This is a genomic window from Erwinia sp. PME.40.26/001, assembly GCF_055556675.1.
This window is the reverse complement of record NZ_JBVHNP010000003.1, coordinates 415829-472757: the sequence shown is the minus strand read 5'-3', so window position 1 is coordinate 472757 and position 56929 is coordinate 415829. Positions and strand designations below refer to the sequence as shown.

Genomic DNA, 56929 nt, shown 5'->3' with positions numbered 1-56929 from the left:
CGAAAAGTGAAGGAGCACGTTCATGACCACGATGGAATTACAGTCGCGTGATGCGCTGTTAGCCTCACGCCGCAAAATGCAGGCGTGGCGCCGGATGAAAAACCGCATTGCGCTCACCCTGTCATTACTGACAATGGCATTTGGCCTGTTCTGGCTGGTGTGGATCCTGTTTTCAACCGTCACGCGCGGTATTGATGGCATGACGATGTCGCTGTTTACCGAAAATACCCCGCCACCGAATACGGCAGGCGGTGGGCTGGCGAATGCTCTGGCGGGCAGCGGGCTGTTGATCTTCTGGTCAACGGCCGTTGGTACGCCGCTGGGTATTATGGCGGGCATCTATCTGGCCGAATACGGCCGTAAATCCTGGCTGGCTGAAGTCACCCGCTTTATTAACGATATCCTGCTGTCTGCGCCGTCGATTGTGGTGGGGCTGTTTGTTTACACCATCGTGGTGGCACAGATGAAGCACTTCTCCGGCTGGGCCGGGGTGGTTGCTCTTGCACTGTTGCAGATCCCGATAGTCATCCGTACTACAGAAAACATGCTGAGACTGGTTCCGGACAGCCTGCGTGAAGCGGCCTATGCGCTGGGAACGCCGAAGTGGAAGATGATTTCAGCGATCACCCTGAAAGCATCCGTATCGGGCATCCTGACCGGGGTACTGCTGGCGATTGCCCGCATTGCCGGAGAGACCGCTCCCCTGCTGTTTACCTCGCTGTCGAACCAGTTCTGGAGCACCGATATGATGCAGCCGCTGGCGAACCTGCCGGTGACCATCTTTAAATTCGCCATGAGTCCGTTTGCCGAATGGCAGAGTCTGGCCTGGGCGGGCGTGCTGATTATTACGCTGTGCGTACTGTTACTGAACATCCTGGCACGCGTGATCTTCGCCAAGAGCAAACATTAATTGAGCAGCGCGGCGGTAGCGGCGCGGACTGAGTGAGAGAAAAATGATTAATACTTCCGCTAAGATGATTCAGGTTCGTGATTTGAACTTCTATTACGGAAAATTCCATGCGCTGAAAAACATCAATCTGGATATTGCGAAAAACCAGGTGACGGCGTTTATCGGCCCATCAGGCTGCGGTAAATCCACCCTGCTGCGCACCTTTAACAAGATGTTTTCACTTTATCCTGAGCAGCGTGCTGAAGGTGAGATCCTGCTGGATGGTGAAAATATTCTGACCGCCAGCCAGGACATTGCCCTGCTGCGTGCCCGCGTCGGGATGGTTTTCCAGAAGCCGACGCCGTTCCCGATGTCGATTTATGACAATATCGCCTTCGGCGTACGTCTGTTTGAAAAGCTGTCCCGTGCCGATATGGACGAACGCGTCCAGTGGGCGCTGACCAAAGCGGCGCTGTGGACCGAAACCAAAGACAAGCTGCACCAGAGTGGCTACAGTCTTTCCGGTGGTCAGCAGCAGCGTTTGTGCATTGCCCGTGGTATTGCCATTCGCCCTGAGGTGTTGCTGCTGGACGAGCCCTGCTCTGCGCTGGATCCGATTTCAACCGGGCGTATTGAAGAGCTGATTACGGAGCTGAAACAGGATTACACCGTGGTGATCGTGACGCACAATATGCAGCAGGCCGCACGCTGTTCCGATCACACCGCGTTTATGTACCTTGGCGAACTGATAGAATTTAGTGATACCGACACGCTGTTCACCAAGCCGCATCAGAAGCAAACTGAAGATTACATCACCGGCCGCTACGGTTGAGTTGACTGGAGAATACAATGGATAGCTTAAACCTGAATAAACATATCTCCGGCCAGTTTAACGCCGAGCTGGAGCACATCCGCACCCAGGTGATGACCATGGGCGGCATGGTTGAGCAGCAGCTGACGGATGCTATCACTGCGATGCACAACCAGGATGGCGAGCTGGCGAACAAGGTGATCGAAGGTGACCACAAGGTCAATATGATGGAAGTGGAGATTGATGAAGCCTGCGTGCGCATCATCGCCAAGCGTCAGCCGACCGCCAGCGACCTGCGTCTGGTGATGGCGATCATCAAAACCATTTCCGAGCTGGAACGCATTGGCGATGTGGCCGAGAAAATCTGTCGTACCGCGCTGGAAAAATTTACCCAGCAGCACCAGCCGCTGCTGGTGAGCCTGGAGTCTATGGGCCATCACACGATCCAGATGCTGCACGACGTGCTGGACGCGTTCGCCCGTATGGATCTCAATGCAGCAGTGGAAATCTATCGTGAAGATAAGAAGGTTGACCAGGAATATGAGGGCATCGTCCGCCAGCTGATGACCTATATGATGGAAGATCCGCGCACCATCCCCAGCGTGCTGACGGCGCTGTTCTGTGCCCGAGCTATCGAGCGCATCGGCGACCGCTGCCAGAACATCTGCGAGATTATCTTCTACTTCGTCAAAGGCCAGGATTTCCGTCATGTGGGCGGCGACCAGCTGGATAAACTGCTGACCGGGGACGACAGCGGCGAAAATAATCCGGGTTAAGCTCTGCCGAGGCGTGCCGGCTTGCGGCATGCCTTTCCTTCCCTCCTGCCCTGACCCATGAGTTTTTCGTCTGGATACCACGCGCCGTCATACTTATACTTGCGGCCAAATTCTTATGAAAAGGTCAGAAAACCATGTCAGTTTCCCCCCCGGATAAGCGCAGCGTCACGCCAGGAAAGGCGATGGTTGCGGCGGTCAGTGGCTATGCAATGGACGGCTTTGATCTGCTGATACTCGGCTTTATGCTGCCGGCGATCAGCCTGTCTCTGGCGTTAAACCCTTCACAGGCCGGTTCTCTGGTGACCTGGACCTTAATAGGGGCCGTGCTGGGCGGCATAATTTTTGGCCATATCAGCGACCGTTTTGGCCGTATCCGCGTCCTGACCTTCACTATTTTGATGTTTTCCGTCTTTACCGGGCTGTGCGCGGTGGCGCAGGGATACTGGGATCTGCTGGCATACCGTACTCTGGCCGGAATGGGGCTGGGCGGTGAATTCGGTATTGGTATGGCGCTGATTGCCGAGGTCTGGCCTGCTAACAAGCGCAACCGTGCTTCAGCGTGGGTCGGTATGGGCTGGCAGCTGGGCGTGCTGATGGCGGCGTTTATCACCCCACTCCTGCTGGATATTATCGGCTGGCGCGGTATGTTTCTGGTCGGACTGCTGCCTGCGCTGGCATCGTTTGCTATCCGGCGGGGTATGGGGGAGCCGGATGCCTTCACCGAACACGTGGACGTCAATCAGGGGCTGTCATTCTCCGCCCGTATTAAGCTGCTGTTTGCGGATGCTGCCACCACAAAAGCCAGCATCGGTATCTTTATCCTCTGTTCCGTGCAGAATTTTGGTTACTACGGCCTGATGATCTGGATGCCCAGTTACCTCTCAACCACGTTTGGCTTCTCCCTGACAAAGTCAGGATTGTGGACGGCGGTGACGGTGGTGGGTATGACCTTCGGTATCTGGCTGTTTGGTCTGCTGGCAGATCGCTTTGCGCGCTGGAAAATCTTCCTGATCTATCAGATGGGGGCGGTCGTCATGGTGGTGGTGTACGCACAGCTGCGTGACCCGACCATCATGCTGTTTACCGGTGCGCTGATGGGGATGTTTGTTAACGGAATGATTGGCGGCTATGGCGCGCTAATCTCTGACACTTATCCGGTGAAAGTCCGCGCTACGGCGCAGAACGTCCTGTTTAACCTGGGGCGTGGCGTGGGTGGCTTTGGTCCGCTGGTGATTGGCCTGCTGGTGAGCCAGTGGTCGTTTGCTGCGGCGATCACCCTGCTGGCGCTGATCTATCTGCTGGATATCGTTGCCACGCTGTTTCTGCTGCCGAAAAAGCAGGGTAACGAAGACGCTCTGGGTGCGATAGGCTGACTGACCGTCGTCCTGTGTGGGAGGACACCGCGCAGGACGACACGGGCAGTATTCACACTTTCCTCCCTTTCTCTGCGAACGCGTTATTTAATGCACCCACCTGTCCTGATGGGGGGGTCTTCCTCCTGCCTGTTTATTTTTTACAAAAAAAAACATGGCAACAAATATGGCGCGTAATTAATTTTTGCGACTCATTATTTTACTTATTACTATTCGTGTGGGTGATCAGGTCGCTTTTATTGATGCTATATCGATAAAATATCGAAAAGTTGTTACCATTTACGCTTTTTAGCCATTTATTGTTGTTTACAGCTTAAAAAAAACTGGTTAACTTTACCCCGCAAGGTGGCGAACTGTTTTTAGCGGAGGCGGATCTGTGCCCGCATCCATACTCAAGTATCGCCATTATTCACCATCACTATTTAAAATATTTTTGTACTCTGTCTTGCCATGATAATGGTCAGGTTGTGGCGGAGCCTGCCTGCTGATATTGATGGGGCAGGATAATGAAGGAACAGGCTGCATGACAGTAAGTGGTTGGTATTTAATTTTTTGTAAGTATGGGCGTATGGAGCAGGCAGAGGATTCGCTGGAAAAAATCGGGATAACCACCTTTTGTCCGATGATGACGCGCGAAAAAAAACGCGCCGGTTCGCAGCGAATCAAAGTCAGTGTTGAGCCGATGTTTCCTCCTTATCTGTTCGTTAAAATTGATGCTGACCTCATCAATACTGCCAGGATAAATGCCTTACCCGGGGTCAGTTATATTGTTAAGTTTGGCCGTGAACCCCGGCCCTTACCGCAAAGCCTGATTGAAGCATTGATGAGAAGAGCCTGTAACCACTCCTTGACTGACGATCAGGTCAACAATGACCATAATCTGATGAAAATGGAAGAAAGGCTGGAAAAAATAAAGGACGGCAACAGCTATGGTTTACTGTCTTTTCTGCATGAAATGATCATGTCAGAAATAAGGCTAAACCGTGTCGAATAATTAAATTTAGCTTTATATTATATCGGTTTGTTAACGCTGCTGATTACTTGTTTTTTTATTCATCTCTTGATGCTTTTATGACGCCGGGTAATAGGGGGTTGATTGATATGAAAATAAAGAAAACACCTGTAGAGCAAAAAAAATTCGAAATGCTACATCAGTTAGCGTTAATTTGTGGCGAGATTGAATCCAGTCGGGGAGAGGGGGGCGGCTTACAGCAGCCTGAGGTCTGGCCTAAAACCCGGGATTTAGCGGACAGCTGCGGAGAGAGTATTTATATTACACGCACCCTGCTTCTCCAGTTGGTTGCCGAGGGGAAAGTGATCAAACACTCTTCCCTGTTGTTGAAGTCACTGCGCTGGTATATCAATAAAAATGACGGGATTGAGCCTTAATCCCGTCCGTGTGCCCTGAAAATACAGGTAAAGGCGTTACGGCCTATCCTATTGCCGTCAGCGGGTCAGCTGCCAGCCGCGTGCCTGCCAGAGCCCGGGTAGATCGGCCATATCCTTAAATACCGTTACCAGCGGGTGATCGATATGGGGGTTATGGGCATCCACGCAATAATAGAATACCGGGATCCCGGCCGCGATGCCGGCCTTCGCCCCGGCTTCCGAGTCATCCACCAGTATGCAGTGCTCAATTGCAACGCCCATCTGCCGGGCAGCGTGGTACATCAGCTCCGGCTCCGGCTTCCAGTGTCCGATGTCGTAACCGCTGTAGAGACGATCGCCAAAGTACGCACGCATTCCGGTCAGGCCAAGCGAATGCTCCATTTTGGGGACCGTGCCGTTGGAGACAACACACATCGCTACACCGATCTTGTCCAGTAGCGCTTTAGCTCCGGTGATCGGTTTAAGCTCTAACTCGAACAACCGGGCCACTTCCCGGCGATAGGCTGGCTCAAGGACCTCCACGGGCGTTGTGAGCTGATGCTGCCGGCAGACGTCGGCGATGATGTCATACAGCTTCACGCCTTTATATTTCTCGAACATCTCCTGCAACGACAGCGAAGCGCCAAACTCTGCGAAGGTGTTAACGTACGCCTGCGTACAGAGCATTTCGCTGTCGACCAGTGTGCCGTCACAATCGAAAAAAATACATTCCACTGACATCCTGCTTCCTTATGCGTCCTGATGGGCTGATACCGAATAGTAGCGTGAAGCAGGGGGACATTTCGATTATTGATCGTACAAACCCTGTTTTTTGCCGTGTGCAGTGTCTTTTCCAGTTAACGGCAGAGATAAGACGGTAAAAACAGCGCAATCGGTTGCGAAAAAACCGGGTGATCAATATCCCAAAATCTGAATTTTGGGGTAGGATAACGGCCGACAACTTTTCTCCGTTCTGGAAACACATAATGACGAATCCCGGTCTGTTACAACGGATTTTTAAATTGCAGGAGCATGGCACCACCGTACGTACTGAGGTGATTGCTGGTTTCACCACTTTCCTGACGATGGTCTATATCGTTTTTGTTAACCCGCAGATCCTGGGCGTGGCTGGCATGGATACCCAGGCTGTCTTTGTGACGACCTGCCTGATTGCCGCCTTTGGCAGTATTTTGATGGGGCTGGTAGCCAATCTGCCGGTTGCCCTGGCTCCGGCGATGGGCCTGAACGCTTTCTTTGCCTTTGTGGTAGTTGGCGCGATGGGCATTTCCTGGCAGATCGGTATGGGTGCTATCTTCTGGGGAGCGGTAGGGCTGCTGCTGCTGACAATTTTCCGCGTGCGCTACTGGATGATCGCCAATATCCCGCTGAGCCTGCGGGTGGGGATCACCGCCGGTATTGGCTTGTTTATCGCCATGATGGGGCTGAAAAATGCAGGCATCATTGTCGCCAATGAAGCGACGCTGGTGTCGGTGGGCAACCTCACCTCTCACAGCGTGCTGCTGGGCGCACTGGGCTTCTTTATTATCGCGATTCTCGCCTCACGCAATATCCATGCTGCGGTGCTGGTGTCGATCGTGGTGACCACCGGTATTGGCCTGGCCATCGGTGACGTGAAGTACACGGGGATCTTTTCTGCGCCACCGGCGGTGACCTCGGTGCTGGGGCAGGTTAATCTCAAGGATTCACTGAATATTGGCATGGCGGGGATTATCTTCTCCTTTATGCTGGTGAACCTGTTTGACTCCTCCGGGACGCTGATTGGCGTAACGGATAAAGCAGGCCTGACCGATGAGAACGGCAAGTTCCCCCGCATGAAGCAGGCGCTGTACGTCGACAGCATCAGCTCTGTCGCCGGTTCCTTTATCGGCACCTCTTCCGTCACCGCCTATATCGAAAGCTCATCCGGTGTGTCTGTCGGTGGCCGTACGGGATTAATGGCGGTCGTGACGGGCGTACTGTTCCTGCTGGTGATGTTCCTGTCACCGCTGGCAGGCATGGTGCCAGCCTACGCGGCAGCGGGTGCGCTGATTTATGTGGGCGTGCTGATGACCTCCAGCCTGTCGCGCGTGAAATGGGACGACCTGACCGAAGCCGTTCCGGCGTTTGTTACTGCGGCAATGATGCCGTTTAGTTTCTCGATTACGGAAGGGATTGCGCTGGGCTTTATCTCTTACTGTGTGATGAAACTGGGAACCGGCCGCTGGCGTGAAATCAGCCCGTGCGTGGTGGTGGTGGCGCTGCTGTTCGTGCTGAAAATCGCTTTCGTCGACGCGCACTGATGTAACAGGCGGGTGGCAGAAAGGCCACCCGCATCCTCTTCAGGAATAGTTAAGCTGTTTTTCGGTTGGAAGGCTGGTCAGTCGCAGCGTGCGCGGCCCCAGATTTTGGGCGCAGACATTAAAATCGCGCAGCGATTCCCATCCATTATCATGATTATATTCCCACAGCCGCAGCCGGTCGGTGCCTGGCGACAGTGCGCAGGACCAGACCAGTAACGGCTCAACGTCACACAGCGCCTGTATGTCAGGCCAGGTAACCGAACGCAGGCGTCCCGATGCGGGATGTAATCGCAGCGAGTTGATCCCGTCTTCGCCTTCCCCGGTCAGCTTGAGAATGCTCTGGCGCAGCGTCCAGAGTTGAGTGGAGGCTTCAATGGCGTCGTTCTGCGCATTGATCCAGGCCTTTTCCCCTGACGACAGGCATTCAAAATGATGCTCCATCGTCTGGCGACTGTGCGCGCGAATAATTTCCATGTCCAGCCCGGCACGCCCTCCTTCCTCTGCTAACGCTACGCCGACCATATTTCCGGCGTAGGCAAAACTGAAGTCCGGAAGATCCTGATCGGCAAAGCAGGGGCGTCCGCTGGCGCTGGTGATCAGCTCTGGCAGAACAGGCATCCCGTATACACGCTGCATCAGCTCGGCCAGCAGGATACGGGCGGCCAGATAGCGGGCACGACGCTTCTCTGTGAATCTGCTGGCGTACTCTACAATCGGATGTGGAAGTCGGTGTACCCGGGGTCTGGTCTGGGCGAGAGCCCAACGTGCAAAATGACTTGCCATCTGTCGCTCCGTGAAAATGGTCGGATAATCATCACTGCTATTGTAAGAATATTCTTACCTGATTTCACCTGAGATTCCATTCTCAGGGTCATTTTCGGACTATTGTCACTGTTTATGGACAGATTGCTGGTGGATAAGAGCGATCCTGCCGGCGGATTACTTCCCTATACAGAAACTGGAGAAGATACGGCCTAACAGGTCATCGGAACTGAACTCACCGGTGATCTCACTCAGCGACTGCTGTGCCAGACGCAGTTCTTCAGCCAGTAATTCCCCCGCCCACGCACCCAGCAACTGGTCTTTCCCCTGTTGTAAGTGAGTGGCTGCTAACTCCAGCGCCTGCAGATGACGACGACGTGCCAGGAAGCCCCCCTCCATATTACCGGAGAAGCCCATGCTCTGCTTCAGGTGGTCCCGCAGCACATCAATACCGTCACCGGTCCGGGCTGACAGACGAATAAGTGAGTGACCATTCACTTCCTCAAGACCCAGCACTTCGCCGGTCATATCCGCCTTGTTGCGTACGACGGTAACCGGTAACGCCGCCGGTAAACGGGCCATAAAGTCCGGCCAGATTGCCGCAGGCGCTGTTTCACCGGTGGTGGTACCGTCTACCATAAACAGTACGCGGTCGGCCTGTTCGATCTCATTCCATGCCCGTTCGATGCCGATGCGTTCAACTTCGTCACCGGCTTCCCGTAGCCCTGCGGTATCAATTATATGCAGCGGCATGCCGTCTATATGAATATGCTCACGCAGCACGTCGCGGGTGGTCCCGGCAATATCGGTGACAATCGCTGCTTCACGTCCGGCCAGCGCGTTCAGCAGGCTGGATTTGCCGGCATTAGGGCGTCCGGCAATGACCACTTTCATCCCTTCGCGCAGCAGGCTACCCTGGCGTGCTTCAGCGCGTACGCTATCCAGGTCGGCTATCACCTGATGCAGCAGTGCTTCGATTTTGCCGTCAGAAAGGAAGTCAATCTCCTCGTCCGGGAAGTCGATGGCAGCCTCAACGAAGATCCGCAGGTGAGTAAGTGCTTCCACCAGATGATTAACGCGAGCGGAGAAAACGCCCTGCAGCGAATTGACCGCCGAGCGTGCCGCCTGCTCTGAACTGGCATCGATCAGATCGGCAATGGCCTCTGCCTGGGCCAGGTCCAGCTTGTCATTGAGGAAGGCGCGTTCGGAGAACTCGCCCGGGTTAGCGATACGCAGGCCAGGCAGCGCGACAATACGCTTCAGCAGCAGATCGAGGATCACCGGGCCGCCGTGACCCTGCAGTTCCAGCACGTCTTCACCGGTGAATGAGTTCGGGCCAGGGAACCACAGCGCGATACCCTGGTCGAGCGTGCTGCCGTCAGCGTCGCGGAAAGGCAGGTAGTCGGCGTAGCGTGGCTTTGGCAGTTTGCCCAGTAGCAGCTGTGCGACGTCGGCAGCTTTACTGCCGGAAACACGCAGAATGCCAACGCCGCCGCGGCCCGGAGGCGTCGCCTGTGCGACGATAGTATCGCTATGGCTCATATTGAATTCTCTTTTTGGAATAAAAAAGGCGGTCATGATGACCGCCTTAGTGTAAGCATTGTTCGTTCCGTTAGCACGGGGCGACCCCGACATTGTAGGGGCTGACCTTCTGTTTCGGTCAGCCCGCAACATCAAACGCGTTACGCTTTTTTCTTGTCGCGGCTGTGCAGGCCACGCTTTTCCAGGCCGCGATAAATCAGCTGCTGCTGGAGAATGGTCACCAGGTTACTGACGATGTAGTACAGCACCAGACCTGAAGGGAACCACAGGAAGAACACGGTGAAGATGACCGGCATGAAGGTCATGATCTTCTGCTGCATCGGGTCGGTCACTGTGGTCGGCGACATCTTCTGAATGAAGAACATCGTGATACCCATCAGGATCGGCAGGATGTAATACGGGTCCTGTGCGGCCAGGTCATGGATCCACAGTGCGAACGGCGCATGACGCAGTTCAACGGAGCCCATCAGCATGTAGTACAGGGCCAGGAAGATTGGCATCTGGATAACCAGCGGCAGACAGCCACCCAGCGGATTCACTTTCTCCGCCTTATACAGCGCCATCATCTCCTGACTCATCTTCTGCTTATCGTCGCCTAAACGCTCACGCATCGCCTGGATCTTCGGCTGCAGCATGCGCATTTTCGCCATGGAGGTGTACTGCGCCTTGGTCAGCGGGTACATGATGCCACGAACGATGAAGGTGATAACGATAATCGAGAAGCCCCAGTTACCGATAAAGGTATGCAGGAATTTCAGCAGTTTGAACAGCGGCTGAGAAATAAACCACAGCCAGCCGTAATCCACGGTCAGATCCAGGTGTGGGGCCACGGCCGCCATCTTGTCCTGAATTTCCGGGCCAACCCACAGGGTGGCAGCCAGCTGCTGCTGGGAACCCGGCGCGATGGTCACTGGCGCAGACTTGTAGCCAATGGCGGCAATACCGTTACCCAGATTGCTGGTGTACAGCGTGTTGATGCCTGCTGTCTGTGGTACCCATGCGGTCGCGAAATACTGCTGCAGCATCGCCACCCAACCGTTGTTGGTGGTGGTGCTCAGGTTTTCGTTGTCGCTGATTTTGTCGAATTTGTACTTCTCGTAGTTGGTCTCACTGCTGGAGTAAGCCGCACCACGGAAAGTGTGCAGGGCAAAGTTGCTGCTGCCGGTATCGCGATGCTTCGGCAGGTCAATGGACTGCTTCAGCTGACCGAACATCGACACTTCCAGCGGCTGCTGAGAGGCGTTGTTGATCTGATAATCGACATTAATGGCGTATTCACCGCGCTTCAGCACGAAGGTCTTGGTGTAGGTCGCGCCATTCTCAGCGGTAAAGGTCAGCGGGATACGCAGTTCGCTCTGGCCTTCAGCCAGTTCGAAGTGATCCTGAGCTGCGGTATACAGCGGACGTGCGCCGTTCGCCGGGTTATCCGGGCCATTACGACCGGTCAGGCCGCTCTGCGCCTGATACAGGAAGCCTGGCGTGGTTTCCAACAGCTGGAAAGGCTTGTCAGAACCCAGTGAGTCCGGGTAAGTCAGCAATAACGCCTGGTCAATATCGCCACCGCGAGTATTGATGTTCAAAGACAGGACATCAGTCTTAACGGTGATCGTTTTGCCCTGTCCGCTGGCAGGGACACCCTGATTGGCGGCATCACCGACTGCGCTGTTGGTGTTCTGTGTGGTCTGGGTCTGCAATGGCTGCGGAGCGTGGTCCGTCTGCCAGGCTTGCCAGATCATAAAGGACACGAACAGAAAAGCGATGAGGAAAAGATTGCGTTGCGAATCCATCGTTAATGTTCTCTGGGATCAATGGTTATGTGGCGGCACCGGATCGTCGCCACCCGGGTTTAAGGGGTGGCATTTTAATATGCGTTTCATCGTCAACCAACTCCCTTTTACCACCCCAAACCTGCGCAATGCCTCAATACCGTATTGCGAGCAGGTGGGGTGAAAACGGCAGTGGGGCCCTAACAGCGGACTGATTACGCGTTGATAGACGCGAATCAGCGCGATCAGGACCCGCGAGCCAGGCGACAATGGCGACGCCATAATTTCTCCAACGCTTCCGTCAGTGCCTTATTATCCAGATCGGCAACACCCTTTTTCGCTACGATCACAAAATCCATCGCGGGCAATTCATGCTGACGCAGACGAAAGCTTTCGCGGGTCAATCGCTTGATCCGGTTACGTTCGTGAGCACGTTTAACATGTTTTTTGGCGACGGTAAGACCGATGCGGGGATGCCCCAGCGCGTTCAGGCGGCCGAGAATAGTAATTTGCGGCGTGCCAGCCCGTTGTGGCTGCTGGAAGACGAAAGTGAAATGAGTGGGAGTTAACAAACGTAACTCCCTGGGAAATGCGAGCTTAACCACTCAGCGGTTAGCTTTTATTACTTAGAAACGGTCAGACGAGAACGGCCTTTAGCACGACGACGTGCCAGAACCTGACGACCATTTTTATTTGCCATACGAGCACGGAAACCATGTGAACGGTTGCGCTTCAGTACGGACGGTTGAAAAGTGCGTTTCATGGCGATTTCTACCTAAACTTGGAAAATTTCACTTGGTGACGCGTTATCTGGCCCGAAAAAACGACCGACGCCTCAGTGTGTCTTTAATAAAGAGGCGGGATTGTAATAATTGTACAGTCCAGAGTCAATTTACTTCGCGTGAAAAGCGCGCCTTGATTGCCCGTAGTGACTCACTGTTTCAGCCAAAAGGGCTATGGCGCCACACGCCGGGGCAAGAATTATACGGTGTCCATTAAAAATCGCAAGGATCGCGCAGGATCTTCTTGCGATCCCGTTACATTGAGTTTGCGGCAATAACGTGACGCCGCCATTAAATTTCAACGAATGCAGACGATCCTGAATGCCTTTTGCTCAGGGTGGCGTAAACTTATCCCCGCTGTGGATGCCTGTGGATAAATTGGATCAAAACTGTGTAGAAAGTGAAGATCTCTGCTGCGCTTTACGCTATGATCCGCCCTTCCGCTGACGATCCTCCGGGTCGGATCCTACCCCGCAAGCATGAAAAATGTCGGGGACGGGCGGAGTAACCGCGGATAGCGGTTCGCATGTGTCTCATCGGCATGCGTCAACAATGATGAAATTATCGCTTCAGCGCCTTTTATATCTTATCGAATTTTTTCGAGTGGAGTCCGCCGTGTCACTTACGCTTTGGCAACAGTGTCTTGCCCGCCTGCAGGATGAGCTACCTGCCACAGAATTTAGCATGTGGATACGTCCCTTACAGGCCGAACTGAATGACAATACGCTGGCCTTGTATGCACCAAACCGTTTTGTACTCGATTGGGTTCGGGATAAATACCTGAATAATATCAATGCCCTGCTAAATGATTTTTGCGGGGCAAATGTGCCATTGCTGCGTTTTGAGGTTGGCAGTAAGCCGGTCGCGCAGACCATCAGCCAGCCGGTAATGGCCAGTGCTCATGCCAGCGCACCGGGTATCATCAGCCGTCCTGCCCCGATGCGGCCAAGCTGGGACAACATGCCGGCACCGGCAGAGCTGTCTTATCGCTCGAATGTGAATACCAAGCACAATTTTGACAACTTTGTTGAGGGTAAATCGAACCAGCTGGCGCGTGCGGCGGCACGTCAGGTTGCAGATAACCCCGGCGGCGCTTATAACCCCTTGTTCCTGTATGGCGGTACAGGCCTGGGTAAAACGCACCTGCTGCATGCGGTGGGTAACGGCATTATGGCGCGCAAGCCAAACGCGAAAGTGGTTTATATGCACTCAGAGCGTTTTGTGCAGGACATGGTCAAAGCACTGCAGAATAACGCCATTGAAGAGTTCAAGCGTTACTACCGCTCGGTCGATGCGCTGCTGATCGATGATATTCAGTTCTTTGCCAATAAAGAGCGTTCACAGGAAGAGTTTTTCCACACCTTTAATGCGCTGCTGGAAGGCAATCAGCAGATCATTTTGACCTCGGATCGTTATCCGAAAGAGATCAACGGGGTGGAGGATCGTCTGAAATCACGCTTTGGCTGGGGCCTGACGGTGGCGATCGAGCCGCCGGAGCTGGAAACCCGCGTAGCGATCCTGATGAAGAAAGCCGACGAAAATGACATTCGCCTGCCCGGTGAGGTCGCGTTCTTTATTGCCAAACGACTGCGTTCAAACGTTCGTGAGCTGGAAGGTGCGCTGAATCGCGTGATCGCCAACGCCAACTTTACCGGTCGTGCCATCACCATCGATTTTGTGCGCGAAGCGCTGCGCGATCTGCTGGCATTGCAGGAGAAGCTGGTCACCATTGATAATATCCAGAAGACAGTCGCTGAATATTATAAAATCAAAGTGGCCGATCTGCTGTCGAAGCGACGTTCCCGTTCGGTTGCCCGTCCACGCCAGATGGCGATGGCGATGGCCAAAGAACTGACCAACCACAGTCTGCCGGAAATCGGTGATGCTTTCGGGGGTCGTGACCACACCACGGTGTTACATGCCTGCCGTAAAATCGAGCAGTTGCGTGAAGAGAGTCACGACATTAAAGAAGATTTCTCAAATCTAATCAGAACATTATCTTCCTGACTATGAAATTTATTGTAGAACGTGAGCATTTACTCAAACCCTTACAGCAAGTTAGCAGCCCGTTAGGCGGGCGTCCGACGCTGCCCATTCTTGGTAATCTGCTGCTGCAGGTCACTGAGGGTACGCTGCTGCTGACCGGTACCGATTTAGAAATGGAAATGGTCGCCCGCGTAGCGCTGACCCAGGACCATGAGCCGGGGGCCACCACCGTACCGGCGCGAAAATTCTTTGATATCTGTCGTGGTCTGCCGGAAGGCGCAGAGATCACGGTGATCCTGGACGGTGAGAGGATGCTGGTGCGCTCCGGCCGCAGCCGTTTCTCACTTTCCACGCTGCCCGCCAGCGACTTCCCGAACCTGGACGACTGGCAGAGCGAGGTGGAGTTTACGCTGCCGCAGGCCACGATGAAGCGCCTGATCGAAGCCACGCAGTTCTCGATGGCTCATCAGGACGTGCGCTACTACCTGAACGGTATGCTATTTGAAACCGAAGGCGAAGAGCTGCGTACGGTGGCCACCGACGGCCACCGTCTGGCGGTGTGTTCCATGCCGGTCGGGCAGTCGCTGCCAAGCCATTCGGTGATCGTGCCGCGTAAAGGGGTGATTGAACTGGTACGTCTGCTGGACGGCGGCGATACGCCACTGCAGGTGCAGATTGGCAGCAACAATATCCGTGCCCACGTGGGAGATTTTATCTTCACCTCCAAGCTGGTGGATGGTCGCTTCCCTGATTATCGCCGCGTGTTGCCGAAAAACCCCGACAAAACTCTTGATGCGGGCTGCGACCTGCTGAAGCAGGCCTTTGCCCGTGCAGCGATCCTCTCTAACGAGAAATTCCGTGGTGTTCGCCTTTATATCAGCGAAAATCAGCTGAAGATTACGGCGAATAACCCGGAGCAGGAAGAGGCCGAAGAGATTCTGGATGTCACTTACGGCGGCACCGACCTCGAAATCGGCTTTAACGTCAGCTACGTGCTGGATGTGCTGAACGCGCTGAAGTGCGAGAATGTGCGCCTGCTGCTGACGGACTCGGTATCCAGTGTGCAGATCGAAGATGCGGCCAGTCAAAGCGCAGCCTATGTCGTCATGCCGATGAGATTGTAATTTATCGGGCTAACTTGCTTGCCCTTTTGCGCCCGGGCAGTGCTTGTCATCCTCACGTACTTCGGTACGCTGCGGCGACTGCGCACTGGCCGTATGCAAACTGGCGGCGACGCCGACGGCCTGGATCGGTGTTACAGAGATAACGAGCCGGGCAATTCAACTTCTTTACTCTCTGTGGAACCACTGCATTTATGGCTTTAACCCGCCTGCTTATCAAAGACTTCCGTAATATTGAAAACGCGGACCTTGCGCTGGCCCCCGGATTTAACTTCCTCGTGGGGCCCAACGGCAGCGGTAAAACCAGCGTGCTGGAAGCCATTTATACCCTTGGGCACGGTCGGGCCTTCCGCAGCTTACAGGCGGGCAGGGTGATCCGTCATGAGCAGGACGCTTTTGTGCTTCACGGGCGCATCGCCGGGAGTGAGCGCGAAGTGTCAGTCGGCCTGACTAAAAACCGTGCCGGTGACAGTCGCGTGCGGGTGGACGGCAGCGACGGGCATAAGGTGGCCGAGCTGGCGCAGATGCTGCCGATGCAGCTCATTACGCCAGAAGGGTTTACCCTGCTCAACGGTGGGCCCAAATACCGTCGGGCCTATATCGACTGGGGATGTTTTCACAACGAACCCGGTTTTTTCAGCGCCTGGAGCAATCTTAAGCGGCTGCTCAAGCAGCGTAATGCCGCCCTGCGCCAGGTCTCGCGCTACCAGCAAATCCGGGCGTGGGATCAGGAGCTGGCTCCTCTGGCGGAGCAGATAAGCCGCTGGCGGGCGGACTACAGTGCAGCGATTGCGGCAGACATTAATGCCACCTGTGCGCAGTTTCTGCCCGAGTTTCAACTCAGCTTCTCTTTCCAGCGTGGCTGGGATAAAGAGAGCGACTATGCCGAACTGCTCGAACGCAACTTTGAGCGAGATCGTGCACTGACTTACACCGCCAGCGGCCCTCATAAAGCCGATTTCCGCATTCGTGCGGAGGGGACGCCGGTAGAAGATTTGCTGTCACGCGGCCAGTTAAAGCTGCTGATGTGCGCCCTGAGGCTGGCGCAGGGTGAGTTTCTCACCCGACAGAACGGGCGACGTTGCCTGTATCTGATAGATGATTTTGCCTCTGAGCTGGATGAAACGCGCCGCCACCTGCTGGCAGCGCGCTTAAAAGCCACTCAGGCCCAGGTTTTTGTCAGTGCCATTGCACCGGAGCATGTCTTCGATATGACTGACGAAAAGGGCAAGATGTTCAACGTAGAACAAGGTAAAATAGCGGTTCAACCTGAAGATTAAACGAGCGAGAAAAGTTGATGTCGAATTCTTATGACTCCTCCAGTATCAAAGTTCTGAAAGGGCTCGATGCTGTACGCAAACGCCCGGGTATGTATATCGGCGATACGGATGACGGTACCGGTCTGCATCACATGGTATTTGAGGTCGTGGATAACGCCATTGACGAAGCGCTCGCCGGTCACTGTTCCGATATTCTTGTCACTATTCATGCTGATAACTCCGTTTCCGTTGTGGATGATGGCCGTGGTATTCCGACCGGTATTCACGAAGAAGAAGGCATCTCAGCTGCTGAAGTGATCATGACCGTGCTGCACGCCGGCGGTAAGTTCGACGATAACTCTTATAAAGTCTCCGGCGGCCTGCACGGCGTGGGTGTTTCGGTAGTGAACGCCCTGTCGGAAAAACTGGAGCTGACCATTCGTCGCGAAGGGAAGGTTCACCAGCAGACTTACGTCCACGGCGTGCCTCAGGCCCCGCTGAGCGTGAGCGGTGAAACTGATCTGACGGGAACGCGCGTGCGTTTCTGGCCCAGCCACCAGACGTTTACTAACGTCGTGGAGTTTGAGTACGAAATCCTGGCAAAGCGCCTGCGCGAGCTGTCGTTCCTGAACTCCGGTGTGTCAATCAAGCTGGAAGATAAGCGCGACGGTAAAAGCGACCATTACCACTATGAAGGTGGTATCAAGGCGTTTGTTGAGTACCTCAACAAGAACAAAACCCCGATCCACCCGAATGTGTTCTATTTCTCAACCGAGAAAGACGGCATTGGTGTGGAAGTGGCGCTGCAGTGGAACGATGGTTTCCAGGAAAACATCTACTGCTTTACTAACAACATCCCACAGCGGGATGGGGGTACGCACCTCGTTGGTTTCCGTACCGCGATGACCCGTACCCTGAATGCCTACATGGACAAAGAAGGCTACAGCAAGAAAGCCAAAGTCAGCGCCACCGGTGACGACGCGCGTGAAGGCCTGATTGCTGTGGTATCGGTCAAAGTGCCGGATCCGAAATTCTCTTCACAGACCAAAGATAAACTGGTCTCTTCTGAAGTGAAAACCGCCGTAGAACAGCAGATGAACGAGCTGCTGGCAGAATACCTGCTGGAAAACCCGACCGACGCCAAAATCGTCGTGGGTAAAATCATTGATGCAGCGCGCGCCCGTGAAGCGGCCCGCCGTGCACGTGAGATGACCCGCCGTAAAGGTGCGCTGGATCTGGCAGGCCTGCCGGGCAAACTGGCGGACTGTCAGGAGCGTGACCCGGCTCTGTCCGAAATCTACCTGGTGGAAGGGGACTCTGCGGGCGGCTCTGCCAAGCAGGGGCGTAACCGTAAAAACCAGGCCATTCTGCCGCTGAAGGGTAAAATCCTCAACGTCGAGAAGGCGCGCTTTGACAAGATGCTTGCGTCCCAGGAAGTGGCCACGCTGATCACCGCGCTGGGCTGCGGTATCGGCCGTGATGAGTACAACCCGGACAAACTGCGTTATCACAGCATCATTATCATGACCGATGCCGACGTGGATGGTTCGCACATCCGTACCCTGCTGCTGACCTTCTTCTACCGTCAGATGCCGGAAATCATCGAGCGTGGTCATGTCTATATTGCCCAGCCACCGCTGTACAAGGTGAAAAAAGGCAAGCAGGAACAGTATATTAAAGATGACGATGCGATGGATCAGTACCAGATCGCCATTGCGCTGGACGGCGCTACGCTGCATGCGAATGCCAGCGCTCCGGCCCTTGGCGGCAAGCCGCTGGAAGATCTGGTGTCCGAGTTCAACAGCACGCGCAAGATGATCAAGCGCATGGAGCGCCGTTATCCGGTGGCCTTGCTGAATGCACTGGTCTACAACCCAACCCTGAGTGAGCTGGCCGCTGAAGCGCCGGTACAGGCCTGGTTGAGTGAGCTGGTGAAGTACCTGAATGATAACGATCAGCACGGCAGCACCTACAGCGGTCTGGTACGCGAAAATCTGGAGCTGCATATCTTTGAGCCGGTACTGCGTATCAAAACCCACGGTGTGGACACGGATTATGCCCTGGACAGCGAGTTTATGCTCGGCGGCGAATACCGTAAGCTCTGCGCTCTGGGTGAGAAGCTGCGAGGCCTGATCGAAGAAGACGCGTTCATCGAACGCGGCGAACGTCGTCAGCCGATCGCCAGCTTTGAGCAGGCGATGGAGTGGCTGGTCAAAGAGTCACGCCGTGGCCTGACCGTTCAGCGTTATAAAGGTCTGGGCGAGATGAACCCGGATCAGCTGTGGGAAACCACCATGGATCCCGACAGCCGTCGTATGCTGCGTGTCACCATCCGTGATGCCGTGGCCGCCGACCAGCTGTTTACCACGCTGATGGGTGATGCGGTAGAACCCCGTCGTGCCTTTATCGAAGAGAACGCCCTGCGCGCGGCGAACATCGATATCTGATCGTGCAGGCAGCGACCTTTTTTACCGGTCGCCCGCCAGCAAAAAGCAGACCTCCGGGTCTGCTTTTTTTTTGTCCTGGGTTTCCTTTCCGCTGGCGTCACGGTGCGTAGCGTGCCGCTCATTTCACTGTCAGGCTGGTCATTCTGAGCTGAATCGCGCTAGCATGGTAACAAACTCTTAGCTAACGAGGATGGTATGGCGATTAAACTGATTGCGATTGATATGGATGGCACGCTGCTTAACCCACAGCATGAAATTTCTCCGCGCGTGAAGCAGGCGATCCAGGCCGCACGTGATAAAGGCGTGGCGGTGGTGCTGGCCACCGGCCGTCCGTTTATCGGCGTACAGCGTTACCTGGCGGAGCTGGGCTTGCAGCAGGAAGGTCAGTACTGCATCAGCAATAACGGTGCGCTGGTGCAGAAAGCAGATAGCGGCGAGTGCATTGCGGAAGTGGCGGTCAGCTTTGACGACTATCTTTACTATGAGCAGATGGCGCGCGATCTCGGCGTGCATTTCCAGGCGCTGACACAGACCCATCTGTACACCGCGAATAAAGATATCAGCCGCTATACCGTGCATGAAGCCAGCCTGACGGGCATTCCCTTGCGCTACCGCCCGGTAGAAGAGATGGATGCTTCCATGACCTTCCCGAAAATCATGATGATTGATGAGCCGGAGCTGCTGGATGCCGCTATCGCACGTATTCCGGCGGAAGCCCGGACGCGCAATACCCTGCTGAAAAGCTCACCTTACTTCCTTGAAATCCTTAACAAAGAGGTGAATAAAGGCGCTGGCGTGAAAGCCCTGGCTGACCGTCTGGGACTGCAGCGTGAGGAGGTGATGGCACTGGGCGACCAGGAAAACGATTTGGCTATGCTGGAATTTGCCGGTACAGGGGTGGCGATGGGCAACGGCATTGACTCAGTTAAGGCCATTGCGCAGTTTGTGACCGCGTCTAACGCTGAAGATGGTGTGGCCGTGGCTATCGAGAAGTACGTTCTGTAATTTTTACCCTGCCAGTCAGACGGCGGATACCCTTCATCCGCCGAATGAATTACCCTGAGCAAAACCGTGCAAAGGGTTCTTCCGATGAAAGAAAAACAGCTAACGTTCGCTCCGCGTCATCACCAGTTAACCAATATCAACGTCTGGACCGCCGACAGTCAGTGGCTGGCTTATGATGTGCGTCCCGGCGGAGCGTCTTTTACGGGGCTGACGATTGAACAGGTTAACGCCCACAGCGGCGTGACCGAAGTGCTGTATCAGGCGCGCGACGGTGCCCATGTCGGTGTCGTGACCGTCAGCCCGGACCTGCCTGCCCGTTACGTCTGCATACACGGACCGGAACATCCGGACAGCCAGTGGAAGTATGATTTCCACCACCGTCGCGGGGTGATCATCCAGCACGGGGTCGCGGAAACCCTGGATGCCTGCGATATCACTCCCCCTTATACCGCCGGTGCGCTGCGCGGAGGATCACATGTACACGTTTTCAGCCCGGATGGTACACGCCTGAGCTTTACCTATAACGACCATGTTATGCATGAATGGGATAAGGCCCAGGATTTACGCAATGTGGGGGTGGCCGTGCCGCTACACGCGGTGTGTCCGCCGAAACACCATCCCCGCGAATATGATGGCAGCCACTACTGTGTGCTGGTCAGCCGCACGACGGCCAGCCCACGGCCGGGCAGCGATGAGATTAACCGGGCTTACGAAGAGGGCTGGGTGGGTCAGCAGGGTTACCAGCGCTCTGATGGCAGCCAACAGCGCTGGGCGCTGGCCTTTATGGGTGACTCGCTGTCGGCCAGCGGGGAAAAAGTGACGGAGGTGTTTATCGTTGACCTGCCGGAAAGCAACGCGGCGTTCGCCATCGCGGGCGATGCGCCGCTGGAAGGCAGTGAAACCCGACTGCCGGCCCCGCCCAGAGGCGTGCAACAGCGGCGTCTGACCTTTACCGCAGACCGTCGTTTTCCCGGTCTGGCCGCGACACCGCGACACTGGCTGCGGTGCTCACCGGATGGCAGCGCCATTGCCTTTCTGATGAAGGATGATGCTGGCGTGGTACAGCTGTGGACCGTCTCTCCGCTGGGCGGTGAACCTCACCAGGTCACCCGGGGTGACAGCGATATTCAGTCCGCGTTTAGCTGGCATCCTGACGGGCATCAGCTGGCGTTTGTCATGGACAACAGCATTACTCTCTGTGATGCCAGAAGCGGATCGTTACGACGCATCACCGCGCGCAGCGCACTTGCCCCGGTGGCCGATGCGGTGGTGTTTTCCCCCGACGGGCGGTCCGTGGCGTATTTGCGTGACTGTGGTGAGTTTAGACAGATATTTACGGCGCAGGTGAATTAGCCACGTCCGGGGCGATGGTCTGCTGCATAATCTCGTTGGTACGGTTCTTCTGTTCGCTGCGGCGGACACGATCGCGCGGCGAGTCAGTATCCCCGGCGCGGTAATAATCGAGTGGCAGCAGCAGCGTATCCAGTACGGCAGAAAAAGGCAGATCAATCAGAGCCAGGGGCTTCATAACCCAGCTGCTGTCTTTGTCCGTCAGAACACTGGCGCTGGCGCGCGTACCGGGATAATAGCCCTCGCCCGCGCCGCTGTGTGACATCATGCTTGAGCAACCGCTGGTGCTGACCAGGGAAACACAGGCAACCAACCCGGCAATATGGCACTTCTTTAAAGCATTCATCTCGATCATCCCTTCAGTCATGGCAAGCCTGGCTGAGACTCATTGCCGGCGTACTGGCCACTCTGTGGTGGCTGGCACGATGGCCCGGCAAACTCATCCCTGAGTGTATGTCATTACGTGCTTTCAGGTAAAAAAATCGTCATTTCCCCCTTGAAAGCATGGTGTTCATCACCATTTTATTTCTACGGTCAGTGAAACCTGTGCCGACAGGGCAGTGTTTTCTGAACCGGCGACCCGTCCATGATGGAGGGCCGTTATCATTGACCTCATCCTCGCTGATAATCAGGAGCTTAAAACATGCGTAATTTCGACCTTGCCCCACTCTACCGTTCTTCCATCGGGTTTGACCGTCTGATCAATCTGCTGGAATCAAGCCAGAGCCAGAGCAACAATAACGGCGGCTATCCTCCGTATAACGTTGAGCTGGTGGGCGAAAACAACTACCGCATTACGATTGCCGTTGCCGGTTTTGCTGAGAATGAGCTGGAGATCACCTCTCACGATAATCTTCTCAGCGTGCGTGGATCGCACCCGGACGAGCAGCAGGAACGCACCTATCTCTATCAGGGGATCGCGGAGCGTAACTTCGAACGCAAATTCCAGTTAGCCGAACACGTCCATGTTCGTGATGCAAAACTGGAAAACGGTTTACTTTATATCGATCTGGAGCGCGTTGTGCCTGAAGCAAATAAACCGCGCCGTATCGAAATCATCAAGTAATCCAGCACGGTAGTCGGGCCGTCAGCAGGCGCTGGCGGCCCCGATCTTACTCGCAATGGGCCCGCTCAACTTCCTCTGCCAGAATCCTGATCCCCTGCTCAATCTTATCGTTGTCCGGCACATAGTTCATACGCATGCACTGATGCGTGTGCGGCCACGCCTGCTCCAGCCCCGGGAAGAAGAAATGCCCCGGCACCATCAGCACGCCCCGTTTTTTCAGCCGCTGATACAGCACTTCAGTGGTGATCGGCAGATCTTTAAACCACAGCCAGAGGAAAATCGCCCCTTCAGGCTTATGGATCAGGCAGCGGTCAGGGGATAAATAACGGCGGATCACCGCAATGGTCTGCGTCACGCGCTGCTGATAAAACGGCTTGATCACCTCTTCCGACAGTCGCAACAAGTCGCCGCGCTGGATCATCTCATTGGCGATGGCAGGCCCAACGCTTCCGGGAGCCAGGCTGATAATACCGTTCATATTACTGACGGCAGAGATCACCTTCTCATCGGCAATAATGATGCCGCAGCGCGCACCCGGCAGGCCAAGCTTTGACAGGCTCATACACAGAATAATATTCGGATTCCACAGCGGGCGTGCCTCGCTGAAGATAATTCCCGGGAAGGGGACGCCGTACGCGTTGTCGATCAGCAGCGGGATATCATGCTGCTGTGCCAGCGCATCCAGCTTGAGCAGTTCATCATCGGTGATCACATTCCCGGTCGGATTGGTCGGCCGCGACACACAGATCAGACCGGTATCCTCACCGATATGCAGATGTTCAAAGTCCACGTGATATTTAAACTGTCCTTCCGGCAGCATCTCAATATTAGGGCGCGTCGAGACAAACAGGTCTTCATCCAGACCGGCATCGGCATAACCCAGATATTCAGGAGCCAGCGGGAACAGAACACGCTTTTTGCTGCCGTCGGCACGGTAGCCGGCATACAGGTTAAACAGATAAAAGAAAGCGCTCTGGCTGCCGTTGGTCAGGGCAATATTTTCCGGGGCGATGTCCCAGCCAAGCTGGTCGCGCAGCAGGGCTGACAGGGAATCCAGCAGCGTCGTTTTACCCCGCGGGCCGTCATAGTTGCACAGGGCCTCCGCCAGCTTGCCCTCATCATGCATCTGCTGAAGCAACTGCTGGAAATAGTCGTTCATGGCCGGGATCTGCGCGGGATTGCCACCGCCCAGCATCACCGTGCCCGGCGTACGTAAGCCCTGACCCATATCTTCCATCAGGCGTGAAATACCTGTATGGCGCGTAAATTTTTCACCAAATGCCGAAAAGCTCATACCCTGTTAATCGCTTGTTATTTACAACGGGTGTCCACCTTAACGCCAGCACCTGTGTGATGCAATCTTCAGGGGGAGCGATAGCATTTGTTCATGGCGGCGATGTTTTCGCGGCGTCTGCCCATCGGGCCGTGCGTTACTAAGCTGAATCGTTTTAAGGCAGTGGCGTTACAGGGTGCCTGTCATCACATCTGTTAATGTATCCGTGATGATTAATGGCAAAATTTAGTGATTTACTGCACGTTTAATAGAGTAAAAATTGCCAATAGGCCAGTCGGTGATGGCAATCACGTTTTTATCCTGCGCTGGTTTGTAGTCTGTCCTCCCATAACGCTTAATCAATTCAGCTAAAGGACAAGAACCATGAAAAAAACACTTCTGGCAGGGGTAGTGATGGCGGTAATTAGCGGTCAGGCGGCGGCGCAAAGCTGGGTGCTGACGGATGCTGAAACCAGTACGGAAAAGGGAAACTGGCAGATGAACAGCCAGCAGCTGAAGCTGGGAGGGGAAAGCTTCAGCATCGAGCAGAAAGTGCTGCACGGCGGCAAACAGGAAGGGTCAAAAGTCCTGACCATTACCAGCAAGAATGGCCTGACCATCAGTCTGAGCCCGACACGCGGTATGGATCTGCTTAAAGTGACCGGACATGGCGTTCGTCTGGGCTGGGATTCGCCAGTGAAGGAAGTGGTTAACCCGGCTAATATCAATCTGGAAAGCCGTAACGGTCTGGGCTGGCTGGAAGGGTTCAATGAGATGATGGTGCGCTGCGGCTTCGAGTGGACCGGCCACCCGGTGACTAAAGACGGCGTGATCTACACGCTGCACGGGAAAGCGGGCAACACCCCGGCGTCGAAAGTGGAGGTGATTGTCGATGATAAAGCCCCGCATGAAATCCGCATCCGCGGCCTGTTGAAAGAGACCACCTTCAAAAAAGCGAACCTCGAAACCTGGACCGAGCTGCGCTATGTGCCGGGCTCCGATGCCTTTACCGTTCATGATGTGCTGACCAACCAGGCCGATTATCCGCACGACTACCAGATTATCTATCACAGTAACTTCGGTACGCCGATCCTGGAAAAAGACGCCCGCTTTATTGCCCCGCTGAAATCCGTTTCACCGTTTAATGACTACGCCAAAAAAGGGCTGGACGGCTGGAACGTTTACGGTGCGCCAACCAAAGACTTCGATGAGATGGTATTTAACCTGACGCCTAAAGCCGACAGCAACGGCAAAACCGTGGCCGCAGTGATCAACAGCAAAGGGGATAAAGGCGCATCGATTGAGTTTGACACCCACCAGCTTCCACTGCTGACCATGTGGAAAAATACCGACACCCTGAAACAGGGCTATGTGACCGGGATTGAGCCTGGCACGAACTATGCCTATCCTGTCACGATCGAGAAAGAGCAGGGGCGCGTGAAACAGCTGCAGGCAGGACAGAGTACCGAATTTACACTGACCTATACGTTGCTGAAGGATGCCAGCGCGGTACAGAAGGTCGAGCAGCGAGTGAAACAGATCCAGGGGGATGACACCGTCGCCATCGACGAAACGCCTATCGCCAAAGAATAATTATCGCCGCCAGGCAGGGGTTGACTGCATTTCCGGTCAACCCGCAATCGCATCTGGCCGATCGTCAAGACGATCGGCCCTGCAGAACGACATCTGCGGTTAACGCGGATTAACGCAGTTCTTTTCCACCCTGCCGTTCAGTGCGGCAATCAGATTATCAACGGCATCTTTCGCCATACCGTAGCGTGTTTCATGGGTCGCGGAGCCAATATGCGGCAACGCCACCACGTTACGCAGCTGCAGCAGTTCAGAGCTGACCGGCAGGGGTTCCTGCTCAAACACATCCAGCCCGGCTGCGTGGATCGTCCCGTCTTTCAGCGCGGCAATCAGCGCCTGCTCGTCCACCACCGGACCGCGTCCGGCGTTAATCAGCACCGCTGTTTTCTTCATTTTCGCCAGCTGGTCACGACCGATCAGGTGGTGTGTCTGTTCAGTCAGCGGCAGGCTGATACAGAGGAAGTCGGATTCGGCCAGCAGCTGGTCGAGGTCGCAGTACTGCGCCTCAAAGCGCTGCTCGGCTTCCGTATGATGTTTACGGGCGTTGTAGAGGATGGGCATGCCAAAGCCAAGATGTGCGCGCTGCGCCAGGGCCAGGCCGATGCGGCCCATGCCGAGGATCCCCAGCTTCTTATGGTGAACATCAATGCCGTACCAGTCAGGAGCAATGCTTTTTTGCCACTCTCCCGCTTTAACGCGCTCCGCCATTTCTACCACCCGGCGGGCAGAACTCAGCACCAGCGCCATCATGGTATCCGCCACGGTCTCGGTCAGCACCGTCGGGGTATGCATCAGCAAAACGCCGCGATCGTTGAGCGCCGCCACGTCGAAATTGTCGTAGCCGACGGAAACGGTCGAGGCAACGCGCAACTCAGGCATATGCTGCAAAAACGCGGCATCCACTTTACCACCGGAGCCCAGAATACCTTTGGCCTGACGAAACGTGTCGGCATGAGCCGCGAGGGTTTCCGGGCTTAAGTCTTTTACCTCTGTCACGCTGAAATGCTCATCCAGACGTGCGCGCAGATCCTCAGGTAACGACTTATACAGCACCACAGAAGGTTTCATATGCTCTTCCTATTTTCATTTATTTCATTAACAGAGTGGCTCGTCTCGCCAACGAAAACCGCCTCTGTAGCAGAGGCGGAAGCCGTTATTTTGAGGAGAGGGCACCATCAGGCAGCGGCGACTGCTTATTCTGCGCTGGCTTTACGATAAGCGTCAGCCAGACGGAGACCAGTAAGGCGCTGCCCATAAAAATATACGACGCGGACGGGCTGCCGGTAGCACCGTTCAGGTAACCCACCACCCAGGAACCGAGGAAGGAGCCCAGCGCCCCCATGGCATTGATCAGCGCCATAGCGCCACCAGCGACGTTGCGCGGCAGCATTTCCGGGATGATGGCAAAGAACGGACCATAGGGGGCATACATTGCCGCCCCGGCAATCACCAGCAACGCGTAGGACAGCCAGAAATTACCCGGCCCCACCAAATATGAGCCTAAAAAGGCCATGGCACCAATCAGCAGTAACGGCCAGACAAACAATTTACGGTTTTGTAACTTATCCGAAGCCCAGGAGACAACAATCATCGCTATCGTGGCGGCCAGATAAGGTACGGCCGACAGCCAGCCCGCTTCCACCATGCCCATCTGCGTGCCGTTACGCAGAATGGAGGGCAGCCACAGAACGAAGCCGTATACGCCGATGCTCCAGGTAAAATACTGGGCGCACAGGATAATGACGTTTCGTGACTTAAAGGCTTCGGCATAGTTACGAACGGCTTTCAGGTTCTCCTGCTCTTTCTGTAACTGCGCCTGCAGGGCGGCTTTTTCCGCATCGCTCAGCCATTTGGCCTGCGCCGGTTTATCCTGCACCAGGAACCACCACGCTACCGCCCAGATTACCGCCGGGAATCCTTCAATAATGAACATTTCACGCCAGCCAAAGGCGTTGATCAGGTAACCGGACACCACTGACATCCACAGGACGGTCACCGGGTTACCGAGGATCAGGAAGGTGTTGGCGCGCGAACGTTCCGATTTGGTAAACCAGTTGCTGATGTAGATCAGCATCGCCGGCATCACCGCGGCCTCCACCACGCCGAGCGTAAAGCGGATGGCGGCCAGCATCGGAATATTACTGACCATCCCGGTCAGCGTGGCGCAGATACCCCATAAAATCAGGCACCAGAACACCAGCTTTTTAACGCTGCGGCGCTCGGCGTAGATCGCCCCCGGGATCTGGAAGAAGAAGTAGCCGAGAAAGAACAGGGCGCCCAGCAGCGAAGAGACGCCTTTGGTGATACCGAGGTCTTCGTTGATCCCGGCGGCAGAGGCGAAGCTGAAGTTAGCACGGTCAAGGTACGCCAGGCTGTAGGTGATAAACACGATGGGCATGATGTACCACCAGCGTTTAGGCGCGATTGTCTGATTTTTCATAAGTCTGATCCTCGGTGGCCGCATTCTTTAGTAGGGGTCGATGCGGTTTGTTTTTTTTCCGGGTCGTGACGGCGTCAGAAGTCACCCAGCGCAGCGCGCGTCGGTAATCCTTCGCTGTCACCGATCGCCTGAATGGCCAGTGAACCAATTTTGTTACCGCGCAGTATCGCTGCCGGTAGCGTTTTGCCTTCCAGTAAGGCGCTGATAACGCCGACGGCAAAGCCATCACCGGCACCGACGGTGTCCACGACATGATCCGTTCTGATCGCCGCCACCTGGCCGCTGTCGCCGTCAGCCGTTTTGTACCAGGCTCCGTCACTGCCGGTTTTAATCACTACTGCTTTCACACCCATCGCCAGGTAAAAATCGGCAATGGCTTCCGGCTGCGTATAACCGGTCAGAATCTGGCCCTCTTTGATGCCCGGCAGCACCCAGTCGGCATACTGAGCCAGACCGTTCAGCTGCCTGACCATTTCCGCTTCGCCGGACCACAGTACCGGACGCAGATTCGGGTCGAAGGAGAGGGTTTTTCCCGCCTTTTTCATCGCCTGCGCGGCCTGCTGCAACAGCGCAAGCGAACTGTCGGAGAGCGCCGCCGCTACACCACTCAGGTGCAGGTGACGGGCCGAAGCGAAATATTCCGGATTAAAATCCTCACCGGAAAGGTGACTGGCGGCTGAGCCCTTGCGGAAATACTCCACCTGCGGATCGGAGCCATCGTCGACTTTCGATTTCAGCTGAAAGCCGGTCGGGTAACGGGTATCAACTGTCACCTGACGGCGATCCACGCCCTCCTGATCCAGCTGCTGACAGGTAAATCGCCCGAAGGAGTCATCACCGATGCGGCTGACCCAGCCGACATTCAGGCCCAGGCGTGCCAGGCCAATGGCGACATTCAGCTCAGCCCCGGCGATGCGCTTGCTGAACCGGCCGGCACTGGCAAGATCGCCGCACTCTGCGGCCACGAACATCGCCATCGCTTCGCCGATGGTGACCACATCCAGGGGGCGGGTAGTTGCAATACTCATGATCTACTCCTCACGCAGCAGGTCGACATAGTGGCGGGTCACCGCCACCAGGTCCGGGCCTTCCAGCGGAAATTCAATAGCACGCGGAACATCAGTGGGCAGAAGGGCCAGCGTGTCACGCCACAGATTATCAGCCTCATCCAGCGCCACGGCGCGCCAGCCTTCACCCTGTGGCACGGCGGCTTTCACATGGATATAGCTGACATAACGATTCAGGCGCGTAGCGGCCTCCAGCGGTTTATCGCCCACCCACAGCCAGTTGCCCATATCAAAGGTCATACCGTTGCAGGTGCGGCTTTCTCCGCAGGCGTGGAAAAAGCGATCGAGCGCGGCCAGTTTCCCGCAATCGGTCTGATCGTTTTCCACCACCAGATGCACTTTTTTCCCGGCGAGCTTACTGCGCAACGCCTGGCAGGGAAAACGCGGGTCATAATGTCCCAGCGAATATTTTATTAACTGGGCATTAAGTTGTTCCGCTTCGGCAAAGTGCTGGTCGAGACGGGGATTAAGCGAACCATCGGCCATAAACAATGCTTCCGGTACGGAATAGAACGCCACCAGCCCGACGTGACGGATAGCCTCCGCCATAACGGGCAGCGAGGCGAGCTCATGATCGGTCATCAGCTCACGCCGGATTTCCACGCCGTCCGCCCCCGCCGCGGCAATAACCGGCAGCAGCGCCTGCTGGCCACCCATGGCGTTAATCTGCTGTTGCCCGTAGGCAGCGGTGACGACGATGATTTCTCTTTTCATACATCCTTCCTGCATTTTTGTTCTATTAAAACCGTAGATGGAACCGGTTCCAAAAGATAGCAACAGAAGTGGAATTTATGATCGCGCTCACGATGTGCACAATTTATGGCCGGGAAAGGTCTTAAAAATAGGAGGGGAAAAGGCTGTCACCGACGGGGTAAGAAAAGCCTGCCGCCGTTTGTGACAGGGTTGAAAATATTACGGTGCGAGCTTCTGCGTTGATCCGCGCACGATCAGTTCACCACGAAAAACCTGCTCATGCCGGGGCTGTTCATCTCCGGCGATGCGTTTCACTACCTGCTCCAGCGCGGCATAGCCTATCTGCCAGGTGGGCTGCTTCAGCGTGGTGATACCGACACCGGCCAGCTCCGCCCACTCCAGTTCGTCAAAGCCCAGCAGGCCAATCTGCTCACCCCAGTTCAGATTCAGGCGGCGCAGCGCGCGGGCAACCTGTAGCGTCAGCGCCCCATTCACCACCATCACGGCGCAGGGTGTGCCGCGATGGCGCTGGTAAAAGTCACTCAGTACCGCATCCAGCCGCGTGGGATCGCCAAGGGCAATCTCGGCCTGTTCAGCCGCCAGCTCAGGCTGCTGCGCCATACGCTGGCGAAAGCTGTGGACGCGCTCCAGCCGGGTGTTGACCAGCCCGAGTGGTTCGCTGATAAACAACAGCGATCGGTAACCCTGTTCAAGCAGGTGCTCTGTGGCCAGGACGGCGGCGGCATGGTTATCCAGTCCGACCACGTCACACTCAAACTCGGGAATTTTCCGGTCAATCAGCGTCATCGGCAGCAGCGACTGCTGAAGCTGGTTCAGCGCCTCCTCACGCATGCCAACTGCATTGACCACAATGCCTTCCACCTGATAGCTGTTGAGCAGGTTGAGATAATGTTTTTCGAGGTCAACTTCGTTATTGGTATTACACATCAGCAGGGTAAAGCCGTGAGCGCGGCAGGCGGCTTCAATGCCGCTTAACACATTGACGGAATAGGGGTTGGTGATATCGGCAATGATCAGACCAATCAGCTTGGTGCGCCCGCGCTTCAGGCCGCGTGCCATCTGGCTGGGGCGATAATTGAGCGCGGCGATGGCCTGCTCAATACGCGTTTTCAGGTCGACGGAAAGGGCATTCAGCTCGCCGTTCAGGTAGCGTGACACGCTGGTCTTCCCGGTGCTCGCGGCTTTCGCAACATCGCTGATAGTGGCTTTGGCGGCCTTACGGTTCATGGTGTTCCCTGATGGTGAAGATGGCGCGAGACTACCACAACTTATCCGCGACGGCAGCATCAGGGCAGTTTTAGCACCGGCTGCCACAGCACCTGCAGCGTGGCAACATCCTGGCCTTCAATCAGTTTCATGACCATACTGGCAACCTGCTGACCGACGTCGGGTCGCGTGGCCTGATCAATACTGGCGACCGGATCGGAGACCACCGAATCGGCGGGCAGGCCGTCATAGACCACCAGCACAATCTGCTGTGGACCGGTAAGGCGGCCCGCCTCACGTAGCGCAATCGCCGCGCCGTCACCGAGCATGTTGCAGTCGGTGACGATGACCTGTGGCTGCGGGTGCTGTGCCAGCATCTGCCGGGTCAGGCGGTAGCCTTCCCGACGGGTGGGTTCCACCTGCCAGCAGGCATCATTGGCCAGTCCATGTTGCGCCAGCGCCTCAATAAACCCCTGCCGCCGCTGCTCTACGAAGGTCTGATCGTAATGGCTGCCCAGCCAGGCAAAGCGCCGCATACCGCAACCGGCATAATGGTTGACCGCCAGCGCCGGGCCGGCCTGGTTATCAAAATCGAACCAGGCATAAGGTCTGTCCAGTTCGCTACGCCCCAGTGCCAGGAAAGGAAAGCCCAGTCGCTGGAGCGTGATCAGACGACTGTCCTGGCGCGCGGTATGCGCCACGATCAAGGCATCCACACAGTGTGTGCGCAGCATTCGCTGCATTCCGCGATGGTCGTCATGGGTTTCATCGGCGATGATCAGCAGGTCGATATCTGACCGCGCAAGCGATTGCGCGGTGGCACCCATCATTTCGACGAAGCTGATATCGTTAAACGGCAGAGGTGTGACAGGAAACAGCAGACCCACGGCATTGGTACGCCCGGTTTTCAGACGCCGTGCCACTGCATTGGGGCGGTATCCAATGCGTCTGGCTTCCTGTTGAATACGCAGGCGGGTTTCCTGTGCCACGTCATCATAGCCATTCAGGGCACGACTAACGGTGGTGACGGAGACCCCAAGGGCGCTGGCAATGGCTTTAAGTGACATATTTACAGGGGGTGATCAATTTCTGCGCAGGTTAGCATAAAACAGACATGCTCACTATGACGCATCAACGTTATTCGAAAAAACAGGAATAATCGCCCCGGCACAGACAGGCCGGGGCGGGCGTGTTACAGCGGGCTGAGGGTGATCTCAACGCGACGATTCTGCGCTTTGCCTTCTGCAGTGCTGTTAGAGGCAATAGGGTTATCCGGGCCCATACCACTGGTGCGAACGCGGCTGGCCGCGACACCCTGGGTAATCAGCGCACTGCCCACACCGTCTGCACGCTGCTGTGAAAGCGTCATATTCAGCTGACGGCTGCCGCTGCTGTCGGTGTAACCGACAACGTTAACTGCCGTTTTTGGATACTCTTTCAGCACCATGGCCACGCCGGTGAGGGTATTGGCACCTGCCGGTTTCAGCGTGCTGCTGCTGCTGTCAAAGGTGACGTTATTCGGCATGTTCAGCACGATATTATCGCCATTTCGCGTCACGCTGACGCCCGTGCCTTTCATTTTGTCACGCAGCTTCGCTTCCTGCACATCCATGTAATACCCGGCACCTCCGCCCAGTGCGGCACCGGCAGCCGCACCAATCAGTGCGCCTTTACCCCGGTCTTTTTTGGAGGAGGAGAGCATCCCCACCCCTGCGCCCAGCGCTGCGCCAATACCCGCGCCAATGCCGGATTTGCCTGCTTCGCTCTCTCCGGTGTAAGGGTTCGTGGTACAACCTGCCACGCTCAGGGTGCCGCACAGCACCAGAGCCAGTGTGATGACGCGTTTTTTCATTGGGGGTTCCTTCTCATTGCAGCATCTGGACAACGTTGCCCATAAATGCGGCCATTATGCCGCTGAAATGTGGAGGAAATACCCAGGCTTATTCTCATTTTTGTAAGCGAAAGCTACTTCTTATTATCGGGATGGCAAAAGCATGCCGTCGTGTGTTCGCTGATCAGCCCACAGGCCTGCATAAACGAGTAACAGGTTGTGGTGCCGACAAATTTGAAACCGCGCTTTTTGAGCGCTTTTGACAGGGCATCGGAGGTGACGCTGGTGGTTGGCGCGGTCCGGTAATCCGTGAAACGGCTGACCTGCGTCTGATGTTCAACGAAGTTCCAGATAAAGGTGTTAAACGGTTCGCCGCCGGCTTCCATCGCCAGCAGAGCGCGGGCATTGGCTATAATAGCGGCAATTTTCCCCCGGTGACGGATGATCCCGCTGTCCTGCATCAGACGTTCGATATCCTCTTCCTGCATGGCGGCGACGGCCCGGACATCAAAATGATGAAAAAGACGGCGGTAGTTTTCGCGTTTTTTTAAGACCGTTAACCACGACAGTCCGGCAACCTGACCTTCCAGGCAGATCATTTCAAACAGCGCTCTGCTGTCCGTCAGCGGAACGCCCCACTCTTCATCATGGTAGGCAATATAGAGAGGATCCTGTGAAACCCAGCCGCAGCGTTGCATCGTCAATGTTCCTTATCCGAAAGGGATCTCATGGTAGCGTTAAACCCATCCTCTGCGCCAGTGGCCGGGATTGGCGCTAGCGGAACATATCCGCATCGCGCAGCAAATGCGCATTACCGTGACGGCGGGTGAAGCCACAGCGGTCAAAATACTCCAGGATCTGCACCGCCAGCTTGCGTCCGATGCCGAGCTGGTCACGAAAATCACCGGCGGTAGTACTCTGCTGCTGTGCGGCGCGCTGACGGATGATAGTGGCAAAGCACATAAGACGGTCATGGCTGTAATACCGGTCTTTCACAATGGCGGTGATCTCGCCGCTCTGCGCTGCCTTGCGTAACACCTGGCGCATCAGCTCTTCTTCAGCGCCCTGCTGTATCGCCAGGTCGCGCACCCACCAGGCGTCGGTGGTAAACCGCGGTTGTACCTGTGACCAGATCGCTTTCTCCCGGTCATCAAAACGAATGGAAAAGTCGGGCAGATGCAGCCAGCCGCGGTTGTTGATCAGTTGCTGACGGTCCCGCAGCCGGTCGATGAAGGCAAACACCAGCGATTCCGGCAGCGAGGGTAATGCTATGCGCCGCAGGCGGTCGCGGCCAATACCCGGCCGGTCGTCATGATCGTTGTGGTAGTTTCCCAGCGCGACCAGCAGGGCGTTTTGCCACTCTCTGGCCATCTCCTGAGTGCACAGATAGCCGCCTTCAGCGGCAGGCATCACCTCCGTCAGCACAGAAGACAGGGCCCCGCCGGTCATTTGCAGCAGCCACTCCAGCTCTGCCAGGGTACGGGGGCGCTGCTGCAGCAGCAGCAGCACTTTTTCAGCGGCATGGTGCGCGCGTTCCCGCTGCTGCAGCCACGCAATGAATGCCGGCTGACGCCTGCCGCGTTTTGGTGGCGTCAGCAACAGCACTCTTGCCGCCCCCAGCGTCTCACGCGCACTGATGTCACGCAGGATCAGCCGGTCGTCATCCGTCAGCCACAGTGGTTTATCGAGGTGCAATTCGGCCAGATTATCCTGCAGCAGCGCAATACGGCCGGTAATATGACTGGCTGCATGATGCAGATGCAGCGGCTGCCCCTGGCGCAATGGCTGGCGTAGCGTCAGGGCGACCATGGCCCGATCGCACGGCTGCGCGGGTGGTTCGGTCAGCAGCCAGTCGCCCCGGCCGATCTCATCCTTTTCAACACCGCCGCTGAGGTTCAACGCAATGCGCTGGCCGGAGTGGGCGTGCTCCGTCGGCTGATTTTGCGCGTGCAGGTTGCGCACCCGCACCCGCTTGTTCATGCCCGTCAGCCACAGCGAGTCCCCGGTATGCACATCCCCGGACAGCGCGGTACCGGTGACCACCACCCCCGCGCCTTTGACGTTGAACACGCGGTCGATAGCCAGGCGAAAGGTGCGGCCGGTTTCGGCCCGTCGTGGGGGGAGGTGGCGCAGGTGGTCGCTCAGTTCGGCAATGCCCGCGCCACTCTGCGTGCTGGTGGTGAACAGGCTGAGGGTTTCCCAGCCCGACTGGAGCGTCAGCTCGCGGATCTGCTGCGCGACGGTGTCGCACCGAGCCGCATCCACGCTGTCACATTTGGTCACGGCGACGGTCAGCGAGGGCTGCCCGCTGAGCTGCAGGATCGCCAGGTGTTCCCGGGTTTGCGGCATAATTCCGTCATCGGCGGCCACCACCAGCAGGGCGTGATCGATACCGCCGATGCCGCTCACCATATTATTGAGAAATTTCTCGTGGCCGGGGACGTCAATAAAGCCGATTGTCCCACCGTCGGCTCGCGGCAGCCAGGCGTAGCCGAGGTCGATGCTCATTCCCCGGGCTTTTTCTTCCGGCAAGCGGTCAGTGTTAGCGCCGGTAACAGCCTGAAGCAGCGCGGTTTTTCCATGATCGACATGGCCCGCCGTGGCAATAATCATTGCGTCATCATCCTGATAAAGAGGGTGTCATCTTCCAGTGCCCGCAGGTCGAACCACAGACTGCCGTTATAAATACGCCCGATCACCGGCACATCTCCCGCCCGCAGGCGGGTAGCCAGCGCCATCAGCGTCCTGCCGCTGCCGTCCAGAGGGGTCAGTGTCAGGGCAACGGAGGGGAGCCGTTCAACCGGCAGAGAACCGCTGCCAATTTGAGACTGGCACTCTGCGGTACTGACCCTGAACCTCCCCGCCAGCGCCGCCGCCAGCGGAGGTAACAGCCGCTGGGCCTGTAGGGCAATGTCGGACGGTGGGCGGGTCAGTAGCCTCAGCGTGGGAAGCCGGGTCACTAACTGTTCCGGGTGAAGATAAAGCTGTAACGTCGCTTCCAGCGCGGCCAGCGTCATCTTATCCACCCGCAGCGCCCGTTTCAGCGGGTGCTGCTGCAGGCGGTCAATCAGCGCTTTTTTGCCGACAATAATTCCTGCCTGTGGCCCACCGAGCAGTTTGTCCCCGGAGAAGCTGACCAGGCTGACGCCGGCGGCAATCAGCTGCCGGGGCATTGGCTCCTTCGGCAGGCCGTAGTGGCTGAGGTCAATGAGCGAACCGCTGCCCAGATCGCTGATGACCGGCAGGTTAAGCTCGTCGCCCAGCGCCACCAGTTCGGCCTCGCTCACCGCTTTGGTAAAACCCTGTACCTGATAGTTGCTGGTGTGTACCTTCATCAGTAGCGCGGTCTGTGCCGTCACGGCGGCGCGGTAGTCCTTCACATGGGTTCGGTTGGTGGTGCCGACTTCGCGCAGCATACAGCCTGCCTGGGTCATGACATCGGGGATGCGGAATGACCCACCGATTTCCACCAGCTCGCCGCGTGAAACCACCGCCTCTTTTCCCGCCGCCAGCGCCGCCAGCATCAGCAGGACCGCCGCCGCATTATTATTGACGATGCAGGCGTCTTCTGCACCGGTCAGTCGGCAGAGCAGATCGGCCAGCGCCCGGTCTCGGTGGCCGCGCCCCGCCTCATCCAGTGCGTACTCCAGGGTGACCGGCTGGCGCATCACCCGGGTGACGGCGGTCACGGCAGACTCTGCCAGCAGCGCCCGGCCGAGATTAGTATGCAGAAGGGTGCCGCTCAGGTTCAGCACCGGTAACAGCCCGCTTCGCCGCGTTTTTTCAAGGTGCTGGTCCGCATGGTGTGCCCAGTCAGCGCACCAGTCGGGGAGATGCTGATGCTGACGGATATGCTCTCTCGCCTGTTTTTGTAACTCACGGAGCAACGTGACCACCTGCTCATGGCCCCAGCGTTCACTCAGGGCCTGAAACTCTGCCTGGCGCAGCAGGCGGTCAATGGAGGGAAGTTGGCTGAACAGTGTCTTCATTAAGGGGCTCAGTTAGCGGGCGGTTCCGTACGGGCAAAGCTGTCACGCTGGAACAGGGTGGTAGCCAGTGCGACCAGCATGGGCCGGTTCACATGCCAGGCTGGCGCCACGCGGCGATAATTGAGGTAACCCAACGTGCAGGCGGTGGCAATATCGGCCAATGTGATCTGCGGGCCGTTAAGCCATTTTCCCTGCACGGCGGCCGCTTCAAGTGCATCCAGCCCGCGCTGAATTTTATCGCGCTGGCGCAGCATTTCACTGGCAGACTGCTGGTCCGGCGCTTTCTGCTGTTCGCGAACGATCAGCAGTGCGGCATCGCAGACGCCATCCGCCAGCGTTTCCAGCTGGCGGACTGCAAGCTGTGCGTGCGGGTCAACGGGCAGAAAGGCCGGATCGATATGCTGGAGCTCCAGCCAGGCGGCGATAATCGACGAGTTATACCAGACCTCTCCGTCATCACTGATCAGCGCAGGAACCTTGCCCAGCGGGGTGTAGTCCTTCACATGGCTGCCTTCATGCCACGGTGATTCGTTGATGAACTCGAAGGTCATGCCTTTTTCCAGCAGCATCACTGAAATTTTACGCACATACGGACTGGTGTAATTACCGATTAGCTTCATCGTCTAGTCTCCCGGGAATAAAAATGGATTGAGACTGCTGCGGGCGAAACCTTCCTGCTCCATGCGTGCATCAAGAATTAATGAGGCGAGATCGTCAGCCACTGGTTCGACCGCCGGGTCCTTTTCCTGATAGAGCATCTTCAGGTAGGTGCCGCAGTCACCGCAGCTTTCGGCCTTGATGGCTGCCGTTTCATTATCCAGCGACCAGTAGTGCAGATCCTGGGTCTGTTCGCAGTTACTGCATTTGGCGCGAACCACATGCCATTCGCTTTCACACAGGTTGCAGTGCAGATAACGCAGCCCGTCTTTGTGGTTGCCCATATGGATCACGCTGGACACCGGTACGCTGGCACAGACCGGGCAGAACTGACGCTGTTCACCGGCTTCCGCCCGGGCTTTCCCGGGGATCAGCGCGGCCATCTGCGCCCAGTACAGGGATAATGCCGCCCAGATAAACGGGGATTTATCGCTGCTGACCTGGGCGAAATCACTGGCAAACAGCGCACTGGCCATGGCTTCCAGCTCGGCAGAGGAGGCTTTTTCCAGGTTCTCCAGCACCGCCAGCGCCTGGCCGGTCATTTCGGGTTTAAGTTCAGCGATCAGAGAGTGCAGCAGGCGCTGCCAGTGGTCGTCGCGCGGCAGGGTGCTGATATCCAGCGGCGGTTTGCCGAGGCGGGCGCTCTCTTCCAGCCGGGTGCGCAGATCTTTCTCTAACGGATGGTCATAGAGTACGATCTCCTGAGCCGTGGCAATCACCGCTGCAAAGCGCAGATAATCACCCAGCGGATTTTTGTCTGCCAGCTGACGTAAACGGGCGGCGCGGCGGCTGTATAGCTGCTTCAACCTGGGGAAAAGTAACGGCGGAATGCTCTCCGCCGTTGCCGTGTCGCTTTTCTCCAGCCGGTCCTGCGGGATAATGCGAATAGTCATCAGGGGCCTTTTTCCTGTTGTTTTTGCTGGTTTTGCTGCTCACGCACGCTACGATACCAGCGCGGGTGATGCTTTTTAGCCCAGGTCGCGGTGACCCAGCCTTCCACCATCGCCGTTATCGTGCCTTTGATCCAGAGTGCGGCGTAGACGTGTACCATAATCACCACAATCAGAACCACCGCAGCTACCGAATGCACCACCAGCGCACCCCGTATCAGAGGGATGCTGAAGACCGGTGCAAAGTAAGGACGCCAGATCACAACGCCGCTGGCCAGTAGCAGAATTAAGCTGATGATAGCCGCCCAGAATACGCACTTCTGACCGAAATTATAGCGTCCGGTGTCGCCGGCTTCCTCGTTTTGGACAATTTTATGAATATTTTTTGCCCAGATCAGGTCCTGCCTGTCGATGAGATTGTGCCGCCAGTAGCGGAAAAACATCAGCAGGAAGGCCGCAAACATCACCACACCGGCAAACGGATGCAGGATGCGCGCCAGCTGCGGCGTACCGAGGATATGCATCAGCCAGTTCAATGAAGGGAAGAAAAACCCCAGTCCGCTGACGGCCGCCAGGATAAAGCAGAGAACAACCAGCCAGTGATTAAGACGTTCAGGTGCGCTGTAGCGCTGTATACGCTGATGGGGTTTCATTGATCATCCTCCTGATGTTCATCCTCTTCCTCTTCGGCCCGGTTCGGGCCGACCCCGACATAGTGGAATACCGAAGCAGCAAAGGTGGCGGCAAAGCCAAATGCAGCCAGCGGTTTCCAGATGCCTTTCCAGAAGGTAACGGCCGGGCTGATGGACGGATCTTGCGGCAATCCGTGATACAGCGTCGGCCGGTCGGCATGATGCAGCACATACATGACGTGTGTGCCGCCCACGCCTTGCGGATCGTACAGGCCGGCGTGGTCATAGCCGCGCCCTTTCAGCTCTCCGACGCGCTCTGCCGCCACCTGCTTCATTGCCTCTTTGCTGCCGAAGTGAATCGCACCGGTGGGACAGGTTTTCACGCAGGCTGGTTCCTGACCAACGTTAACCCGGTCGACGCACAGGGTACATTTGTACACCCGATTATCCTGCGGATTAAGACGCGGCACGTTGAACGGGCAGCCGGCAATGCAGTACCCGCAGCCGATACACTGCTCTGACTGGAAGTCGACGATGCCGTTGGCATACTGAATAATTGCACCCTCTGACGGGCAGGCTTTCAGACAGCCTGGATCGGCACAATGCATACAGCCATCCTTGCGGATCAGCCACTCCAGCCGACCGTTCTCCTCCACCTCGGAGAAGCGCATCACGGTCCAGGATTTGGCGGTCAGATCGGCGGGGTTGTCATACACCCCGACGTTAGTCCCGACCTCATCGCGGATGTCGTTCCATTCGGAACAGGCCACCTGGCAGGCTTTACAGCCGATGCAGGTGGTCACGTCGATCAGTTTGGCCACCTCCTGCTGGTGGTCGCGGGCCTGCGGGGGAGGTGTCAGGCTGTTGGTTGCCGAACGGCGAATAATGTCCTGAGATTGATAAGCCATCGTTTACACCTTCTCCACGTTAACCAGGAACGCCTTGAACTCTGGCGTCTGCGTATTGGCATCACCGACGAAAGGCGTTAGCGTATTAGCGAGGAAGCCCTTCTTCGCCGCGCCGAGGAAGCCCCAGTGGATCGGAATGCCAATGGTATCGACCGGTTTACCATTCACGGTCAGCGTCTGCAGGCGTTTGGTCACCACCGCTTTCGCTTTGATGTAGCCGCGATTCGAACTGACCTTCACCGTATCGCCGTGCCCGATGCCCAGCCTGCCCGCCAGCGCTTCCCCGATTTCAATAAACTGTTCCGGCTGGGCGATGGCGTTCAGCCGCGCGTGCTTGGTCCAGTAATGGAAATGCTCGGTCAGCCGGTAGGTGGTGCCGACATACGGGAACTGCGGTGCCTGTCCCATGTTATTAAGATCGTCGGTGAACACCCGTGCTGCCGGATTGGAGATCACCGACGGATGCAGCGGGTTAGTGCCAATCGGCGTTTCAAACGGCTCGTAATGCTCCGGGAACGGCCCTTCCGCCATTTTATCCAGCGCAAACAGTCGCCCCATGCCTTCAGGCTGCATGATGAACGGCCCGGCATCGCTGCCCGGTGGCGCAGTACCATAGTCGGGAATATCCTGACCGGCCCATTTTGCGCCGTCCCAGTGCAGCAGCTGGCGTTTCGGATCCCAGGGGTTACCCTGCGGGTCGGCAGAGGCGCGATTGTAGAGAATGCGGCGGTTCAGCGGCCACGCCCAGCTCCAGGCAGGGGTATTCCCCAGCCCGGAAGGATCGCTGTTATCGCGTCGGGCCATCTGATTGCCTTCCGGAGTCCAGCTTCCGGCGAAGATCCAGCAGCCGCTGGCGGTGCTGCCATCGCTGCGCAGCTGGGCAAAGCTGCTCAGCTGCTGGCCTTTTTTCACCAGAATTTCGCCCTGATCGTCCCGCAGGTCATTCAGCGCCCGGCCGTTACTTTCCCTCGCCACTTCTTCTGATGCTGGCGCATCAGGTGTCTGATAATCCCAGCTCATGTTCAGCACCGCCTCTGGTAGCGCACCGCCCTCCCGGGCATACAGCTCGCGCAGGCGGAGGTAGATGCCGGCCAGAATCTCGCCGTCATTTCGCGCTTCACCCGGTCCGTCAGCTCCTTTCCAGTGCCACTGCAGCCAGCGCGCCGAGTTGACAATGGAGCCGTTCTCTTCCGCAAAGCAGGTGGACGGCAGACGGAAGACTTCCGTGCCGATTTGTGACGGATCGGCGCGGTTGAACTCGCCGTGGTTTTCCCAGAAACTCGCCGTTTCGGTGGTGAGCGGATCGATAGTGACGAGGAATTTCAGCTTCGCCAGCGACTCCGCTACCTTTTGCTTGTGTGGGAATGACGCCAGCGGGTTAAAGCCCTGGCAGAGGTAGCCGTTGACCTCGCCCCGGTGCATCATGTCGAAATACTGCAGCACGTCGTAGCCTTTGTCCCACTTCGGCAGCCAGTCGAATCCCCAGCTGTTTTCCGGCCGGGCGTGGTCGCCATAGAACGCCTTCATCATGCTGATAAAGAACTTCGGATAGTTGCTCCAGTAGTTGACCTGGCCGGGCAGCAGCGCTTTTGGCGTGTTGGCAGCAAGATAGTGCTCAAGATCGGCCTGTTTTTCGGAGGGCAGCGTCATGTAGCCCGGCAGGCTCTGCGACAGCAGGCCAAGATCGGTCAGCCCCTGGATATTGGAGTGGCCGCGTAGCGCGTTAATGCCGCCGCCCGCCATGCCCATATTGCCCAGCAGCAGCTGGATCATCGCCATAGTGCGGATGTTCTGTGCCCCCACGGAGTGCTGCGTCCAGCCAAGTGCGTAGAGGAACGAGGCGGTCCGGTCCGGTGCGCTGGTGTCGGCCAGCAGTTCACAGACGTGCAGGAAATCCTTTTGCGGGGTACCACAGATATTTTCCACCACTTCCGCGGTGTAGCGGCTGACGTGGTGTGACAGCAGGTTATAGACACAGCGTGGGTGGGCGAGCGTGGGGTCGCGTCGGGCAAAGCCCTGCTCATCCAGCTCATAGTGCCAGCTGGTTTTATCGTAGCTGCGCGTTTCAGGGTCATAGCCACTGAACAGGCCGTCATCGAAGCTGAAATCTTCCCGCACGATCAGGCTGGCATTAGTGTAAGCCGAAACGTACTGGTGCTGAATTTTGCCTTTTTCAAGCAGATAGCGCAGCACGCCAGACAGGAAGGTAATGTCAGTGCCGGAACGAATGGGCGTATAAAAATCCGCCACCGATGCCGTACGCGTAAAGCGCGGATCGATAACGATCAGTTTCGCGTTGTTATGGATTTTGGCTTCCATCGCCCAGCGGAATCCTACCGGATGCGCTTCAGCGGCGTTGCCCCCCATGACGACGACCAGATTCGCATTGCGGATGTCGACCCAGTGATTGGTCATCGCACCGCGACCGAACGTTGGAGCAAGACTTGCTACCGTCGGTCCGTGTCAGACGCGTGCCTGGTTGTCGACGGCAAGCATGCCGAGCGACCGGGTCATTTTCTGGGTTAAGTAGCCAGTTTCATTACTGGAAGCCGAGGCGCAGAGCATCCCGGTAGTGAGCCAGCGATTGACGGTCACGCCCTCTTTATTCTGTGCTACAAAGTGCGCGTCGCGGTCATCCTTCATCAGCCTGGCGATGCGGTTAAAGGCATCATCCCAGCTGATACGCTGCCATTTATCGCTTCCGGCAGCGCGATATTCCGGGTACTGCAGGCGGCTTTCGCTGTGAATAAAGTCGAGCAGCCCGGCCCCTTTCGGACACAGCGCCCCGCGGCTTACCGGATGGTCCGGGTCCCCTTCAATATGGAAAATGCGCTCTTTCACATTTTTTGCCCCATCACCCATGCTGTACATCAGCAGGCCGCAGCCAACCGAGCAGTAGGTACAGGTATTGCGGGTTTCACGGGCACGTAACAGCTTGTACTGGCGGCTTTCTGCCAGTGCAACGCCGGGGGTAAAGCCGAGAGCGGCGGCAGTGGTCCCTGCCATCCCTCCGGCACAAATTTTAAAGAATCGTCTTCTGCTGACTTTCATCACGTCATTCCTGGTTCGACAGTGGTCAATTATTTTGCTCCGCTCAAATGAGAGGTTCACAATAAGCGCAGGTGCTTTTTAGCGTTTACGATGTGAAATAATACCACAGGATTATTGTGGTTGATGAGGCGAGTGGGATTCATTGAGCGACGAACAGCACAAAACAGAGGACAGCCTGCCCCCAGCCGCTGGCTTACGCCAGATTGCGGTCTGGCAGCGCGATGCGCTGGACGCCCCCCGGCCGGACTGGCTGGCAGAAGAGGTGCCGGTGGCACTGGTGTACAACGGTATCTCGCATGTGGTGATGATGGCGACGCCGAAAGACCTGGAGGCGTTTGCCACGGGCTTCTCTCTGTCGGAAGGCATTATCGCCTCACCCGCGGATATTTTCGGGATTGATGTGGTGCCGGGGTGTCAGGGGATTGAGGTGCAGGTTGAACTGTCGAGCCGCCGCTTTATGGCTCTCAAAGAGCAGCGCCGGGCGATGGCCGGACGGACCGGCTGCGGCGTCTGCGGCGTGGAGCAACTGGCTGAGATCGGTAAACCGGTTCAGCCGCTGCCGTTTACGCAGCGCTTTGATTTCAGCCAGCTCGACAGCGCGCTGCGTCAGCTGAAAGATTTCCAGCCGGTGGGTCAGCTTACCGGCTGCACTCATGCCGCCGCATGGGTCACGCCGGCGGGACGTCTTAGTCTGGGCTGTGAGGATGTGGGCCGCCATGTGGCGCTGGATAAGCTACTGGGGCTGCGCAGCATGGCACCGGCCGCACCCGGCGCGGTGCTGGTCTCCAGCCGGGCCAGCTATGAGATGGTGCAGAAGTCCGCGATGTGCGGCGTGGAGATCCTGTTTGCCGTGTCTGCCGCCACGCAACTGGCGGTAGAGGTCGCCGAACGCTGCAACCTGACGCTGGTAGGCTTCAGTAAGCCGGGGCGCGCCACGATCTATACGCATCCGCAGCGGCTGGTGTAATATTGAGCAACTTGGCACAGTGAGGATGTGACTTATGCGACAGCCCTATCGTCTGAAGAGCATAACGCTCAGGGATATTGGTGTTTTTGAACATACGCATTTTGATTTTCCACCGATCGAAAGTGTAGAAAAGGATGCTGCAAAAGCGGAGATTCATATTTTTACCGGGCCGAATGGCTGCGGGAAAAGCACTATTTTGTATGCAATGGCGGCGATATTTGAGATGGCTGAGGATAAGTCGCTAATCTTTAAACGTTTTCGCAATAATAAAAGTACCGTTGATTTCAGTTTTCTGCATGAGCACGGGCGTTATAGCGTCGAAAATTCATCACCTCTTGATCGGACAAGTGACGGGTTGTACCCCCTTAAGCTTTTGGGACAAAGTTCATTTTGGAGCAGCGATTCTGACAGCGTTTTTAAAACTTATTATGGGCGCTTTGATAAAAATAATCGTCTGAAAGAGTCTGTGTTTCCGTTTGCTGCTTTTGCCTATGCGGGCAATCGCTCTCCGCAGGGTGAATTCAATGCCAAGGCCATACAAAATATCACCGACTCACCGTTTGAAGACGCCCTCTCCTTTGATAAAACGGTGCGCCCAGACATTCTGGCGCAGTGGATTGCTAATAATCGTACCAAAGCGGCACTGGCGCAGGCAGATAACGATAGTGAGGACGTTAAACGTTATAATTCGGCTTTGCTGGCAATCAGTGATTTTATCCAGGATGTGTGCCAACTCAACGTCAACTTTCGTCTGAAGCGGATGCCGCTTGAAGTGATTGTGGATGTAGACGATATTGCGGTGTCATTTGATGCCCTGCCCGAAGGCCTGAAGTCCATTATCTCCTGGGTAGCTGACCTGGCGCTGCGGCTGGAAGATATTCCCTTCGTTGAGCAGCGCGATATTTTCTCTCAGCCCATTATTCTGTTCCTGGATGAAATCGATATCCATCTTCATCCTAAATGGCAGCGCCGTATCCTGCCTGCTGTCCAGAAACTGCTGCCTAATGCTCAGGTCTTTGTCTCCACGCATTCGCCGTTTGTCGTCGGTTCCGTTGAGGATGCCTGGGTCTATCGTCTGCCTGACCCACAACGCACCGTGTGTCTTGACCCGTCGATGCCTGAAATCATTATCCCGGAGGCCTCTGCAGCGGGGAAAAGCGTTCAGCTTATTCTTGAGGAAGTCTTCGATGTCAGCGAGCAGTTTGATGTGGAAACCGAAGGAATGCTGAACGACTTTTACCATGTCCGTGACGCGTATCTTAAGCACCCTGTTGACGATAGCGCACTGATGACTCTTGCTGATAACATTCGTCAGCGTGGGGAAGAGCTGGAACTGATTATCGAAATGGAACTGCGCCAGATCGCACGCCGCATTAAAGGATAGGGATCATCAGGGATGAGAAAACTGATACGTATTGCGCAGCCACCTTGTCTGGCTGCCAGATTTATGGAATGGACCGATCGCTATATGACCGCTCGTGAAGTGAATGCGGCGGCGGCTTTTAGCTGGTATTCCAGGGCCTGTTATCAGGATGTGCGAACGGCATTGCTCGCCATGACGCAGCATCATTGTGCGTTCTGCGACGGATTCGTCGGGACAGAAGGGCGCGAAACGGTAGAACATTTTCGCCCGAAGAGCACTTACCCGCAAGAGGCTTTCCTGTGGCGTAATTTATTCCCCTGTTGCGACGTATGCCAGAGTGCCAAGTTGGAACGTTATGATGATCTGCTGCTTAAGCCTGATGAAGAAAACTATCAGTTTGAACATTTTTTTATTTGTAATTATGGCACCGGAGAATGACAGCCTGCGCCGGAATCAGCGCTGCGGATCAGGGGCGGGCAGAAAAAACCATTGAGTTTTATGGACTGAATCTACCATTAAGGAAACAGGCCAGAGTCAGGGAACTCAAAAAATTTCTTGCCGTGGGCAATGATATACATATTGATGAATTCCCTAACCGCTATTTCCTTGCTATCTAAGCCAGCACCACCTGCGGCAACACTGCTTTCAGCGCGTCAAATGCTGCAAGGCTTTCCGCGCCGCTGTCGGTCACCAGCGTGCTGATCTGTTGCAGGCTGGCATAGCTGATGCGGCTGGTTTGACCGAGTTTGGTGTGGTCGGCCAGTACGATCAGCCGTCCGGCCTGCTCGCGCATGGTGCGGGCGATCGCCGCTTCGTGCGGCTGAAAACTGCTGGCACCCTGCCTGGCGTCCAGCGCCACCGGGGACAACAGCGCCACATCGGCGCGATAGCGGTGAATTTCGCCCACCGTCAGCTCACCACGCGTCTCCTTCGCTCCGGCCAGCATGTTGCCGCCCAGCAGGATCACCTGATTGTTCAGCGTCTCGTGTTCTTCCGCTGCGCACAGCGTTAATGCGGCGTTGAGACTGTTGGTGATAATCGTCAGGCCGGACATCGAGCGTAACTCTTCCGCCAGCATGGTGGTGGTGCTGCCCGCATCAAGAAATACTGTCTGACCGGACTGCAGCAGCTGCGCCGCCGCGCGGGCGATGGCGCGTTTCTCTTTTGCCATCACGGCGCTGCGCACCGTCAGCGGGGGCTCAGGCATAGTACCCGGTGCCATCAGACCACCGTGTACACGGCGTGCCAGGCCCTGGGCTTCCAGCTCAATAATGTCGCGGCGCGCGGTCTCCCGTGAGATCCCCAGTTCTTTTATGATCCGCTCGGTACTGACCTGACCCAGCGTACTGAGTAGCGCACGAATGCGGTGTAAGCGTGTTTCCTGCAGCATGATCCCAATCCCCTGACTCTCTCTGCGGTATAGCCTAACCGACTCTGTGCCACTGTGCCTGTGTATTTTGTTGTACTTGTGTGTTTTGTTGCATTTAGTCGAAAAATTGCCATGATGAGCATCAGACATGGCTGACTGCCACCGGGCAACCCTCAATTTAGCAACGGGAGTGATCATGGCTACACGTTCAACCATCATGGATACCAACAGTTTCCGCGCCGAGCATGCCGACGGCCTGAGCGCTGATGTGCGCAAGCTGACCGACAAGCGCAGCAGGGTGCTGGGCGAGTCTTATCGTCTCTTCTATCGCAAGCCGGTACATCTGGTGCGCGGTCAGGGCCAGTATCTGTGGGATGCTGCCGGGGATAAATATCTTGATGTATATAACAACGTTGCCAGCATTGGCCACTGCCATCCTGCGGTGACGGATGCGGTATACCGGCAGATGCAGCAGCTGAACACCCATACCCGTTACCTGCATGAAGCGATCCTCAACTACTCGGAACAGCTGTTAGCCACTACACCGGCTGAGATCGACCGTGCCATGTATATGTGCACCGGTTCAGAGGCCAATGACCTGGCGATCCGCGTGGCGCGCGCCTTCAGCGGCGGGACCGGGATTATCGTCACCCGGGAGTCCTATCACGGCACCAGCGACCTGACCTCGGGCGTGTCTCCGGCGCTGGGCAGCGGACAGCCGCTGGCCGCGACCACCCGTCTGGTGTCACCGCCGGACCGTTACCGCGTTGATGCCCCCGATCTCGGAGCCTGGTTTGCCGCTGAAATTCAGCAGCAGATCGATGATATGGCCGCACATGGCATCAAGTTTGCCGGTTTCCTTGCGGATTCGATCTTCTCCTCCGACGGCGTACTGCCCGGACCAAAAGGTTTCCTTCGCCAGGCGATCGACGTGGTGCATAAGAATGGCGGCATCTTTATTGCCGATGAAGTGCAGCCGGGCTTTGCCCGGACGGGGGAGGCGTTCTGGGGCTTTGCCCGCCACGGCGTGGTACCGGATGTGATCACTACCGGCAAGCCAATGGGCAACGGCATCCCGGTTTCCGGCCTGCTGGCAAAAAGCAACGTGCTGGCCGCCTTCAGCGATGATATTCCGTACTTCAACACCTTCGGCGGGAATCCGGTGGCGATGGCCGCCGCGCAGGCGGTACTGGACGTGATTAACGCTGAGGGGCTACAGGAACACAGCCGTGTGGTGGGGGCGAAACTGCTGGCGGAACTGTCGACGCTGAAAGAGAAATATGCGTGCGTGGGTGATGTGCGCGGGGCCGGTCTGTTTATCGGGTTCGAACTGGTGAAAGATAAATCCAGTAAAATCCCGGATAAGCAGCTGGCGCTGGATGTCACCGAGATGCTGCGCGAAAATCACGTACTGACCTCCGTGGCAGGTCCGCATGGCAACGTGCTGAAACTGCGCCCGCCGCTGGCGTTTCAGGAGAGTGATATCGACTGGCTGGTGGGGGCACTGGACAAATCACTGGCGGCGCTGGGGCGTTAACATGCCGGGCCGATCGGAAAAAAGGATGGCCCCGGCTGGTCGTTTCATTCCGCGATGAAGTGAATAATCCCTTAGATCATTTAGTTGTAACCTGAAAGGGATTGGATATAACCACCCGTTCCTGCCGGGCTTGCTGTATAACCTTATCAACGTCGGGGCATTGATAACCCTTTTCCCGATCATTTATTTAACTATAATGATCCGACTGCTTACGCGGTGCTGAACAGCGAGCGCCGCCCATAATCTGAATGGAGACGATGAACATGAGTTATTCACTGCCATCCCTGCCTTATGCGTATGACGCACTGGAACCGCATTTTGACAAGCAGACCATGGAAATTCACCACACTAAGCACCATCAGGCTTATGTGAACAACGCAAACGCTGCGCTGGAAGGCACTGAGTTTGCCAACCTGCCGGTGGAAGAACTGATCGCAAAACTGGATCAGCTGCCTGCGGACAAAAAAGGCCCACTGCGTAACAACGCGGGCGGTCATGCTAACCATAGCTTCTTCTGGAAAGGCCTGAAAACCGGCACCTCTCTGGGCGGCGACCTGAAAGCAGCCATCGAGAAAGATTTCGGCAGCGTTGATGCGTTCAAAGCAGAATTCGAAAAAGCGGCCACGACCCGTTTCGGTTCTGGCTGGGCGTGGCTGGTTAAAAAAGGCGACAAGCTGGCGGTTGTCTCAACCGCAAACCAGGACAGCCCGCTGATGGGCGAAGCGATTTCTGGCGCATCCGGTACTCCGATCATCGGCCTGGACGTGTGGGAACACGCCTACTACCTGAAATACCAGAACAAACGCCCTGACTACATTAAGGCGTTCTGGGACGTGGTTAACTGGGATGTGGCTGCCGAGAACTTTAAAGCGGCTAAGTAATCCTCAGCGGGCGGGCAGACCCTAAAAGAGGTCTGCCCCTGCAAACCGCCCCTGTTCTGATAAACCGGCGACCTGTTCGCCGGTTTTTTTATGCCCGTGCGGCAGCAGACCTTTCTGACAGGCAGCATAACTGTCTTATATCTGGCTGTAACTCATCTCTTTTCTACTGGTTATCTTCCTGAGGCCAGCGCTTCCCCCTGTAGTGTCTGGACATCTGGATGGCTAATATTATTATGTGTTAGCTTATACCCTTTCGGTCGTTGCCTGCCGTGACAATCCATTAAAAAATGCAGCGCACCCCTTTATTTATTGAGCCTGAGAAAACACGCCCATGACCGCGATAAATCGCCTTGAAATGCGCCAGATCTCCATCGCTTTTGGCGGTTTTGCGGCGCTTAAGTCCGTTGACCTGACGCTGGACGGGCATTCCATTCATGCCCTTACCGGTGCCAACGGTGCCGGAAAATCGACGCTAATGGCGGTACTGTCGGGCGCTTACGATCATTACAGCGGCGAGATCCTGCTGGACGGTCAGCCAGTGAGTATCCGTTCCCCGCGCGATGCCAAACAGCTGGGGATTCACCTGGTACAACAGGAAGTCGATGTGGCGCTGGTCGCCGGCCTGACGGTGGCAGAAAACATCATGCTGGATCGGCTGGCGGAAGGGGGACAGCTCTATCGCTGGGGCGAAATGCGCCGTCAGGCGCGGGCACTGCTGGCGCAGCTGGATGTGCAGATAGACGTCAGGCGCAAAGTGGAGCAATGCACGCTGGCGGAAAAACAGCAGATTTTGCTGGCCCGAGCTCTGTCACATCACTGTCGTTTTCTGATCCTTGATGAGCCCACTGCGCCGCTGGACCAGCATGAAAGTGAAAAGCTGTTTGCTGTGGTTCGTCAGCTGCAGGGGCAGGGTATTGGCGTGGTGTTTATTTCACACCGCATTAATGAGCTGAGTGCAATTTGCGACCGGCTGACCGTCCTGCGCGACGGTGAACTGATTGAAAGCGGCCCGATGCAGGGGCTGAGTGGTGAACAGATCGTCGAGAAGATGCTCGGGCACCAGCTTGATGATATCTATCCCCCGCCGCGTCCACCGTTCAGTGAGGAGACGCTGCTGCATATTGCCGGACTGCATGATGAACATCTGCTGAAAGATATCACCCTGACGCTGCGTAAGGGCGAGATCCTCGGGATTGCCGGACTGGCCGGTGCGGGAAAAACCGAACTGTGCAAAGCGCTGTTCGGTGCCAGTAAAAGCCGGGTTCAACAGGGCGAACTGCACGGTAAACCGTGGAAGCCGTCATCGCCTCATGCGGCAGTCGACAACCGTATGGCGCTGATCCCGGAGGAGCGCCGCAAAGAAGGCATCTTTATTGACGAGTCCGTGGTGATGAATCTCAGCGTGACGGCCGATAACAGCTTTTCGCGCTGGAGTCTGTTTGGCCATCGTCAGGCATGGCGCTGGGCAGAAGAGGTCATCGGTAAACTGGGTATCCGCACCACCGGTCCCCGGCAGATACTGCGCCGCCTGTCGGGAGGAAATCAGCAAAAGGTGGCGATTGGTAAATGGCTGCGTAACAACGCTGACGTACTGATTTTTGATGAACCGACCAAAGGCGTGGATATCAAGGCCAAAACTGACCTGTTCGATCTGATCGACGGGCTGGCCCGCCAGGGAAAAGGGGTGATTTATGCCTCCGGCGAATTTTCTGAACTGGTTGGCCTGTGTGACCGTATCTGCGTGCTGTGGGACGGACGCATTGTGGCGGAAATGGCGGCCAGTGACGTTGATGAAGAGACACTTTTATTATATTCCACCGGAGGAACGCCTGCGTGAGCAGCAAAGAAATTTCCCTGAAGGCGGCACCGACCGTCAGACACCAGCTGTTTGATTTTCTCTATAAGTGGGGAATGTTGCTGACGGTCGTCGCGCTGATCGCCGGCTTTGGCCTGGCCTCGGACAGCTTCCTTGAACCGACCAATATCATCAATATTTTGCGCTCCATTGCCATTGTCACTGTCATTGCCATTGGCGTGTCGATCTCGCTGACGATCGGTGGTTTTGACCTGTCAGTGGGCTCTACAGCTTCGCTGGCGAACTCGCTGGTGATCTCGCTATTCGTCTGGTACGGCTTCGGTCCGACCCAGGCTATCGCTCTGACGCTGCTGCTTTGTACGCTGGTCGGGTTGTTTAACGCCTTTATGATCGTCGTCCTGAAAATCCCTGACATGCTGGCGACCCTTGCCAGCCTGTTTGTGGTGCAGGGCGTGGCGATGACCTACAGCTTTGGCGGCTCAATTACCGAAAATATGGTTCTGCCGAGCGGAGATATGGCGGAAGGCACAATCCCCGCAGTGTTCTCACTGCTCGGCCAGGTGCCGATTATTGTCATCGTGATGCTCGCGGTGACGGTGGTGGCACAGTTGCTGCTGTCGCTGACCAAGCATGGCCGCCGGATGTATGCCATTGGCGGTAACCCGGAAGCGGCGAGGCTGTCGGGCATCCGCACCACGCGCTATCGCGTGCTGGCTTACGTGATCTCTGCGCTGCTGGCGGGGCTGGGCGGTATTCTGCTGGCGTCGCGTATTGGTTCTTCACAGGTAAACGCCGGTGGCGGGTATTTGATGGATGCGGTGGCAGCGGCCTGGATTGGCCTGTCGCTGGCGGGAGCGGGAAAACCCAACGCGCTGGGCACACTGCTGGGTGCCGTGATCCTGGGGGTATTACAAAATGGCCTGGTGATGCTGTCCGTACCGTATTACGCGATGGACATTATTAAAGGCCTGGTGCTGGCGGTGGCGCTGGCAATAACTTACGTTCAGCGCCGTGAGGCGTAACTTTTCAGACAGGGTAATTATAATGAAAAAAATCACCACATCGCTGCTGGCTCTGAGCCTGCTGACGACAGTACCTGCTTTTGCTGCGGACACAGACGTGCCGGCGGCTATTGCCAACCATGAAGGCCCGGTACGAATTGCGGTGATCCGCAATCTCGGGTCTGACGATAACACCACACAGTTTGTGGCCGGTGCCATTCAGGAAGGACGCAAGCTGGGCTTTAAAGTCAGTACCTTCCTCAGCAACGGTGACGATGCGCGTTTCCAGGATTTTGTTAATCAGGCCATCAGCCAGAAATATGATGGCATCATCCTGTCACACGGCAAAGATCCCTACGCTACCGATCTGGTGAAACGTATTACCGACGCCGGTATTAAAGTCTCGGTGTTCGATACGCCGGTGAATAAAACGATTGAGGGGGTGACCGTGACCGCGCAGGACGATGCGTCGCTGGCGCAGCTCTCGCTCGATCAGCTGGTGAAGGACACCCACGGTAAAGCCAATATCGTCAAGCTTTGGGTCGCGGGTTTCCCTGCTATGGAGCGCCGCCAGGTAGTGTATGAGAAAGTCCTGAAAGCGAATCCGGGCATCCATCAGTTGGAATCCATCGGCGCGGTTTCCTCTGACGTGCAGGGGGATACGGCGAATAAGATCGGCGCTATCCTGGCGAAATACCCGAAAGGCAAGATTGATGCCATCTGGGGTTCATGGGATGCCTTTGCTCAGGGCGCGTATAAGGCCCTGCAGGAAAATGGTCGTACCGAGATTAAGCTGTACAGCATCGACGTGTCCAACCAGGATCTGCAGCTGATGCATGAGAAAAACAGCCCGTGGAAACAGACCGTGGCTGTCGACAGCAAGCTGATTGGGGCGACTAATATGCGTCTGGTGGCGAACAAGATTGGGGGTGAAAGCACTCCGGCTACCTATCAGTTTACCGCCTCTGCCATCTCGCAGGCGCAGCTGGCCGCGCAGAGCGGGGCCGTAAACGTGGCTAATCTGAATAAAATCATTCCGGGCTGGGGCACGTCCAGTGACTTCGTGGCACCGTGGTTTGCTACCCTGGAAGCGAAGTACGCGAAGAAGTAGGGACCTCCGCATCTGACGAAAGCGAACGGCCTGCCCCTATCCCTGGCAGGCCGTTTATTGTCTGCTCATCGTGCAAGACAGACATACAGCGGCGTGGTGCCTTCGGAGACCAGCAGTGCATTGTCGCTGAACTGCGTGAGCCTGAGGATAAAGGCATTACTCGTTATGAGCGCATGATAGAACACCGTGTCAGGGGCGGTATCAATATCTCTGACGATGGTGCTGGCGTAATCCACCTCCATAACGTGATTTTCCGGATGATAGCGCGAGTTCATCATCAGCGTCCTGCTGAGCGTAAAACGCCCTTCCCCCGTGATGAGCTGCCCGGTGAACCCGATGGCAAGGCGCTTACTGCCAAGCGTTGTCAGACTCACACTTCCCTCCATGATGACCCTCGAATCCGGTTTTTCCAGATCAAAATGCACATTGCCTTTGCAGGAAATAGTCAGCTGAGGCTTATCTAAATCCGTTTTACCCCGGGTTAAGCTGATGAAATAAAAGAATATTAAAAAAAGGATAGCTCCACTGGTCAGAAGAATATTTTTCATATTTTTTATTGTTGCTGAAAGTAATTTTCACAGTGCGTAAGTTTTTGGTGACTGCTCTGATAACACTGGGTGATAAAAATGACCTTCTGATCGAAATCTTTTCGCGGAAAGAAATTTACAAACTTAAAGTGGATAGTACTGTGACGTCTGCGACAGTCTATTTTCTGTTCTTTGATAAATAACGTTAATGACTTTATTTTTTCTTCTCTAAAGCTGTGCGGCTCTTCTGATAAGTCAATTATCTGGCACGTACCGATAAAATCTGCTTTTCTCATTTTTGCACTGAACGGATAATTTTTCACCGTAAAGAAGAGTAAAATTAAGAAGACGGCTACCAGACAGGCTAACAAACTTCTTTTAATGGTGAATGTTAAGTTTTTTCTCCGGTGCAGTGGTGAGGAAATAATGTTAATTATTTTACTGAAAAGAATAATAACATTATTGTTTCGTGCAGGTTCCCTCCGGGTAAGCGAAATCTCTGCCTCCAGACGAAACCCCTTTTTAGGGACGGTAATGATAATGTTTTCATTAATACCAAGCTGCGAAAATGTTTTTCTCAGAAAGCTTATATGATTGCTTAAATTACTTCCTGATGGCCGTAGTCCGTGATCTTCCCAGACTGATTTGAGTAAGTCTTCACGTGTTATAGTTTTACCTGAACGTGTAATCAATTCAGTTAAAAGTCTCGAGCTCGGCCTGGGCAGTTGCACCGTGGAATCGTGATTATCTATCAGTTTCAGTAATCCATTAACTGTATCGAAATGGATGATCTGATTAATAAAATAGTCCATTTTTATTTTTCATTAAGATTCCATTGTTTGCCTTTTGATTATCTTAATCCTGAGCTTCCCTGTCAATGGTTGCAGGATGAGCAGATGTGTAGGCTGTTATTGCTCGCTCATGTTTACTTTTTATTATTAATTTCAAGATAAGATTAATTGTTGCAGGGGTAACGCTTAACACTAGTCGTGAAGGATTTACATTTTAGTTTTTTAATCTGTTTATGTGTTTATTAATAGTATTTAATATTGCAATTATTTAATAATTGATATTAAGTTTTGTTTTTGGCCTATGCGTACTATCATGGCGTTGCTTTGATTTTGCAGGACTTTTTTTTATACTTTAAAACGGCAGGAGCCGGACATACCTAAAGGAGAAAGATGATGAGTAAATTCATGAAGAAGAGCGTTCAACGGAAAGCCGTTGTGGATAAAGTGATTACAGCCCTGAATGACTTTTTTGAAGAAAATAGTACGGCAAACTCTTCTTTATCGGTATCAGCCACCACCAGAGACGTTGCTAACCGGTCTGAATTAAGCATTTATAATGCCAGGCATATATTGATTAAGCTGGAAAAAGAGGGTGTTATCACCTCTGTGAAAAAAGAAAAAAGTAAAGGTCTTTTTTGGAATAAAACAGAAAATTTTAGATTGTGATGAGGTTGTGCTTACTGTCGGCGTACCCTTTTTCAGGGTACGCCTTTTTTTAAGACCGGATTCATCGTTAATGCCTTCCCCGGGTTTTAGATATCCCGCCGGAACCGGTTGCGCATAAGGGCTATTTCACACTCTTTCCTGGTGGATAGGATTCTGCAATCCTGAGGTTGTAAACCATGGTGGCATTGGGGGGGATCTTCGGTGGCAGTCCCCGGTCCTTGTAGGCCAGCTCAGGCGGAACGACTATAGTGATAGACCCATGGTTTTTCAGTTTGCTTAATGCTTCACTAAAGACGGGAGGATAATCGGCCAGCGGCTGAGTCAGCACCATTCCGCTGGTATCCATATCGGTAATGACATCCCCGTTTGTCAGACTCTCTTTGACCACAACGTCCAGCGCGGCATTTTTCGGCAGGGGAGTATCCCCGATATAACTAATGTTGTACCAGAATCCGGAAGGTGACTTGTGTGTGCCTTTCATTTTGGTAAAGCGCTGCAAATACGCTTTTGTTGCTTTATCTAATTTAGTTGTCAGTGATTTCTGATCTTTCTCAACACGACTGCTGACTTCTTTTAATGTTTTCCTTAACACGTCAGTGGAAAGTTTTGCCTGCCCCTTGAAAGCATCCACTATTCCTGCAAGGACGATAGTCTGATCGCTCGACGTGCCCCAGTTCCGATTTTCTGCCTGCATCTGCAAAATTTCATCCCCGAGAGACATACCGATAGCATAAGCCTCGCGGGACTCTTTTTTATTCAGTTTTTCCGGGGTGAGAGCGGGCAGCGAATTTCCGGGCTTCACCTCTTTCTGCTGTTTTTCGCTCGCGGCGAGTTTCGCTAGTGCATCGTCCAGTTTCGCCTGTAGCGCAGCCAGTTTTTCCGCTTGCATCTGCTCTAGCGCTTTTTGTTTGTCTTTGTCGACCGCCGCAACCGTGACCGGTGCATCAGGTTTTGCTGCACCATAGAGATCGATTTGATCCAGTTTTGACTGAAGTGACTTCGCGACCAGCTGGCTCTCTGCCAGCTGCTCAGGCGTCGGACGGGTGGTGAGCTGCGCCTGCAGTTTCACTTTATCACTCTCCAGCGCGGTTTTAGACTGTTGCGCATCGTTGAGCTGTTGTTTTAATTGCTCCAACTGCTGCTGAAGTGCCACCTGCTGTGCATCGGCAGCCGAACGGTCTCCGGCTATCTTTTTCAGCAGCTGCTGTTTTTCATCAGCAAATGTCTGCTGATCGCCCGTATTTTTTGCCGTCAGCGCTTGCAGTGAAGACTGTAGGGAATCTCTTTCTTCGGTGGCACTATCGACTGCTTTACTCCGGGCGGACAGACGCTCTTCAAGCGTCGCAATCTGCTGTTGCAGTGCAGCTTCGCGCGCGCTGGCGGTGCTGGTTTTGCTGTCGCTGAGGGTCTTCAGTTGGTCACGCAGGGCGGTTTCTGTGAGCCGGGCTTCCTGAAGCTTCGTTTTCAGTGCCTGCAGCTGCTGGGTTTCTTCAGCAAACGCCTGCTGTTCAGCGGCACGTTTCGCGGTCAGGGCCTGGAGTGAGGACTGCAGGCGATCCCTTTCTGCGGTGGCGTTATCGGCCTCTTTACCGCGTGCGGACAGGCGCTCTTCAAGCGCCGCAATCTGCTGCTGCAGTGCAGCTTGCGCGTCGACGGTACTGGTTTTGCTGTCGCTGAGAGTTTTGAGCTGGTCACGCAGGGCGGTTTCCGTGAGCCGGGCTTCCTGAAGCTTCGTTTTCAGTGCCTGCAGCTGCTGGGTTTCTTCAGCAAACGTCTGCTGTTCAGCGGCACGTTTCGCGGTCAGGGCCTGGAGTGAGGACTGCAGGCTATCCCTTTCTGCGGTGGCGTTCTCAGCCTCTTTACCGCGTGCGGACAGGCGCTCTTCAAGCGCCGCAATCTGCTGCTGCAGTGCAGCTTCGCGCGCGCCGACGGTGCTGTTTTTACCGTCGCTGAGGGTCTTCAGTTGGTCACTCAGGGCGGTTTCCGTGAGCCGGGCTTCCTGAAGCTTCGTTTTCAGTGCCTGCAGCTGCTGGGTTTCTTCAGCAAACG

Annotated in this window: 53 protein-coding genes and 1 pseudogene (1 of these 54 only partly in view); 26 read left to right on the top strand and 28 right to left on the bottom strand. The window is 55.6% G+C overall.

All coding sequences use genetic code 11. The features are described from left to right. The 7 genes from pstC to ACZ3HG_RS12590 form a co-directional block, all read left to right on the top strand. Nucleotides 1-26 carry the end of a phosphate ABC transporter permease PstC gene (pstC, locus tag ACZ3HG_RS12620; RefSeq protein WP_062744094.1) on the top strand. The gene continues 937 nt to the left of window position 1, outside the view, so only the last 26 of its 963 coding nucleotides appear in the window; the start codon falls outside the window, past its left edge; the stop codon is at nt 24-26. Further along, entirely contained in the window at nt 23-910 is an 888-nt protein-coding gene (pstA, locus tag ACZ3HG_RS12615) for a phosphate ABC transporter permease PstA (RefSeq protein ID WP_191935256.1), read from the top strand. Before pstC ends, pstA begins: the two co-directional genes overlap by 4 nt. A gap of 43 nt (nt 911-953) precedes the next feature. Further along, entirely contained in the window at nt 954-1721 is a 768-nt protein-coding gene (gene pstB, locus ACZ3HG_RS12610; protein WP_062744092.1) for a phosphate ABC transporter ATP-binding protein PstB, read from the top strand. Nucleotides 1722-1738: 17 nt separating this feature from the next. Next, nucleotides 1739-2476, top strand: a complete 738-nt coding sequence (gene phoU, locus ACZ3HG_RS12605; protein WP_062744091.1) for a phosphate signaling complex protein PhoU — start codon at nt 1739-1741, stop codon at nt 2474-2476. Nucleotides 2477-2610: 134 nt separating this feature from the next. Beyond that, on the top strand, nt 2611-3849 hold the full coding sequence (locus ACZ3HG_RS12600; protein ID WP_465332970.1) for an MFS transporter: 1239 nt from the start codon (nt 2611-2613) through the stop codon (nt 3847-3849). A gap of 523 nt (nt 3850-4372) precedes the next feature. Next, entirely contained in the window at nt 4373-4843 is a 471-nt protein-coding gene (locus ACZ3HG_RS12595) for a transcriptional activator RfaH (protein WP_191935254.1), read from the top strand. Nucleotides 4844-4950: 107 nt separating this feature from the next. Beyond that, nucleotides 4951-5238 (top strand): hypothetical protein, encoded by a 288-nt coding sequence (locus tag ACZ3HG_RS12590; protein WP_465332969.1) that lies wholly within the window; start codon nt 4951-4953, stop codon nt 5236-5238. A 57-nt stretch (nt 5239-5295) separates the two neighbouring features. On the opposite strand, the gene yieH is transcribed toward ACZ3HG_RS12590, so the two are convergent. Further along, nucleotides 5296-5958 carry a 6-phosphogluconate phosphatase gene (gene yieH / locus ACZ3HG_RS12585; RefSeq protein WP_191935253.1) on the bottom strand — a complete coding sequence of 221 codons (663 nt, stop codon included), beginning with the start codon at nt 5956-5958 and terminating at the stop codon, nt 5296-5298. Between the two features lie 245 nt (nt 5959-6203). Here yieH and ACZ3HG_RS12580 point away from each other — a divergent pair, with 245 nt between their 5' ends. Then, nucleotides 6204-7517, top strand: coding sequence for an NCS2 family permease (locus ACZ3HG_RS12580; protein ID WP_062744086.1), 1314 nt, complete (start codon nt 6204-6206; stop codon nt 7515-7517). 39 nt (nt 7518-7556) lie between these two features. On the opposite strand, the gene ACZ3HG_RS12575 is transcribed toward ACZ3HG_RS12580, so the two are convergent. From ACZ3HG_RS12575 to rpmH, 6 genes and pseudogenes are all read right to left on the bottom strand, one after another. Continuing rightward, nucleotides 7557-8300, bottom strand: coding sequence for a 4'-phosphopantetheinyl transferase family protein (locus tag ACZ3HG_RS12575; RefSeq protein ID WP_191935252.1), 744 nt, complete (start codon nt 8298-8300; stop codon nt 7557-7559). 156 nt (nt 8301-8456) lie between these two features. Next, nucleotides 8457-9821, bottom strand: coding sequence for a tRNA uridine-5-carboxymethylaminomethyl(34) synthesis GTPase MnmE (gene mnmE, locus ACZ3HG_RS12570; protein ID WP_191935251.1), 1365 nt, complete (start codon nt 9819-9821; stop codon nt 8457-8459). Nucleotides 9822-9961: 140 nt separating this feature from the next. Then, nucleotides 9962-11608 carry a membrane protein insertase YidC gene (yidC, locus tag ACZ3HG_RS12565; RefSeq protein ID WP_191935250.1) on the bottom strand — a complete coding sequence of 549 codons (1647 nt, stop codon included), beginning with the start codon at nt 11606-11608 and terminating at the stop codon, nt 9962-9964. Between the two features lie 2 nt (nt 11609-11610). Then, nucleotides 11611-11869: pseudogene (gene yidD / locus ACZ3HG_RS12560) on the bottom strand (membrane protein insertion efficiency factor YidD). Then, the gene (gene rnpA / locus ACZ3HG_RS12555) at nt 11833-12192 is read right to left on the bottom strand and encodes a ribonuclease P protein component (protein WP_062744083.1); all 360 of its coding nucleotides are present in this window, start codon (nt 12190-12192) and stop codon (nt 11833-11835) included. Before rnpA ends, yidD begins: the two are co-directional and overlap by 37 nt. 17 nt (nt 12193-12209) lie before the next feature. Beyond that, nucleotides 12210-12350, bottom strand: a complete 141-nt coding sequence (gene rpmH / locus ACZ3HG_RS12550; RefSeq protein ID WP_003023858.1) for a 50S ribosomal protein L34 — start codon at nt 12348-12350, stop codon at nt 12210-12212. 634 nt (nt 12351-12984) lie between these two features. Here rpmH and dnaA point away from each other — a divergent pair. From dnaA to ACZ3HG_RS12520, 6 genes are all read left to right on the top strand, one after another. Further along, entirely contained in the window at nt 12985-14376 is a 1392-nt protein-coding gene (gene dnaA, locus ACZ3HG_RS12545; RefSeq protein ID WP_191935248.1) for a chromosomal replication initiator protein DnaA, read from the top strand. A 2-nt stretch (nt 14377-14378) separates the two neighbouring features. Further along, nucleotides 14379-15479, top strand: coding sequence for a DNA polymerase III subunit beta (gene dnaN / locus ACZ3HG_RS12540; RefSeq protein ID WP_062744082.1), 1101 nt, complete (start codon nt 14379-14381; stop codon nt 15477-15479). Nucleotides 15480-15670: 191 nt separating this feature from the next. Continuing rightward, entirely contained in the window at nt 15671-16756 is a 1086-nt protein-coding gene (gene recF / locus ACZ3HG_RS12535; protein ID WP_191935247.1) for a DNA replication/repair protein RecF, read from the top strand. A 17-nt stretch (nt 16757-16773) separates the two neighbouring features. Then, nucleotides 16774-19182: a DNA topoisomerase (ATP-hydrolyzing) subunit B gene (gene gyrB, locus ACZ3HG_RS12530; protein WP_191935246.1), complete on the top strand. Its 2409-nt coding sequence runs from the start codon at nt 16774-16776 to the stop codon at nt 19180-19182. Nucleotides 19183-19377: 195 nt separating this feature from the next. After that, a complete protein-coding gene (gene yidA, locus ACZ3HG_RS12525) occupies nt 19378-20187 on the top strand; it encodes a sugar-phosphatase (protein ID WP_191937122.1) in 810 nt (269 codons plus the stop codon). A gap of 84 nt (nt 20188-20271) precedes the next feature. Beyond that, complete coding sequence (locus ACZ3HG_RS12520) at nt 20272-21540, top strand: DUF3748 domain-containing protein (protein WP_465332968.1); 1269 nt, start codon at nt 20272-20274, stop codon at nt 21538-21540. Here the strand turns inward: ACZ3HG_RS12520 and ACZ3HG_RS12515 are convergent. Then, on the bottom strand, nt 21521-21883 hold the full coding sequence (locus ACZ3HG_RS12515; RefSeq protein WP_191935243.1) for a YceK/YidQ family lipoprotein: 363 nt from the start codon (nt 21881-21883) through the stop codon (nt 21521-21523). The genes ACZ3HG_RS12520 and ACZ3HG_RS12515 overlap by 20 nt on opposite strands. A gap of 297 nt (nt 21884-22180) precedes the next feature. Between ACZ3HG_RS12515 and ibpA the strand changes: the two genes are divergently transcribed. Further along, a complete protein-coding gene (gene ibpA, locus ACZ3HG_RS12510; RefSeq protein ID WP_062744073.1) occupies nt 22181-22603 on the top strand; it encodes a small heat shock chaperone IbpA in 423 nt (140 codons plus the stop codon). 46 nt (nt 22604-22649) lie between these two features. Here the strand turns inward: ibpA and ACZ3HG_RS12505 are convergent, their stop codons facing one another. Further along, nucleotides 22650-23897 (bottom strand): valine--pyruvate transaminase, encoded by a 1248-nt coding sequence (locus ACZ3HG_RS12505; protein ID WP_191935242.1) that lies wholly within the window; start codon nt 23895-23897, stop codon nt 22650-22652. Between the two features lie 363 nt (nt 23898-24260). On the opposite strand from ACZ3HG_RS12505, the gene ACZ3HG_RS12500 reads away from it, so the two are divergent. Beyond that, complete coding sequence (locus ACZ3HG_RS12500; protein WP_191937124.1) at nt 24261-25469, top strand: aldose 1-epimerase family protein; 1209 nt, start codon at nt 24261-24263, stop codon at nt 25467-25469. A gap of 99 nt (nt 25470-25568) precedes the next feature. Here the strand turns inward: ACZ3HG_RS12500 and ghrB are convergent, their stop codons facing one another. The 15 genes from ghrB to fdnG all read right to left on the bottom strand — a co-directional run bounded on the left by ghrB (nt 25569) and on the right by fdnG (nt 42851). Then, nucleotides 25569-26534 (bottom strand): glyoxylate/hydroxypyruvate reductase GhrB, encoded by a 966-nt coding sequence (gene ghrB, locus ACZ3HG_RS12495; RefSeq protein WP_191935240.1) that lies wholly within the window; start codon nt 26532-26534, stop codon nt 25569-25571. An 85-nt stretch (nt 26535-26619) separates the two neighbouring features. Next, a complete protein-coding gene (locus tag ACZ3HG_RS12490) occupies nt 26620-27906 on the bottom strand; it encodes an MFS transporter (protein ID WP_062744069.1) in 1287 nt (428 codons plus the stop codon). A gap of 74 nt (nt 27907-27980) precedes the next feature. Next, nucleotides 27981-28934, bottom strand: coding sequence for a sugar kinase (locus tag ACZ3HG_RS12485; RefSeq protein WP_191935239.1), 954 nt, complete (start codon nt 28932-28934; stop codon nt 27981-27983). 3 nt (nt 28935-28937) lie between these two features. Beyond that, a complete protein-coding gene (locus tag ACZ3HG_RS12480) occupies nt 28938-29687 on the bottom strand; it encodes a sugar phosphate isomerase/epimerase family protein (RefSeq protein ID WP_191937126.1) in 750 nt (249 codons plus the stop codon). 198 nt (nt 29688-29885) lie between these two features. Continuing rightward, nucleotides 29886-30914 (bottom strand): LacI family DNA-binding transcriptional regulator, encoded by a 1029-nt coding sequence (locus ACZ3HG_RS12475; RefSeq protein ID WP_191935237.1) that lies wholly within the window; start codon nt 30912-30914, stop codon nt 29886-29888. A gap of 59 nt (nt 30915-30973) precedes the next feature. After that, the gene (locus tag ACZ3HG_RS12470) at nt 30974-31960 is read right to left on the bottom strand and encodes a LacI family DNA-binding transcriptional regulator (RefSeq protein ID WP_191937127.1); all 987 of its coding nucleotides are present in this window, start codon (nt 31958-31960) and stop codon (nt 30974-30976) included. Nucleotides 31961-32085: 125 nt separating this feature from the next. After that, on the bottom strand, nt 32086-32745 hold the full coding sequence (locus ACZ3HG_RS12465) for an OmpA family lipoprotein (protein WP_191935235.1): 660 nt from the start codon (nt 32743-32745) through the stop codon (nt 32086-32088). A 113-nt stretch (nt 32746-32858) separates the two neighbouring features. Continuing rightward, nucleotides 32859-33422: a DNA-3-methyladenine glycosylase I gene (locus tag ACZ3HG_RS12460; RefSeq protein WP_191937128.1), complete on the bottom strand. Its 564-nt coding sequence runs from the start codon at nt 33420-33422 to the stop codon at nt 32859-32861. A 76-nt stretch (nt 33423-33498) separates the two neighbouring features. After that, complete coding sequence (selB, locus tag ACZ3HG_RS12455) at nt 33499-35337, bottom strand: selenocysteine-specific translation elongation factor (protein WP_465332967.1); 1839 nt, start codon at nt 35335-35337, stop codon at nt 33499-33501. After that, nucleotides 35334-36725 (bottom strand): L-seryl-tRNA(Sec) selenium transferase, encoded by a 1392-nt coding sequence (gene selA, locus ACZ3HG_RS12450; RefSeq protein WP_191935283.1) that lies wholly within the window; start codon nt 36723-36725, stop codon nt 35334-35336. Before selA ends, selB begins: the two co-directional genes overlap by 4 nt. Continuing rightward, nucleotides 36722-37333, bottom strand: coding sequence for a glutathione S-transferase (locus ACZ3HG_RS12445; protein WP_465332966.1), 612 nt, complete (start codon nt 37331-37333; stop codon nt 36722-36724). Before ACZ3HG_RS12445 ends, selA begins: the two co-directional genes overlap by 4 nt. 3 nt (nt 37334-37336) lie before the next feature. Further along, nucleotides 37337-38263, bottom strand: coding sequence for a formate dehydrogenase accessory protein FdhE (fdhE, locus tag ACZ3HG_RS12440; protein ID WP_191935231.1), 927 nt, complete (start codon nt 38261-38263; stop codon nt 37337-37339). Then, nucleotides 38263-38913, bottom strand: a complete 651-nt coding sequence (gene fdoI / locus ACZ3HG_RS12435; protein WP_465332965.1) for a formate dehydrogenase cytochrome b556 subunit — start codon at nt 38911-38913, stop codon at nt 38263-38265. Before fdoI ends, fdhE begins: the two co-directional genes overlap by 1 nt. Beyond that, a complete protein-coding gene (fdxH, locus tag ACZ3HG_RS12430; RefSeq protein ID WP_191935229.1) occupies nt 38910-39800 on the bottom strand; it encodes a formate dehydrogenase subunit beta in 891 nt (296 codons plus the stop codon). The genes fdoI and fdxH overlap by 4 nt, the downstream gene beginning before the upstream one ends. Nucleotides 39801-39803: 3 nt before the next feature. Further along, nucleotides 39804-42851 (bottom strand): formate dehydrogenase-N subunit alpha, encoded by a 3048-nt coding sequence (gene fdnG / locus ACZ3HG_RS12425; RefSeq protein ID WP_191937132.1) that lies wholly within the window; start codon nt 42849-42851, stop codon nt 39804-39806. A 175-nt stretch (nt 42852-43026) separates the two neighbouring features. On the opposite strand from fdnG, the gene fdhD reads away from it, so the two are divergent. The 4 genes from fdhD to ACZ3HG_RS12405 are packed head-to-tail and all read left to right on the top strand — an operon-like array spanning nt 43027 to nt 45798. Continuing rightward, nucleotides 43027-43818, top strand: coding sequence for a formate dehydrogenase accessory sulfurtransferase FdhD (gene fdhD, locus ACZ3HG_RS12420; RefSeq protein ID WP_244633749.1), 792 nt, complete (start codon nt 43027-43029; stop codon nt 43816-43818). 34 nt (nt 43819-43852) lie between these two features. Beyond that, entirely contained in the window at nt 43853-45202 is a 1350-nt protein-coding gene (locus tag ACZ3HG_RS12415; protein WP_465332964.1) for an AAA family ATPase, read from the top strand. 12 nt (nt 45203-45214) lie between these two features. Continuing rightward, a complete protein-coding gene (locus ACZ3HG_RS12410) occupies nt 45215-45619 on the top strand; it encodes an HNH endonuclease family protein (protein ID WP_465332963.1) in 405 nt (134 codons plus the stop codon). Beyond that, the gene (locus tag ACZ3HG_RS12405; protein WP_465332962.1) at nt 45616-45798 is read left to right on the top strand and encodes a hypothetical protein; all 183 of its coding nucleotides are present in this window, start codon (nt 45616-45618) and stop codon (nt 45796-45798) included. The genes ACZ3HG_RS12410 and ACZ3HG_RS12405 overlap by 4 nt, the downstream gene beginning before the upstream one ends. Here the strand turns inward: ACZ3HG_RS12405 and ACZ3HG_RS12400 are convergent. Beyond that, nucleotides 45795-46571: a DeoR/GlpR family DNA-binding transcription regulator gene (locus ACZ3HG_RS12400; RefSeq protein ID WP_465332961.1), complete on the bottom strand. Its 777-nt coding sequence runs from the start codon at nt 46569-46571 to the stop codon at nt 45795-45797. The genes ACZ3HG_RS12405 and ACZ3HG_RS12400 overlap by 4 nt on opposite strands. A gap of 175 nt (nt 46572-46746) precedes the next feature. Here ACZ3HG_RS12400 and ACZ3HG_RS12395 point away from each other — a divergent pair, with 175 nt between their 5' ends. From ACZ3HG_RS12395 to ACZ3HG_RS12375, 5 genes are all read left to right on the top strand, one after another. After that, nucleotides 46747-48087, top strand: coding sequence for an aspartate aminotransferase family protein (locus ACZ3HG_RS12395; protein WP_191935223.1), 1341 nt, complete (start codon nt 46747-46749; stop codon nt 48085-48087). A 263-nt stretch (nt 48088-48350) separates the two neighbouring features. After that, nucleotides 48351-48968, top strand: coding sequence for a superoxide dismutase [Mn] (gene sodA, locus ACZ3HG_RS12390; protein WP_062744050.1), 618 nt, complete (start codon nt 48351-48353; stop codon nt 48966-48968). A 331-nt stretch (nt 48969-49299) separates the two neighbouring features. Next, nucleotides 49300-50805: a sugar ABC transporter ATP-binding protein gene (locus tag ACZ3HG_RS12385; protein ID WP_465332960.1), complete on the top strand. Its 1506-nt coding sequence runs from the start codon at nt 49300-49302 to the stop codon at nt 50803-50805. Next, complete coding sequence (locus ACZ3HG_RS12380; protein WP_191935221.1) at nt 50802-51806, top strand: ABC transporter permease; 1005 nt, start codon at nt 50802-50804, stop codon at nt 51804-51806. The genes ACZ3HG_RS12385 and ACZ3HG_RS12380 overlap by 4 nt, the downstream gene beginning before the upstream one ends. A gap of 22 nt (nt 51807-51828) precedes the next feature. Next, nucleotides 51829-52896, top strand: coding sequence for a sugar ABC transporter substrate-binding protein (locus ACZ3HG_RS12375; protein ID WP_191935220.1), 1068 nt, complete (start codon nt 51829-51831; stop codon nt 52894-52896). 65 nt (nt 52897-52961) lie between these two features. Here ACZ3HG_RS12375 and ACZ3HG_RS12370 read toward each other — a convergent pair whose 3' ends face one another. Together ACZ3HG_RS12370 and ACZ3HG_RS12365 are read right to left on the bottom strand one after the other, a co-directional pair. Beyond that, complete coding sequence (locus tag ACZ3HG_RS12370; protein WP_191935219.1) at nt 52962-53270, bottom strand: hypothetical protein; 309 nt, start codon at nt 53268-53270, stop codon at nt 52962-52964. 179 nt (nt 53271-53449) lie between these two features. Then, complete coding sequence (locus tag ACZ3HG_RS12365; RefSeq protein WP_465332959.1) at nt 53450-54235, bottom strand: winged helix-turn-helix domain-containing protein; 786 nt, start codon at nt 54233-54235, stop codon at nt 53450-53452. A gap of 369 nt (nt 54236-54604) precedes the next feature. On the opposite strand from ACZ3HG_RS12365, the gene ACZ3HG_RS12360 reads away from it, so the two are divergent. After that, the gene (locus ACZ3HG_RS12360; RefSeq protein ID WP_465332958.1) at nt 54605-54880 is read left to right on the top strand and encodes a FaeA/PapI family transcriptional regulator; all 276 of its coding nucleotides are present in this window, start codon (nt 54605-54607) and stop codon (nt 54878-54880) included. Nucleotides 54881-55001: 121 nt separating this feature from the next. Here ACZ3HG_RS12360 and ACZ3HG_RS12355 read toward each other — a convergent pair. Then, nucleotides 55002-56929 (bottom strand): FKBP-type peptidyl-prolyl cis-trans isomerase N-terminal domain-containing protein (locus ACZ3HG_RS12355; protein ID WP_465332957.1); only part of this gene is annotated, 1928 nt, incomplete at its 5' end.

What these genes read in the sequence shown, in the direction of transcription:
- yieH (WP_191935253.1), bottom strand. Translation starts at nt 5,958, where the DNA reads ATGTCAGTGGAATGTATTTTTTTCGATTGTGACGGCACACTGGTCGAC.
- ACZ3HG_RS12375 (WP_191935220.1), top strand. Translation starts at nt 51,829, where the DNA reads ATGAAAAAAATCACCACATCGCTGCTGGCTCTGAGCCTGCTGACGACA.
- ACZ3HG_RS12515 (WP_191935243.1), bottom strand. Translation starts at nt 21,883, where the DNA reads ATGAATGCTTTAAAGAAGTGCCATATTGCCGGGTTGGTTGCCTGTGTT.
- ACZ3HG_RS12490 (WP_062744069.1), bottom strand. Translation starts at nt 27,906, where the DNA reads ATGAAAAATCAGACAATCGCGCCTAAACGCTGGTGGTACATCATGCCC.
- ACZ3HG_RS12480 (WP_191937126.1), bottom strand. Translation starts at nt 29,687, where the DNA reads ATGAAAAGAGAAATCATCGTCGTCACCGCTGCCTACGGGCAACAGCAG.
- fdxH (WP_191935229.1), bottom strand. Translation starts at nt 39,800, where the DNA reads ATGGCTTATCAATCTCAGGACATTATTCGCCGTTCGGCAACCAACAGC.
- ACZ3HG_RS12365 (WP_465332959.1), bottom strand. Translation starts at nt 54,235, where the DNA reads ATGGACTATTTTATTAATCAGATCATCCATTTCGATACAGTTAATGGA.
- ACZ3HG_RS12475 (WP_191935237.1), bottom strand. Translation starts at nt 30,914, where the DNA reads ATGAACCGTAAGGCCGCCAAAGCCACTATCAGCGATGTTGCGAAAGCC.
- ACZ3HG_RS12575 (WP_191935252.1), bottom strand. Translation starts at nt 8,300, where the DNA reads ATGGCAAGTCATTTTGCACGTTGGGCTCTCGCCCAGACCAGACCCCGG.
- rpmH (WP_003023858.1), bottom strand. Translation starts at nt 12,350, where the DNA reads ATGAAACGCACTTTTCAACCGTCCGTACTGAAGCGCAACCGTTCACAT.
- fdhE (WP_191935231.1), bottom strand. Translation starts at nt 38,263, where the DNA reads ATGACTATTCGCATTATCCCGCAGGACCGGCTGGAGAAAAGCGACACG.
- ghrB (WP_191935240.1), bottom strand. Translation starts at nt 26,534, where the DNA reads ATGAAACCTTCTGTGGTGCTGTATAAGTCGTTACCTGAGGATCTGCGC.
- ACZ3HG_RS12505 (WP_191935242.1), bottom strand. Translation starts at nt 23,897, where the DNA reads ATGAGCTTTTCGGCATTTGGTGAAAAATTTACGCGCCATACAGGTATT.
- ACZ3HG_RS12460 (WP_191937128.1), bottom strand. Translation starts at nt 33,422, where the DNA reads ATGCAACGCTGCGGCTGGGTTTCACAGGATCCTCTCTATATTGCCTAC.
- ACZ3HG_RS12360 (WP_465332958.1), top strand. Translation starts at nt 54,605, where the DNA reads ATGATGAGTAAATTCATGAAGAAGAGCGTTCAACGGAAAGCCGTTGTG.
- yidC (WP_191935250.1), bottom strand. Translation starts at nt 11,608, where the DNA reads ATGGATTCGCAACGCAATCTTTTCCTCATCGCTTTTCTGTTCGTGTCC.
- ACZ3HG_RS12415 (WP_465332964.1), top strand. Translation starts at nt 43,853, where the DNA reads ATGCGACAGCCCTATCGTCTGAAGAGCATAACGCTCAGGGATATTGGT.
- ACZ3HG_RS12485 (WP_191935239.1), bottom strand. Translation starts at nt 28,934, where the DNA reads ATGAGTATTGCAACTACCCGCCCCCTGGATGTGGTCACCATCGGCGAA.
- ibpA (WP_062744073.1), top strand. Translation starts at nt 22,181, where the DNA reads ATGCGTAATTTCGACCTTGCCCCACTCTACCGTTCTTCCATCGGGTTT.
- ACZ3HG_RS12400 (WP_465332961.1), bottom strand. Translation starts at nt 46,571, where the DNA reads ATGCTGCAGGAAACACGCTTACACCGCATTCGTGCGCTACTCAGTACG.
- pstA (WP_191935256.1), top strand. Translation starts at nt 23, where the DNA reads ATGACCACGATGGAATTACAGTCGCGTGATGCGCTGTTAGCCTCACGC.
- sodA (WP_062744050.1), top strand. Translation starts at nt 48,351, where the DNA reads ATGAGTTATTCACTGCCATCCCTGCCTTATGCGTATGACGCACTGGAA.
- pstB (WP_062744092.1), top strand. Translation starts at nt 954, where the DNA reads ATGATTAATACTTCCGCTAAGATGATTCAGGTTCGTGATTTGAACTTC.
- ACZ3HG_RS12405 (WP_465332962.1), top strand. Translation starts at nt 45,616, where the DNA reads ATGACAGCCTGCGCCGGAATCAGCGCTGCGGATCAGGGGCGGGCAGAA.
- ACZ3HG_RS12385 (WP_465332960.1), top strand. Translation starts at nt 49,300, where the DNA reads ATGACCGCGATAAATCGCCTTGAAATGCGCCAGATCTCCATCGCTTTT.
- ACZ3HG_RS12580 (WP_062744086.1), top strand. Translation starts at nt 6,204, where the DNA reads ATGACGAATCCCGGTCTGTTACAACGGATTTTTAAATTGCAGGAGCAT.
- yidA (WP_191937122.1), top strand. Translation starts at nt 19,378, where the DNA reads ATGGCGATTAAACTGATTGCGATTGATATGGATGGCACGCTGCTTAAC.
- gyrB (WP_191935246.1), top strand. Translation starts at nt 16,774, where the DNA reads ATGTCGAATTCTTATGACTCCTCCAGTATCAAAGTTCTGAAAGGGCTC.
- ACZ3HG_RS12470 (WP_191937127.1), bottom strand. Translation starts at nt 31,960, where the DNA reads ATGTCACTTAAAGCCATTGCCAGCGCCCTTGGGGTCTCCGTCACCACC.
- ACZ3HG_RS12500 (WP_191937124.1), top strand. Translation starts at nt 24,261, where the DNA reads ATGAAAAAAACACTTCTGGCAGGGGTAGTGATGGCGGTAATTAGCGGT.
- selB (WP_465332967.1), bottom strand. Translation starts at nt 35,337, where the DNA reads ATGATTATTGCCACGGCGGGCCATGTCGATCATGGAAAAACCGCGCTG.
- ACZ3HG_RS12595 (WP_191935254.1), top strand. Translation starts at nt 4,373, where the DNA reads ATGACAGTAAGTGGTTGGTATTTAATTTTTTGTAAGTATGGGCGTATG.
- phoU (WP_062744091.1), top strand. Translation starts at nt 1,739, where the DNA reads ATGGATAGCTTAAACCTGAATAAACATATCTCCGGCCAGTTTAACGCC.
- dnaN (WP_062744082.1), top strand. Translation starts at nt 14,379, where the DNA reads ATGAAATTTATTGTAGAACGTGAGCATTTACTCAAACCCTTACAGCAA.
- fdoI (WP_465332965.1), bottom strand. Translation starts at nt 38,913, where the DNA reads ATGAAACCCCATCAGCGTATACAGCGCTACAGCGCACCTGAACGTCTT.
- ACZ3HG_RS12520 (WP_465332968.1), top strand. Translation starts at nt 20,272, where the DNA reads ATGAAAGAAAAACAGCTAACGTTCGCTCCGCGTCATCACCAGTTAACC.
- mnmE (WP_191935251.1), bottom strand. Translation starts at nt 9,821, where the DNA reads ATGAGCCATAGCGATACTATCGTCGCACAGGCGACGCCTCCGGGCCGC.
- ACZ3HG_RS12445 (WP_465332966.1), bottom strand. Translation starts at nt 37,333, where the DNA reads ATGAAGCTAATCGGTAATTACACCAGTCCGTATGTGCGTAAAATTTCA.
- ACZ3HG_RS12600 (WP_465332970.1), top strand. Translation starts at nt 2,611, where the DNA reads ATGTCAGTTTCCCCCCCGGATAAGCGCAGCGTCACGCCAGGAAAGGCG.
- ACZ3HG_RS12465 (WP_191935235.1), bottom strand. Translation starts at nt 32,745, where the DNA reads ATGAAAAAACGCGTCATCACACTGGCTCTGGTGCTGTGCGGCACCCTG.
- recF (WP_191935247.1), top strand. Translation starts at nt 15,671, where the DNA reads ATGGCTTTAACCCGCCTGCTTATCAAAGACTTCCGTAATATTGAAAAC.
- ACZ3HG_RS12410 (WP_465332963.1), top strand. Translation starts at nt 45,215, where the DNA reads ATGAGAAAACTGATACGTATTGCGCAGCCACCTTGTCTGGCTGCCAGA.
- ACZ3HG_RS12395 (WP_191935223.1), top strand. Translation starts at nt 46,747, where the DNA reads ATGGCTACACGTTCAACCATCATGGATACCAACAGTTTCCGCGCCGAG.
- ACZ3HG_RS12590 (WP_465332969.1), top strand. Translation starts at nt 4,951, where the DNA reads ATGAAAATAAAGAAAACACCTGTAGAGCAAAAAAAATTCGAAATGCTA.